Source organism: Flavobacterium branchiarum (assembly GCF_030409845.1).
In the GTDB taxonomy this organism is placed as follows: Bacteria; Bacteroidota; Bacteroidia; order Flavobacteriales; family Flavobacteriaceae; genus Flavobacterium; species Flavobacterium branchiarum.
Genome location: NZ_JAUFQQ010000004.1, coordinates 1 through 48,954, shown reverse-complemented (window position 1 = coordinate 48,954; position 48,954 = coordinate 1). Strand labels below are relative to the sequence as shown.

Annotated in this window: 36 protein-coding genes and 10 pseudogenes; 31 read left to right on the top strand and 15 right to left on the bottom strand. The window is 33.1% G+C overall.

Features of this window, described 5'->3' with window-relative positions:
• The first annotated feature begins 167 nt into the window (after positions 1-167).
• The 11 genes and pseudogenes from rpsF to QWY99_RS11980 all read left to right on the top strand — a co-directional run bounded on the left by rpsF (position 168) and on the right by QWY99_RS11980 (position 21,382).
• Positions 168-510: pseudogene (gene rpsF, locus QWY99_RS12030) on the top strand (30S ribosomal protein S6).
• Between the two features lie 5 nt (positions 511-515).
• Entirely contained in the window at positions 516-812 is a 297-nt protein-coding gene (gene rpsR / locus QWY99_RS12025; protein WP_002987043.1) for a 30S ribosomal protein S18, read from the top strand.
• Between the two features lie 66 nt (positions 813-878).
• Positions 879-1,319, top strand: a complete 441-nt coding sequence (rplI, locus tag QWY99_RS12020) for a 50S ribosomal protein L9 (protein WP_290265464.1) — start codon at positions 879-881, stop codon at positions 1,317-1,319.
• A gap of 97 nt (positions 1,320-1,416) precedes the next feature.
• Positions 1,417-1,890: a DUF6495 family protein gene (locus tag QWY99_RS12015; protein WP_290265462.1), complete on the top strand. Its 474-nt coding sequence runs from the start codon at positions 1,417-1,419 to the stop codon at positions 1,888-1,890.
• 1,671 nt (positions 1,891-3,561) lie between these two features.
• The gene (locus tag QWY99_RS12010; RefSeq protein ID WP_290265460.1) at positions 3,562-7,113 is read left to right on the top strand and encodes an immunoglobulin domain-containing protein; all 3,552 of its coding nucleotides are present in this window, start codon (positions 3,562-3,564) and stop codon (positions 7,111-7,113) included.
• On the top strand, positions 7,079-7,501 hold the full coding sequence (locus tag QWY99_RS12005; protein WP_290265458.1) for a hypothetical protein: 423 nt from the start codon (positions 7,079-7,081) through the stop codon (positions 7,499-7,501). The genes QWY99_RS12010 and QWY99_RS12005 overlap by 35 nt, the downstream gene beginning before the upstream one ends.
• 158 nt (positions 7,502-7,659) lie before the next feature.
• Positions 7,660-15,639 carry an Ig-like domain-containing protein gene (locus QWY99_RS12000; RefSeq protein ID WP_290265456.1) on the top strand — a complete coding sequence of 2,660 codons (7,980 nt, stop codon included), beginning with the start codon at positions 7,660-7,662 and terminating at the stop codon, positions 15,637-15,639.
• 54 nt (positions 15,640-15,693) lie between these two features.
• A complete protein-coding gene (locus QWY99_RS11995) occupies positions 15,694-16,626 on the top strand; it encodes a PorP/SprF family type IX secretion system membrane protein (RefSeq protein ID WP_290265273.1) in 933 nt (310 codons plus the stop codon).
• Positions 16,627-16,637: 11 nt separating this feature from the next.
• Entirely contained in the window at positions 16,638-18,572 is a 1,935-nt protein-coding gene (locus QWY99_RS11990; RefSeq protein WP_290265272.1) for an OmpA family protein, read from the top strand.
• Between the two features lie 127 nt (positions 18,573-18,699).
• Positions 18,700-20,703 (top strand): NAD-dependent DNA ligase LigA, encoded by a 2,004-nt coding sequence (gene ligA, locus QWY99_RS11985; RefSeq protein ID WP_290265271.1) that lies wholly within the window; start codon positions 18,700-18,702, stop codon positions 20,701-20,703.
• Positions 20,693-21,382 (top strand): lysoplasmalogenase family protein, encoded by a 690-nt coding sequence (locus QWY99_RS11980; RefSeq protein ID WP_290265270.1) that lies wholly within the window; start codon positions 20,693-20,695, stop codon positions 21,380-21,382. The genes ligA and QWY99_RS11980 overlap by 11 nt, the downstream gene beginning before the upstream one ends.
• Here the strand turns inward: QWY99_RS11980 and QWY99_RS11975 are convergent.
• Positions 21,379-22,290 (bottom strand): bifunctional metallophosphatase/5'-nucleotidase, encoded by a 912-nt coding sequence (locus tag QWY99_RS11975; RefSeq protein ID WP_290265269.1) that lies wholly within the window; start codon positions 22,288-22,290, stop codon positions 21,379-21,381. The two genes, QWY99_RS11980 and QWY99_RS11975, sit on opposite strands and share 4 nt — an antisense overlap.
• Before the next feature lie 64 nt (positions 22,291-22,354).
• On the bottom strand, positions 22,355-23,137 hold the full coding sequence (locus QWY99_RS11970) for a 5'-nucleotidase C-terminal domain-containing protein (protein WP_290265454.1): 783 nt from the start codon (positions 23,135-23,137) through the stop codon (positions 22,355-22,357).
• A 47-nt stretch (positions 23,138-23,184) separates the two neighbouring features.
• Here QWY99_RS11970 and QWY99_RS11965 point away from each other — a divergent pair, with 47 nt between their 5' ends.
• The 18 genes and pseudogenes from QWY99_RS11965 to QWY99_RS11880 all read left to right on the top strand — a co-directional run bounded on the left by QWY99_RS11965 (position 23,185) and on the right by QWY99_RS11880 (position 38,948).
• Positions 23,185-23,709 carry a DUF6913 domain-containing protein gene (locus QWY99_RS11965; RefSeq protein WP_290265267.1) on the top strand — a complete coding sequence of 175 codons (525 nt, stop codon included), beginning with the start codon at positions 23,185-23,187 and terminating at the stop codon, positions 23,707-23,709.
• 1 nt (position 23,710) lies between these two features.
• Positions 23,711-24,592, top strand: coding sequence for a 4-hydroxy-tetrahydrodipicolinate synthase (gene dapA, locus QWY99_RS11960; RefSeq protein WP_290265266.1), 882 nt, complete (start codon positions 23,711-23,713; stop codon positions 24,590-24,592).
• A gap of 122 nt (positions 24,593-24,714) precedes the next feature.
• A complete protein-coding gene (locus tag QWY99_RS11955; protein WP_290265599.1) occupies positions 24,715-25,524 on the top strand; it encodes an outer membrane protein assembly factor BamD in 810 nt (269 codons plus the stop codon).
• 9 nt (positions 25,525-25,533) lie between these two features.
• A complete protein-coding gene (locus tag QWY99_RS11950) occupies positions 25,534-25,851 on the top strand; it encodes a DNA-directed RNA polymerase subunit omega (RefSeq protein WP_129537989.1) in 318 nt (105 codons plus the stop codon).
• A gap of 9 nt (positions 25,852-25,860) precedes the next feature.
• A complete protein-coding gene (gene coaBC / locus QWY99_RS11945; RefSeq protein WP_290265264.1) occupies positions 25,861-27,072 on the top strand; it encodes a bifunctional phosphopantothenoylcysteine decarboxylase/phosphopantothenate--cysteine ligase CoaBC in 1,212 nt (403 codons plus the stop codon).
• A pseudogene (gene porD, locus QWY99_RS11940) lies at positions 27,065-27,947 on the top strand (type IX secretion system protein PorD). Before coaBC ends, porD begins: the two are co-directional and overlap by 8 nt.
• A 52-nt stretch (positions 27,948-27,999) precedes the next feature.
• Positions 28,000-29,652 (top strand): DNA repair protein RecN, encoded by a 1,653-nt coding sequence (recN, locus tag QWY99_RS11935; protein ID WP_290265262.1) that lies wholly within the window; start codon positions 28,000-28,002, stop codon positions 29,650-29,652.
• A 107-nt stretch (positions 29,653-29,759) separates the two neighbouring features.
• Positions 29,760-30,950 (top strand): annotated as a pseudogene (gene fabV / locus QWY99_RS11930) (enoyl-ACP reductase FabV).
• A 128-nt stretch (positions 30,951-31,078) separates the two neighbouring features.
• On the top strand, positions 31,079-32,077 hold the full coding sequence (locus QWY99_RS11925; RefSeq protein ID WP_290265259.1) for a glycosyltransferase family 2 protein: 999 nt from the start codon (positions 31,079-31,081) through the stop codon (positions 32,075-32,077).
• Between the two features lies 1 nt (position 32,078).
• A pseudogene (gene coaE / locus QWY99_RS11920) lies at positions 32,079-32,674 on the top strand (dephospho-CoA kinase).
• 59 nt (positions 32,675-32,733) lie between these two features.
• Positions 32,734-34,317, top strand: a complete 1,584-nt coding sequence (locus QWY99_RS11915; protein WP_290265256.1) for a sensor histidine kinase — start codon at positions 32,734-32,736, stop codon at positions 34,315-34,317.
• Between the two features lie 3 nt (positions 34,318-34,320).
• Positions 34,321-35,035, top strand: a pseudogene (locus QWY99_RS11910) (response regulator transcription factor).
• Between the two features lie 591 nt (positions 35,036-35,626).
• A pseudogene (locus QWY99_RS11905) lies at positions 35,627-36,006 on the top strand (helix-turn-helix domain-containing protein).
• Between the two features lie 1,451 nt (positions 36,007-37,457).
• Positions 37,458-38,081, top strand: coding sequence for a hypothetical protein (locus tag QWY99_RS11900; RefSeq protein WP_290265452.1), 624 nt, complete (start codon positions 37,458-37,460; stop codon positions 38,079-38,081).
• A 46-nt stretch (positions 38,082-38,127) separates the two neighbouring features.
• Positions 38,128-38,280, top strand: coding sequence for a hypothetical protein (locus tag QWY99_RS11895; RefSeq protein ID WP_290265450.1), 153 nt, complete (start codon positions 38,128-38,130; stop codon positions 38,278-38,280).
• Positions 38,246-38,473 carry a hypothetical protein gene (locus QWY99_RS11890; protein WP_290265448.1) on the top strand — a complete coding sequence of 76 codons (228 nt, stop codon included), beginning with the start codon at positions 38,246-38,248 and terminating at the stop codon, positions 38,471-38,473. Before QWY99_RS11895 ends, QWY99_RS11890 begins: the two co-directional genes overlap by 35 nt.
• 23 nt (positions 38,474-38,496) lie before the next feature.
• Entirely contained in the window at positions 38,497-38,682 is a 186-nt protein-coding gene (locus QWY99_RS11885; RefSeq protein WP_290265446.1) for a hypothetical protein, read from the top strand.
• Positions 38,683-38,741: 59 nt separating this feature from the next.
• Complete coding sequence (locus tag QWY99_RS11880) at positions 38,742-38,948, top strand: hypothetical protein (protein WP_290265444.1); 207 nt, start codon at positions 38,742-38,744, stop codon at positions 38,946-38,948.
• On the opposite strand, the gene QWY99_RS11875 is transcribed toward QWY99_RS11880, so the two are convergent.
• The gene (locus QWY99_RS11875; RefSeq protein ID WP_290265443.1) at positions 38,941-39,096 is read right to left on the bottom strand and encodes a hypothetical protein; all 156 of its coding nucleotides are present in this window, start codon (positions 39,094-39,096) and stop codon (positions 38,941-38,943) included. The genes QWY99_RS11880 and QWY99_RS11875 overlap by 8 nt on opposite strands.
• A gap of 563 nt (positions 39,097-39,659) precedes the next feature.
• Between QWY99_RS11875 and QWY99_RS11870 the strand changes: the two genes are divergently transcribed.
• Together QWY99_RS11870 and QWY99_RS11865 are read left to right on the top strand one after the other, a co-directional pair.
• On the top strand, positions 39,660-39,833 hold the full coding sequence (locus QWY99_RS11870; RefSeq protein WP_290265441.1) for a helix-turn-helix domain-containing protein: 174 nt from the start codon (positions 39,660-39,662) through the stop codon (positions 39,831-39,833).
• Between the two features lie 713 nt (positions 39,834-40,546).
• Complete coding sequence (locus tag QWY99_RS11865) at positions 40,547-41,038, top strand: type II toxin-antitoxin system HipA family toxin (RefSeq protein WP_290265438.1); 492 nt, start codon at positions 40,547-40,549, stop codon at positions 41,036-41,038.
• 514 nt (positions 41,039-41,552) lie between these two features.
• On the opposite strand, the gene QWY99_RS11860 is transcribed toward QWY99_RS11865, so the two are convergent.
• The 12 genes and pseudogenes from QWY99_RS11860 to QWY99_RS22270 form a co-directional block, all read right to left on the bottom strand.
• Entirely contained in the window at positions 41,553-41,822 is a 270-nt protein-coding gene (locus tag QWY99_RS11860) for a MarR family winged helix-turn-helix transcriptional regulator (protein WP_290265436.1), read from the bottom strand.
• Between the two features lie 205 nt (positions 41,823-42,027).
• The gene (locus QWY99_RS11855; RefSeq protein ID WP_290265434.1) at positions 42,028-42,546 is read right to left on the bottom strand and encodes a nitroreductase family protein; all 519 of its coding nucleotides are present in this window, start codon (positions 42,544-42,546) and stop codon (positions 42,028-42,030) included.
• Positions 42,547-42,553: 7 nt separating this feature from the next.
• A pseudogene (locus QWY99_RS11850) lies at positions 42,554-42,993 on the bottom strand (organic hydroperoxide resistance protein).
• Between the two features lie 591 nt (positions 42,994-43,584).
• Positions 43,585-43,686, bottom strand: a complete 102-nt coding sequence (locus QWY99_RS11845; protein WP_290265432.1) for a type II toxin-antitoxin system YoeB family toxin — start codon at positions 43,684-43,686, stop codon at positions 43,585-43,587.
• Positions 43,687-43,694: 8 nt separating this feature from the next.
• Positions 43,695-43,790, bottom strand: a complete 96-nt coding sequence (locus QWY99_RS11840) for a type II toxin-antitoxin system RelE/ParE family toxin (RefSeq protein WP_290265597.1) — start codon at positions 43,788-43,790, stop codon at positions 43,695-43,697.
• A 982-nt stretch (positions 43,791-44,772) separates the two neighbouring features.
• Positions 44,773-44,823 (bottom strand): annotated as a pseudogene (locus QWY99_RS11835) (hypothetical protein); the annotation flags it as partial.
• Positions 44,824-44,965: 142 nt separating this feature from the next.
• Positions 44,966-45,205, bottom strand: coding sequence for a 6-phosphogluconolactonase (locus QWY99_RS22275; RefSeq protein ID WP_353960582.1), 240 nt, complete (start codon positions 45,203-45,205; stop codon positions 44,966-44,968).
• A 69-nt stretch (positions 45,206-45,274) separates the two neighbouring features.
• Positions 45,275-45,933 (bottom strand): annotated as a pseudogene (locus QWY99_RS11830) (glucose-6-phosphate dehydrogenase (NADP(+))).
• Positions 45,934-45,947: 14 nt separating this feature from the next.
• A complete protein-coding gene (locus QWY99_RS11825) occupies positions 45,948-46,271 on the bottom strand; it encodes a glucose-6-phosphate dehydrogenase (NADP(+)) (RefSeq protein WP_290265430.1) in 324 nt (107 codons plus the stop codon).
• Positions 46,272-46,620: 349 nt separating this feature from the next.
• Positions 46,621-46,734 carry a hypothetical protein gene (locus QWY99_RS11820; protein ID WP_290265595.1) on the bottom strand — a complete coding sequence of 38 codons (114 nt, stop codon included), beginning with the start codon at positions 46,732-46,734 and terminating at the stop codon, positions 46,621-46,623.
• Positions 46,735-46,792: 58 nt separating this feature from the next.
• Positions 46,793-48,192 (bottom strand): annotated as a pseudogene (gnd, locus tag QWY99_RS11815) (NADP-dependent phosphogluconate dehydrogenase).
• Between the two features lie 602 nt (positions 48,193-48,794).
• A partial coding sequence (locus QWY99_RS22270) for a 5-fold beta-flower protein (protein ID WP_353960581.1) occupies positions 48,795-48,954 on the bottom strand: 160 nt, incomplete at its 5' end.

Sequence of the window (48,954 nt, the reverse complement as noted above, 5' to 3'; positions counted from 1 at the left end):
ATAACATTTAAATTTAGGGAATGTAATAGTAAATATAGATTTTTTTTCTTTTAAAACTAGATTTTAGACTTATTTTTTGTCATACGTCGAATAAACGTAAAAAAGTGTTGGATATATAAAATAATGGTTACTTTTGCACCAAATTTTAACAAATAAATTTTATATTTATGAATCATTATGAAACTGTTTTTCATTTTAAATCCCGTTTTATCTGAGGTTCAGGTGAAGGAAACAGTAACGAAATTTGAAGAATTTCTTACTAGTAGAGGAGCTGAAATGGTATCAAAAGAGGATTGGGGTCTTAAAAAAATGGCTTACGAAATCCAAAACAAAAAAGTGGTTTTTATCACTTATTTGAGTACAAAGTAGCTGGAGAAGTTCTAATTGCTTTTGAAACTGAATTTAGACGTGATGAGAGAATTATGCGTTTCTTAACTGTAAGTTTTAGATAAGCATGCTATTTCTTGGGCTGAAAGAAGAAGAACTAAATTAAAATCTACAAAAGCTTAATTATTATGTCTACAATAGAGCAATCAGCAAAAGGAAAAAAAGACGGAGATATCAGATATTTAACGCCTTTAAACATAGAAACTAACAAAACTAAAAAGTATTGTCGTTTCAAAAAATCTGGAATCAAATATATCGATTATAAAGATGCAGATTTCTTATTGAAATTCGTTAATGAGCAAGGAAAAATTCTTCCTCGTCGTTTAACAGGAACTTCTTTAAAATACCAAAGAAAAGTGTCTGTAGCTGTTAAGAGAGCTCGTCACTTAGCTTTAATGCCATACGTGGCCGATTTATTAAAATAATATTAAACTAAAGTTGTTGGTTTCCGGTAAGATGGAACCTAACTTCTCAAATATAAGGACAACAACATGGAACTTATTTTAAAACAAGACGTACAGAATCTAGGATTTAAAGATGATGTAGTATCTGTAAAAGCTGGTTACGGTCGTAACTTTTTAATTCCTCAAGGTTTTGCTCATTTAGCAACTCCTTCTGCAAAAAAAGTATTAGCTGAAAACCTAAAACAAAGAGCACACAAAGAGGCTAAGATTGTTGATGACGCTAAGAAAATAGCTGAAGCATTGAAAGCTCTTGAAATTAAAATTTTCGCAAAAGCTGGTGGAGAGAAACTTTTTGGTTCTATCACTAACATAGATATTGCTGAAGCTTTGGATAAAGCGGGTAACTCTATCGAAAGAAAATTTATTACTAGCGGTATCGTAAAACGTACTGGTAAATATGCTGCAAGCATTAGATTACACAGAGATGTTGTAGTTGAATTACCATACGAAATTGTTGCTGAGAAGTAATAGTTTTAATTTATAATATGAAATCCCGATGCAAATCGGGATTTTTTTTTGAATTTTAAATAGCTAAATGACGCTATAAAAGCTTAAATATTTTAAAATGAAATACGCAAGATTAACAAAAGAACAATTTGATGAATTAAACGCTGAATTTGCAAGCTTTTTAGGAACGCAAGCAATTGATAAAGCAGAGTGGGATTCGATCAAAATTAATAAGCCAGAGGTGGCTGAGCAAGAACTAGATGTGTTCTCTGATTTAATTTGGGAAGGTGTTCTTTCAAGAGCGGAATTTTTAGAACATTTTTCTAAAAATCATATTTTCCTATTTCAATGTTTTGATACACATGTTCAATCGATAGTTTTAAAATCATTGGTTCCTGAAACTGATTTCTTAACTAAGGAAGGCTTGCAATGGTTAAGTGATAATATGTTTACAGAAACTATTGAAATGAAGGTTGGTAAAAAAGTGTTTACTGACGACCGTAATACTTCAATCTTTGAATTAATTCAACAAGGAGCATTCTTAAGTGATGGTCAGTTGTTTAAACAGATAAATTCAATTATAGAATCATAGTTTTTTAATTATGATTCGATAAAATTTGATTCGTTTTGTAGCCTATTCAATATGCTTTTGCAGTCTACATTTCTTTAATATCCATAAAGTCAATTGTAGTACTATCGAAGAACGTATTGTTATTACTTGCAATGAAATTATTTTTTAAAGGGTTAGCTGTTAATTTATTAACAATTAGCCCTTTTTCTTTTTTTTATAATTACCACAACAATATTTTTCTCAATTAAATTAGTGGTTTCTTTTTAATTCTTGGAGTTTTAGCCTTATTTTTTTGTAGTTTTTTTTCGCAAATATGTTTTTTTTACTAGTTCCGGAAAAATTATAAATTAAGATTATTACACGAATGATTTAGAGCTCTTTTTTTATGTTAGCCTGATGTTTTGTTTGATATCTAGTAATTTAAACAGTTGAATATCTTAGTACTTATGGAATGTGATTTTAAATTAAAATCGCATTTCATCTTTTTTTTACTTGCATGTTATAAAAAAAAAAATTAAATTTATAAAATGTTTATCGTTGAACAATTGTTAATTGTTTTTAATAAAATAAGCTTTATTTGCTTATTCTTGGTGAATCATATAATGAATTAATCATTATTCAAAACGATGTAATATTTAAATCAGATTAAATAGAATTAGTTTTTTGCCAAAGTAAAAGGCATCTAAGAAATTTAATGTAAAACAAAATATAAAAAGATTATCTATTAACGTTCCAATTTGTTTTTGAAATAAAATAATATAATACCACATAATAGCAGAAAGATCTTGAATAAAGATTTTTAAGTAAATGAATTTTTTGTACGAATTTTTTTTGTCAATTATTTTTTAATCTAGATGCTTATGGAATTTATAATTACTTTTTTGGGAAGCAATAGATTTATCTCTTGTTCATTTCTTAGTTTATCGTTATTCAATGACGAATTGAATACCCTATCTGATCTAGCTTCTGCAAATAGAAAGAAGTATTTGTCTTTTGATAATCTCATAAATCAATTGAATATTTTAGATAACAGATTAAATCAGTATAGTAATAATTTTCGTTACTATTTGTTCCATAACAATACATAATTGTATTGTTAATTTGAGTCTTCAATCCCCCGAAGCACAAATCGACAAGTCAGGTATTAGTTTACAAATTTATTTCTTGTTTGAATTAATTTTTGACAATCAATAAATTTTAATTTCCACATTTCTGTAGAATTAATTTCTAGTACCGTATTTTGTACATGTTTCTCAATACTTAAAATTGTCAATTTTTTTTTTATTTTTTATTAAATGGGTGTATTTAAATGCATCACATATGTTTTTACCTCATATAGAACTGAAATAAAACGAACAGATCCCCAAATATATTAATCTCTTAAAAATATTTTATGAAATTAAAACCTACTTCAAATACTCCTTTTATGCAACTCTTTTTTTTTGATATTCATTTGATTTTTTCGTCAAATTAAGGGATCATTCGCTTCCTCGCGAATTGTGGTTGTTTCCCCCTTTGGAGTAATTTTTATAGATTTTAAGATCAAGATATTTTTCAGAACATTAAATGTAGTCTGAAAATCTGTTAGTATGGCTTTATTTAATAATCTCCTATTTGCGTATGAGATTATTGATGGTATTGCTTATTTATCATATTGGAATTTTTTTGTCACATCATTAATCTCTTAGGAATATGAAAAATTTTTACTTAAGAATAAAAAAAGAGACTTTTTTGCAAAGTTATTTGTGGTTGTTTTTGATATTGATTCCTTTTTCGAGTTCTTTTTCACAAACATTTTGCAGACCTATTTCACAAACTAATACTACAGGAGGGCTTCTGTGTGTGGGTATGAGTGTTACAAATCCTACTGCCGCATTTGATGGAAATCTGAATACATATGCTTTGTTGACAAATGTTCTTGGTTTAGCTTGTTTCGCAGAAGAAACGTTAACCTTAAACCAAACGGCAAAATCAGGAGATCAAATAGTTGTCTATTTTGGTACTGGTGCGGTAGCAGGTTTAGTCGACGTTAGTTTACTTTCAAACGCAACTATTCAAGCAAAATTTTCAGGAACAGATGTTGGTGGTCCTGTCCCTCTAAATAATGCATTATTAAATCTTCAATTATTGCCTGGTAATCAAATGGCAGTAATCAATTATACATTGCCTGGAGATGCTAATCAAATACAAATTAGGGTAGGTGGTCTTGTAAGGTTATTAGTAGATTTGAAAATTTTCGAAGTGCATTCGCAATTTGCTAGTCCAACAATTAGTGGAGGGAGTTCGCAATCAGTATGTTCAGGTCAGAGTATAGCTCTTTCTGCTACAGCAGCAGCAGGTACAACATTGGCTTGGTATGATTCTCCAACTTCAACAACAGCACTCTCAACTACAGGTAATTATTCAACTCCTGCTTTAACCGCTACAACAACTTATTATATTAGTGTTTCAAGAACAGCTGGTTGCGAAAGTGATAAACGAATACCTGTAACTGTAAATGTAATAAACCCCGTATTACCTATAATTAGTACAGTCGGTACAACAATATGTTCCTCAGGACCTACTCAAGCAACTAAACTGTCAGTTATAAACCCTATACCCGGAACTACATATTCATGGTTTAGCGTAGAATCAGGTGGTATTGTTTTGGCTACAGGTGATTCTTATACACCGACAGTTCCTACTGGTGTGACTAATTTTTATGTAGAAGCTACTATTGGTAGTTGTACAACTCCAACACGAACTCTAGTTGCTGTTACTTCAACTCCAGTTCCTGCTTTGGCAACGGTATTGACTCCTAGCGTATCAATACAATCAGGGCAAAATGCTACTTTAACTGCTTCGGCTTCTGGATCTGGTGAAACATTAGATTGGTATGATGCTCCAACAGGAGGTACTAAATTATTAGCCAACTCAACTACATTTACAACACCAATCTTATTTGCTACAAAAACATATTATGTAGAATCTAATAATATTGCTGGAGGATGTTTAAGTGCTAGTCGAGTAGCTGTAACCGTGACAGTTTTGCCTGCTTCACTAGGAACTTGTCTAGAAGCAAATAGCCAACAAACTACACAAAATGGACTTTGCTTACTTTGTTCTGTTGCTAATCCAAATAATTCAGTCGATGGAAATAATAATACTGCTTCAACATTAAGTATACCAATTGGGTTAGTTAATGGGTGGATTCAACAAACACTGCAATTTAATAACGGAGGGAATACTGGTGATGTTATTCAAGTTGATTTAGAAATTCCTACAGGAGTTCTAGATATAAGCTTATTAAGTTATATTTCATTGGCTAGTTACAATGGAGCAACATATAATAATGACCGAGTAGCAGTAAATGATCCTCTTTTAAATATTCAGTTATTATCGGGAAATCGTTTTAGAGCAAGTTTTAAAGCAGGGGCTTCCTTTGATCGTGTTGAGATTCGATTAGGTGGATTAGTGAACTTAGTGTCAAGCCTCAATATTTATGGTGCTTCCTATAAATTTAAAGCAAGAACAATAACAGGAAATACAACGATTTGTAGCGGACAAACGATTACTTTGGTGTCTGATACTGCTGTGGGAGAAACAATTAAATGGTATGATGCTTTAACTGGAGGAAATGTAGTGAGTAGTACTACTTCTTTTACTACACTAGCTTTAACTGCTAATACTACATATTATGTTGAAGTTACTCGAAATGGTTGTTTAAATAGTGAAAGAACTCCTGTTGTAATATCAATAAATAACCCTATTGCTCCAACAATAAATACTTCGGGGACAACTATTTGTGCAGGGATTACAACTACGCTAAATATTGTTACACCTGTTGTAGGAACTATATATAAATGGTATGATACAGCTACAGCTGGAACGTTAGTATTTACAGGAACATCATTTACAACTCCGATCTTAAATGCAAACACAAGTTATCATGTTGAAGCATCGATTGGTAGTTGTATTAGTGCTACACGTACTCCTGTAAATGTTACTGTTAACCCATTGCCTGCAGTACCAACAGTTGCTTCTTCAACTGTAACTATTCAACCCGGTCAAAATATTGTATTACAGGTGTCTAATCCTGTAGTTGGGGTTGAATATGATTGGTACACTGTTCCTATTAATGGAAGTCCTTTATTAACAAATTCAAGCACTTTTACTCCAACACCAGCATTAACTGTAAATACTACCTACTATATTGCAGCAAGAGATGCTGTTACAGGATGTGTGAGTAGTACAAGAACAGTTATAAATGTGATGATAGGTAGCCCAATAGATCTTTGTTTACAGCCAAATGATCAAACGAATAGGTTGTCTACTCTTACAGATGGTGTAATATGTGCAATATGTGCGGTTAATAATCCTAATAATGCGATAGATGGTAATTTTACTACAGCATCTAATCTTAATGTTTCTGTTGGTGTAGGAGCATTTGCAGAACAAGTTTTAAGTTTTTCTAATTTAGGGAAAGTAGGAGATAAGATAGATGTTGAATTAGGTATTCCTGCTGGACTTATCGATGTAAGTGCATTATCCTATATCACTTTAGCTACGTATAACGAGGGTGCGTATAATAATGATCGTACCGCTATAAATTCTAATTTAATAAATGTACAATTATTAACAGGAAATCGTTTCAAAGCTACTTTTGTTGCTGGATTTCCATTTAATGCGATTGAAATTAGATTAGGAGGAGTAGTGACTTTATTATCTCAGTTAGATGTTTATGGAGTTTCTATTAGATATAAAGATGCAGTAGTAACTACATCTCCAATTTGTAATGGCCAAAGTGCTATATTAGCAGCGACTCCTATTGTAGGTACTACTTTTAATTGGTATGATGTTTCTACCGGAGGTGTTGCTTTAGTTACTAATTCGGACACTTATAATACAGGTGTATTAACAGCAACTAAAACATATTATTTAGAATCTGTTCGTGGTGCTTGTGTAAATAGCACTCGTCAAGCAGTAACAGCAACTGTATTGACTATCCCAACTGCTACTGATATTACAATTATTAGTCCACTTACAGCATCTTGTACAGGGCAAGCTGTATTAGCACCAACATCAGCTTTGGCAGGTGCAAGATTTAAATATTATACAGATCAAAATAAAACACTTGAAATAACCACAGGAACTTCAGTTCCTGGTCAACTAGGAGTAACTTTTTTGAAAGATCCTGTAACAGATGTGCTTACTATTGATGGTCTTACTAGTGCATCTTATAAATTATTATATATCAGTTCTTAATGGTGGTATTTGTGAAAATATAAATGGGACATTAAAAGCTGTTGTTGTAAATTATCCAGCAGTATCAGCTTTAAATGTTACGCCAACTTTGGCAGGTTGCGTTAGTGTAAATTTAAAAAATGCAATTACAGATTTTGATACAACTGGAACTACAACTTATGCTTTCTTTCAGGGAGTAACTCCTATCACAGAACAAGATGCTGTAAATATTACTACAGGTGGTTCTTATTGGATCCAAGCTCAAACAGCAGGTGTGGCTTGCCCATCTGATAAAAAAGAAGTTGTTGTGTCAATTAATCCTTTACCAACTTTAACAGGAGTTACAAACTCAATTGTTGTCAATAAAGGCAATTCAGTAGCATTAATAGCAACATCCAATGGACAGTAGCTTGGTATGATCAAAATGGAAATCTTATACCATCAAATAATACAGGTATCCTTAATACTGTTGGGATTTTTAGCTACACAGTAATTGCGAGTAATGGGACTTGTACTGTAAGTCAAACAATAACAATTAGTGTAATTGATCCTGCAAGTTGTGACTCATTGCTAGAAAGAGAATATGCGACTAGCCAGACTTGGTCATCAATTATTACAGGAGGAGTAACAAAAGAAGCAAATGCTGCCGATGGTAATCCAAGTACTTTTTCTACAATAACTACTGGTTTTGGGCTTTTGGGGATAGGGACAACATGGCAAAATTTGCAATGGCCAACCAACATAACAAAAGGAACTCCAGTAACGCTGAAATTAGGCTTGGAAAATAGTTTGGTTGCAGTAGGGCAAAGTATTACAGTAGTGGGAACCAAACGTAATGGAGCTAATAATCCAATTGATATTGGAGTTTTAAAATCTATATCAGGATCATTATTAAATTTATTATCAGGACAGAATTCATTTGAATACACATTTGTCCCTTCTGATGTTTCTGGCCCTAAAGATTACGATGGTATTCGAGTTCAGTTAGGATCTATTTTAAGTGTTGGACAAAGTATAAATGTTTACGATGCTTACTATGAAAAACAAGTTACACAAATAGCTTGTGAGCAAGGAGATATTCAAGACGTTTTTACAGGAGTAAAAGATTTAGGAATTGGAGCATTAACAACTACTGTTGGCGTTTCGAATCCATGGAATATAGCTGATGGAGATATCTCAACTTATGCTACAATGTTTAGTGGAGCGGGAGTACTTGCTGCAGCTGAACTTAAAGCAGTTTTTAGAACACCTTCTATGGTTGGTGATAGTTTAAGAATCACGATTTCAAAACCAGGAACAGTTTTAAACCTCAATCTACTTACAGGATTTACAGTGCAGCTTTATTCAGGTAATATTGCTGTGGGTGGGCCAATTAAAAATACAAGTAGTTTGTTGTCTTTAAGATTACTTTCTGGGGGTACAATGGCAATGACAATTGTTGCGCCTCAAACGCAACCATATGATAGAGTTACAATCACTTTTGGAGGGGTTGCAAGTGTCTTAGATCAGCTTAGAGTTCATACAATCGATCGTGTTACAAATACTAAAGTCGTTGGAGGAGATATCAACAATAAAATCACAGTTTGTCCAGGATCAAATATTTCTTTAGAAGTTCCCGAAAAACCTTGTGCCGATTATGCTTGGTATGATTCACCAATAGGAGGAAATTTTCTAGTTAACGGTCAGACATATACACTTCCTACTACATTAGCACCTGGAATTTATAAATATTACATTCAACCAATTCGTTACGGCTGTGCAGCTTTAACAAGAGGAGAGATAACTGTAGAAGTTAGAGCGACTACACCTGCAAATGCAATAGCTAGTGTAACAATAAATGGAGAAACTAATACAACAATTTGTGCTGAAATTGGCACAGTAACATTAAATGCAGTTCTAGATACTAGTCCAGTGCTTGCAAATCCAATATATCGTTGGTATAGTTTTGATGGAACAACAAGTCAATTAATAGCAGGGCAGTCTGCATCAGAATTAGTTATTACAGGATTAGTTCCTGGAACATATACATATTTTGTTGGAGTTATTTCTGATGAATTTTGTGAAACGCTACCTGTAGATAGAAAACAAGTAACATTTACAATTTTACCGACAGCACTTCCAGCAGATATTACTGTTTCGAACGCTTCTATTTGTCATAATACAAATGCAATATTAATACCTACAAGTACATTAATAAATCCCGTATTTTTTTGGTATTTAGATGCTAATAAAACACAACCTATTACTGATGGGGCTATTATTGGTGGGGTAACCTATACAATTAGCTCAGCAGGAGTTTTAACGGTTTCAGGTTTAACTACAGTGATGAGTCCCATTTCTTACTATGTAGCAGCATCTAATCCTAACACTTGTCAGAATAAAAATGGAGAACTTAAAATTGTAACGGTAACAGTAACCGATCCAGCGACTCCAACGACAACCGATACAACACAAGACTTCTGTTTGGTAAATGCACCAAAAGTTTCTGATATTCAGGTAAATGAATCAGGCGTAGTTTGGTACACAACCTTAACAGGTGGCGTAGCTTTAGCGCCAACAACAGGTTTAAATAGCGGACCCTATTATGGTGCTATCCTTGATGGAGTAACTGGCTGTGAGAGTTCAGAGCGATTATTAGTAACGGTAGACGTAACAGATCCATTAACTCCAACGACAACTGATACAACACAAGACTTCTGTTTGGTAAATGCACCAAAAGTTTCTGATATTCAGGTAAATGAATCAGGCGTAGTTTGGTACACAACCTTAACAGGTGGCGTAGTTTTAGCGCCAACAACAGGTTTAAATAGCGGACCCTATTATGGTGCTATCCTTGATGGAGTAACTGGCTGTGAGAGTTCAGAGCGATTATTAGTAACGGTAGACGTAACAGATCCATTAACTCCAACGACAACTGATACAACACAAGACTTCTGTTTGGTAAATGCACCAAAAGTTTCTGATATTCAGGTAAATGAATCAGGCGTAGTTTGGTACACAACCTTAACAGGTGGCGTAGTTTTAGCGCCAACAACAGGTTTAAATAGCGGACCCTATTATGGTGCTATCCTTGATGGAGTAACTGGCTGTGAGAGTTCAGAGCGATTATTAGTAACGGTAGACGTAACAGATCTATTAATTCCAACGACAACTGATACAACACAAGACTTCTGTTTGGTAAATGCACCAAAAGTTTCTGATATTCAGGTAAATGAATCAGGCGTAGTTTGGTACACAACCTTAACAGGTGGCGTAGTTTTAGCGCCAACAACAGGTTTAAATAGCGGACCCTATTATGGTGCTATCCTTGATGGAGTAACTGGCTGTGAGAGTTCAGAGCGATTATTAGTAACGGTAGACGTAACAGATCCATTAACTCCAACGACAACTGATACAACACAAGACTTCTGTTTGGTAAATGCACCAAAAGTTTCTGATATTCAGGTAAATGAATCAGGCGTAGTTTGGTACACAACCTTAACAGGTGGCGTAGTTTTAGCGCCAACAACAGGTTTAAATAGCGGACCCTATTATGGTGCTATCCTTGATGGAGTAACTGGCTGTGAGAGTTCAGAGCGATTATTAGTAACGGTAGACGTAAGAGATCTATTAATTCCAACGACAACTGATACAACACAAGACTTCTGTTTGGTAAATGCACCAAAAGTTTCTGATATTCAGGTAAATGAGACAGGCGTAGTTTGGTACACAACCTTAACAGGTGGCGTAGCTTTAGCGCCAACAACAGGTTTAAATAGCGGACCCTATTATGGTGCTATCCTTGATGGAGTAACTGGCTGTGAGAGTTCAGAGCGATTATTAGTAACGGTAGACGTAACAGATCCATTAACTCCAACGACAACTGATACAACACAAGACTTCTGTTTGGTAAATGCACCAAAAGTTTCTGATATTCAGGTAAATGAATCAGGCGTAGTTTGGTACACAACCTTAACAGGTGGCGTAGCTTTAGCGCCAACAACAGGTTTAAATAGCGGACCATATTATGGTGCTATCCTTGATGGAGTAACTGGCTGTGAGAGTTCAGAGCGATTATTAGTAACGGTAGACGTAACAGATCCATTAATTCCAACGACAACTGATACAACACAAGACTTCTGTTTGGTAAATGCACCAAAAGTTTCTGATATTCAGGTAAATGAATCAGGCGTAGTTTGGTACACAACCTTAACAGGTGGCGTAGTTTTAGCGCCAACAACAGGTTTAAATAGCGGACCCTATTATGGTGCTATCCTTGATGGAGTAACTGGCTGTGAGAGTTCAGAGCGATTATTAGTAACGGTAGACGTAACAGATCCATTAACTCCAACGACAACCGATACAACACAAGACTTCTGTTTGGTAAATGCACCAAAAGTTTCTGATATTCAGGTAAATGAATCAGGCGTAGTTTGGTACACAACCTTAACAGGTGGCGTAGCTTTAGCGCCAACAACAGGTTTAAATAGCGGACCATATTATGGTGCTATCCTTGATGGAGTAACTGGCTGTGAGAGTTCAGAGCGATTATTAGTAACGGTAGACGTAACAGATCCATTAATTCCAACGACAACTGATACAACACAAGACTTCTGTTTGGTAAATGCACCAAAAGTTTCTGATATTCAGGTAAATGAATCAGGCGTAGTTTGGTACACAACCTTAACAGGTGGCGTAGCTTTAGCGCCAACAACAGGTTTAAATAGCGGACCCTATTATGGTGTTATCCTTGATGGAGTAACTGGCTGTGAGAGTTCAGAGCGATTATTAGTAACGGTAGACGTAACAGATCCATTAACTCCAACGACAACTGATACAACACAAGACTTCTGTTTGGTAAATGCACCAAAAGTTTCTGATATTCAGGTAAATGAATCAGGCGTAGTTTGGTACACAACCTTAACAGGTGGCGTAGCTTTAGCGCCAACAACAGGTTTAAATAGCGGACCCTATTATGGTGCTATCCTTGATGGAGTAACTGGCTGTGAGAGTTCAGAGCGATTATTAGTAACGGTAGACGTAACAGATCCATTAACTCCAACGACAACTGATACAACACAAGACTTCTGTTTGGTAAATGCACCAAAAGTTTCTGATATTCAGGTAAATGAATCAGGCGTAGTTTGGTACACAACCTTAACAGGTGGCGTAGTTTTAGCGCCAACAACAGGTTTAAATAGCGGACCCTATTATGGTGCTATCCTTGATGGAGTAACTGGCTGTGAGAGTTCAGAGCGATTATTAGTAACGGTAGACGTAACAGATCCATTAACTCCAACGACAACTGATACAACACAAGACTTCTGTTTGGTAAATGCACCAAAAGTTTCTGATATTCAGGTAAATGAATCAGGCGTAGTTTGGTACACAACCTTAACAGGTGGCGTAGTTTTAGCGCCAACAACAGGTTTAAATAGCGGACCCTATTATGGTGCTATCCTTGATGGAGTAACTGGCTGTGAGAGTTCAGAGCGATTATTAGTAACGGTAGACGTAACAGATCTATTAATTCCAACGACAACTGATACAACACAAGACTTCTGTTTGGTAAATGCACCAAAAGTTTCTGATATTCAGGTAAATGAATCAGGCGTAGTTTGGTACACAACCTTAACAGGTGGCGTAGTTTTAGCGCCAACAACAGGTTTAAATAGCGGACCATATTATGGTGCTATCCTTGATGGAGTAACTGGCTGTGAGAGTTCAGAGCGATTATTAGTAACGGTAGACGTAACAGATCCATTAACTCCAACGACAACTGATACAACACAAGACTTCTGTTTGGTAAATGCACCAAAAGTTTCTGATATTCAGGTAAATGAATCAGGCGTAGTTTGGTACACAACCTTAACAGGTGGCGTAGTTTTAGCGCCAACAACAGGTTTAAATAGCGGACCCTATTATGGTGCTATCCTTGATGGAGTAACTGGCTGTGAGAGTTCAGAGCGATTATTAGTAACGGTAGACGTAAGAGATCTATTAATTCCAACGACAACTGATACAACACAAGACTTCTGTTTGGTAAATGCACCAAAAGTTTCTGATATTCAGGTAAATGAGACAGGCGTAGTTTGGTACACAACCTTAACAGGTGGCGTAGCTTTAGCGCCAACAACAGGTTTAAATAGCGGACCCTATTATGGTGCTATCCTTGATGGAGTAACTGGCTGTGAGAGTTCAGAGCGATTATTAGTAACGGTAGACGTAACAGATCTATTAATTCCAACGACAACTGATACAACACAAGACTTCTGTTTGGTAAATGCACCAAAAGTTTCTGATATTCAGGTAAATGAATCAGGTGTAGTTTGGTACACAACCTTAACAGGTGGCGTAGTTTTAGCGCCAACAACAGGTTTAAATAGCGGACCATATTATGGTGCTATCCTTGATGGAGTAACTGGCTGTGAGAGTTCAGAGCGATTATTAGTAACGGTAGACGTAACAGATCCATTAACTCCAACGACAACTGATACAACACAAGACTTCTGTTTGGTAAATGCACCAAAAGTTTCTGATATTCAGGTAAATGAGACAGGCGTAGTTTGGTACACAACCTTAACAGGTGGCGTAGCTTTAGCGCCAACAACAGGTTTAAATAGCGGACCATATTATGGTGCTATCCTTGATGGAGTAACTGGCTGTGAGAGTTCAGAGCGATTATTAGTAACGGTAGACGTAACAGATCCATTAACTCCAACGACAACTGATACAACACAAGACTTCTGTTTGGCAAATGCGCCAACAGTTGCTAGTCTTCAGGTAAATGAATCAGATGTTGTTTGGTTTGCATCAGAGACAGGAGGAACCGCTTTAGCGCCAACAACAGCATTAACAGATGGAGGATTGTATTATGGAGCAATCTTAGATCCACTGACAGATTGTACAAGTTCCGTTAGATTATTAGTAACGGTAAGAGTAACTAATCCAGCGACTCCAACGACAACCGATACAACACAAGACTTTTGTTTGGCAAATGCGCCAACGGTTGCTAGTCTTCAGGTAAATGAATCAGATGTTGTTTGGTTTGCATCGGAGACAGGAGGAACCGCTTTAGCGCCAACAACCGCCTTGGCAAGTGGTTCGTATTATGGAGCTATCCGTGATGGAGTAACTGGCTGTGAGAGTTCAGAACGATTATTAGTAACAGTAACCGTTACCGATCCAGCAACACTAATTATAAACGATAAGGATCAAAAATTCTGTTTAGTTACTACACCAACTGTTGCAAGTATAAATGTAAGTCCTTCTAATGTTGCTAATATAATTTGGTATGATGCTTTAAGTGGTGGAAACTTAATTTCATCTGGAACAGCATTAACTAGTGGTAATTATTATGCAGCTATTAAAGATCCAATGACAGATTGTGAAAGAGGTGTTCGATTATTAGTAAAAGTAACTGTTAATGATGGGGTTTTACCAACTACGACAAGAGCTATACAAGATTTTTGTTTAACTGCTTTACCAAAAATATCAGATTTGTTAGTAAATGAAGCTGGTGTCGTTTGGTACACAACCCAAACAGGTGGTGTGGCATTAGCGCCAAGTACATTACTTGTTGCTGGAACATATTATGGATCTTTGAATAATCTAATAACAGGTTGCGAAAGTAAATCTAGATTGGCTATTCCTGTTAGTTTTAGAGGAAGTGAGCCAGCAACAATAACTGCAAGTAAGGCTAATGCATGTGTTTTTGATGTTGTTACATATACAACTTTAAATGGAATGTCTAATTATAATTGGACTATCACTGGTGACGGAACAGTTACAGCAGGTGGAGCCACTACTGATAATTTTGTAACAGTTTTATGGCCAGAAATAGGGCCAGCAAGTGTAAATGTTTCCTATTCGAATTTATGTAATGAAACGCAAAGTAAATTACTTGCTTTAGCCGTTCAGACTTGTTCGGATATAACAATGACAAATACTGTAGACAATCCTAATCCTAAAGTTAATGAAAATGTGATTTTTACTATAACAGTTAATAACATTGGAGCAGGGAATTTTATAGATGTATTAGTTCGTGAACTTTTACCAACAGGATATGATTTTGTTAGTGCACAGACTAGTAATGGAATATATAATAGCACTACTGGAGAATGGAATATTCTAATGCTAAACGCCAATACAAGCGAAACATTAACTATAGTAGCACAGGTATTACCAACAGGCAATTATTTAAATGTAGCATCAGTTATTATCTCAAATCCAATAGATTCAGATACTTCAAATAATTTTGCTGAAGCATCTGTGAGTCCTATGATTTTGGTAGTTTATAATGAATTTACTCCTAATAATGATGGTGCAAATGATTTTTTCAAAATCGAAGGTATCGAAAATTATCCAAATAATAATTTAAGCGTTTACAATAGATATGGAGCATTAGTTTATAAACAAAATCGTTATAACAATGATTGGGATGGAACAACAAATGTTTCGGGAGCTATAAATAAAGGAGATAGATTACCAGCGGGCACATATTATTATGTTCTAGATACTGGTGCAGATGGAGCAGCTAAAACAGGTTGGTTAGCTATTATTAGATAACCTTCAGGAACCATTAAAGCATCAAATTAAATTAACTGACTAAATAGTTATAATATGAAACTAAGTGTAAAATTTATAGAGACCTATCTTTTGATATTTTGCGGTTTTGCTTCCTTCCTAGCAAATGCACAGCAAGATCCGCAATATACGCAGTATATGTATAACACAATGGTAATCAATCCTGCTTATGCTGGTTCTACAGGTAATCTAGAAGCGGTATTGTTGCATCGATCGCAATGGGTAGGAATAGATGGTGCACCACAAACACAATCCCTATCTGTACAATCGCCCTTGAGAAATGAAAAAATAGGATTAGGCTTTAGTGTAGTAAATGATAAGCTAGGGCCATCAAACGAGTTATATTTAGATGGTAATTTTTCTTATTCATTGGCTTTAGGCTATGAAAAAAGGTTAGCATTTGGATTAAGAGCAGGAATGCGAATGCTGAATATAGATTGGACTAAAGGGCGATACTATGATGCTAATGATGCTTTATTAAATAGCAATATTAATAATGTTGTAAAACCATCTATAGGAGCAGGGGTATATTATTACACAGACAGATGGTATGTAGGAGCATCGGTTCCTAGTTTCATAAGAAGTGATTATTACAATGACATACAAGAAGCCGTTAATTATGACCAGATGCATTATTTTTTTATGGGAGGTTACGTATTTGACTTGAATAGAAGTTTGAAGTTCAAACCTGCTGTATTAGCTAAAGTAGTCAGTGGAATGCCAATTTCGGTAGATCTTTCAGCCAATTTTATGCTTCAAGAAAAAGTGGTATTAGGAGCTTCTTATCGTTTTGATGATTCAGTTAGTGCGTTAGCTGGATTCCAAATATCAACAAGCCTTTATATTGGGTATTCGTATGATTATACAGTAACCAAATTGAATAAATACAATGATGGTTCACATGAATTCATATTGCGTTATCAATTTCATAAAGACCCAAGAAAAATTAAATCTCCAAGATTCTTTTAAAAATCTCACTTATGAAAAAATATTATATACTTAGCTTGCTATTCAGCTTTGTATCTGTTTTAGCACAAACAAATTTAAAAAAGGCCGATGCCTTATTTAGAAATTATTCTTATGTAGATGCTGCAAAAGCATACGAAGAGTGTTTGGAAAATATCAAAAAACCATCAGTTCAAACTTTAAAAAATGCCGCTGATTCCTATTATTTTACTTCAGATAATCGGAATGCTTTAAAGTGGTATCAAAAAGTATATGAATTACAAGGAGATAATTTACCAGATATCTATTATCTAAGGTATATTCAGTCAATGAAAGGAGTTATGGATTATGATAACGCTGATAAAATAACCAAAGAATATTTAAACAAAAAAGGAGACCAAAAGGAAATTGATAAATATGTTTATCAAAAGAAATTATTAGACAGTTTGTCCAAAAACAAATCCCTTTATACTGTGCAAAATATTGCTATTAATACCAATAAGTCTGATTTTGGAACTGCTTTTTATAAAGATAAGGTGGTATTTACATCAGCTAGAGACACAACTAATTTTGATAAAAAGTTATATAATTGGAATAAACAACCCTTCTTGAGCTTATTTGTTGCAGAAAGGAGTGCTGTTGATGGTAATTTGTTTAACGAAACAATTTTCATTCCTAATGTAATGACTAAATATCATGAGGCTACAGTAACATTTAGTCCCGATTGGAAAACAATGTATTATACAACAAACATTCTCAAGAATAATAAATTAGTTGTTGATGAATCTAGAATAAACAATTTTCAAATTATAAAAGGAACTGTAGAAGATAATAAATTAGTTAAAAGTGAAAAGGTATTCTTTGATAGTGATAAATATTCAGTAGGGCACCCAAATCTAAGTGATGATGGTAGATTGTTGTTTTTTGCATCAGATATGCCAGGTGGATATGGAGAGACCGATTTGTATGTAGTACGAATTGCTGTTGATGGCACCATGAGTTCGCCACAAAATTTAGGACCAACAATTAATACAATTGGAAATGATGTTTTTCCTTTTTATAGAAATGGAATACTTTATTTTTCTTCAGATGGACACTATGGGTTAGGTGATTTAGATATATATGAAAGTAAACTCTTGGATGGATTGAATTTCTCCGTTCCTAGAAATTTAGGAGCCCCAATAAACAGTAATAAGGATGATTTTTCATTTATAATCGATTCAAAAGATAATTATGGTTACATATCATCAAATCGTGCACAAGGTAAAGGAGATGATGATATTTATTATTTTACCAAAGGAAAGCCAATTTGTAATCAACTTATTTCAGGAAAAGCAATAAATCTAAAAACTAAAACGGGGATAAGTGATACATTTATTTTAGTGTATGATGTTTATGATACAGTTATAACCGAAACTAAAACGGATGTTGATGGAAATTATACATTAGAAGTACCATGTAGCAAGAGGGTCAAAATAACAGCTAATAAGCCAAATTACAGTGGAGATGAAAAATATGTAGAAACAACAAAAGAAAATAATGCCACTATAAAAGAGGTTAATTTCTATCTAAATAATTATGACGATTTAGTAGTTAAAAAAGAGGGAATAGAAAAAGTAGATATTAATCCTATCTTCTTTGAATACAACAAGTTTGATATTAATCCGCAAGCAGCTACAGAACTAGATAAAGTTGTGTTTGTGATGCAAAAATTCCCTAAGATTAAAATTAAAATTGAGTCACATACGGATTCAAGAGGTAAAGATGCATACAACTTGAAACTCTCAGATGAACGAGCCAAGGCAACAGAAGATTATATCCTTTCAAAAGGAATCGATGTCTCAAGAATTGTTAGTGCAATTGGTTATGGAGAAACAAGATTGGTAAATAAATGTAGCAATGGAGTTAAATGTACTGAAGAAGAGCATTTTGCCAACAGGCGTTCCGATTTTATTATAACAGAGAAATAAAACTTAAAATATTTTGTGAAAACCACTTTTAAAAGAGTGGTTTTTTTGTTTTTAATTATACTTTTGATTGCTTATTTTAGACAAAATTTTCTAGGTTAATAAAAGACAATCGAATTACAAAAAAAACATGAATATTAAGGATTCCATACAAGCTTTAAGGGACGAATTAAATGCACATAATTACAATTATTATGTGCTTGATAATGCTACAATATCAGATTATGATTTTGATATAAAATTAAAGCAACTTCAGGAATTAGAGAAACAACATCCAGAGTTTTTTGATGAAAATTCACCAACACAACGTGTAGGAGGTATGATCACAAAAAACTTTCAGACAGTTGCTCATGAATATCGTATGTATTCCCTAGATAATTCCTATTCAAAAGAAGACTTAATAGACTGGGAAACTAGAATTCAAAAAGTATTAGGTAATGTAGATTTACAATATACTTGCGAATTAAAATATGATGGAGCTTCGATAAGTATTACCTATGAAAACGGAAAATTAAAACGAGCAGTTACTCGTGGAGATGGATTTCAAGGTGATGATGTAACAAACAATATCAAAACAATAAAATCGATTCCGTTGCAATTAAAAGGAGATTATCCACCCGTTTTTGCAATTCGAGGAGAAATAATATTACCATTCGCAGGATTCGAAAAAATGAATCAGGATTTAATAGAAATAGGAGAAACCCCTTATTCAAATCCAAGAAATACAGCTTCAGGAAGTTTAAAGCTACAAGATAGTGCCGAGGTAGCAAAAAGACCTTTAGAGTGTTTACTCTATTTTGTAACAGGAAATAATTTGCCATTCAAAACCCAGTTTGAAGGATTAGAATTGGCAAGAAAATGGGGTTTCAAAGTGCCCCTTGAAGCAAAATTGGCAAACAATCTACAAGAAGTATTCGATTTCATAGATTATTGGGACATTCATCGTCATGAGTTACCTTATGAAACAGATGGAGTAGTTGTAAAAGTAAATAGTATACAGCATCAAGAAGAGCTAGGTTATACAGCAAAATCACCTCGTTGGGCAATTGCATATAAATTTAAATCAGAGCGCGTTTCAACTAAATTAAACTCAATCTCTTATCAAGTAGGAAGAACAGGAGCAATTACTCCAGTAGCCAACTTAGAGCCAGTACAATTAGCTGGAACAATTGTAAAACGAGCCTCTTTGCATAATGCAGATCAAATAGAAAAATTAGACATTAGAGTAAACGATACCGTATTTGTAGAAAAAGGAGGAGAAATAATTCCTAAAATAATTGCAGTCGATTTAACACAAAGAGAAGCAGACGCAATACCCACAAAATACATCACGCATTGTCCAGAATGTGATACCGAATTGGTAAGGTCAGAAGGAGAAGCAAATCATTACTGCCCTAATTTTTATGGATGTCCACCACAGATTATTGGTAGAATCCAGCACTATATTTCAAGAAAAGCAATGGATATTGAAGGACTTGGAGGAGAAACAGTCGCTTTACTTTTTAATAATGGTTTAGTACATAATTATGCAGACTTATATGAGCTAACAGTAGAGCAAATTCTACCACTAGAAAGAATGGCGCAAAAGTCAGCAGAAAACCTAGTAAAAGGAGTAGAGAATTCTAAAAAAATCCCATTTGAGAACGTCTTGTTTGCACTTGGAATTCGATTTGTAGGAGAAACTGTTGCTAAAAAATTAGCGAAACATTATAAAAATATAGATGCTTTGAGCCAAGCTACATTAATGGATTTGGTTCTAGTAGATGAAATAGGCGAACGTATTGCGAAAAGCGTTATAGAGTTTTTTGAGAATGACGAGAATAAAGAAATTATTAAACGCTTAAAAGGCTACGGAGTTCAATTTGAGATAGTAGAAAAAATAAACCCTAATGCGACTACTAAATTTGAAGGAAAGACATTTGTTGTCTCAGGAGTGTTTTCTAAATTCTCAAGAGACGACATCAAAAAAACTATTGAAGATAATGGAGGTAAGGTAGGAAGTTCTATTTCTGCTAAAACCGATTTTGTTGTTGCCGGTGAAAACATGGGACCAGCTAAATTAGAAAAAGCAAATAAATTAAATATACCTATAATTTCAGAAGATGATTTTATAACAAAATTAAATGAAAGCTAATACCCCCTCATTAATCCTTTACTTTTTATCGTTAACATTTGCAATTATCTTTGATTTCTTGGAAGAAGATTTTATAGGTATGTATGCAAAGGCAATTGTTGTGCCTTCAATATTTATATATTATCTTATAACGACCAATTATAAGATAAATTTAATTCAGGGACTTATTTTTGCCTTATGTTTTACAGGAGAGGTATTTAGTTTAATGGAGGTTGATGCCACAGAGTTTGGCTCTCTTTTTTGTTTTTTATCAGTCTATTTATTGTTTTTGAAACTAATTTTTGATGATAATCGAAAAATAAAACTAAGAAAAAACGACATATTGCCAGTAGCAATAGTCGTTCTTTTCATTTTATATTTATTGATTTCTGTCTTGGGTTTACAATATGAGAAAATCAAAGAATATCATTTTATTTATACTGTGTATGGGATTGTGTTAAGTATGTTAGGATGTATTTCATTTATTAGTTATATATCCAAAGGTACCTATTTAACACTTTTGCTGACGATAATGACAGCTTGTTTTATCTTTTCGGATGTCTTTTTTATATTTAATCAATCTTTTGATCATTCAATAGTATTAGTGCTAATTCGAGATGTAACTCAAATGTTAGCTTACTATTTTATGGTAAGATATTTTATCCAAAAAAGAATAGAAAACATTCGAGTAAGAAATTAAACAGTAATTGATTTTCCTTGTGATGATTTTGTCTTATTGTTGTCTAGATAAAAGTCAATTCTACCTACGTTAATTCCATAACAACCAACTTGATTAACTAAAACATCCTCACCAGCTTTGTTTTTTACAATAGTTGGTTTGTCAAGAAAAGTATGAGTGTGTCCGCCAATGATTAAATCAATATCTTGAGTTTGTTCAGCCAATTTTAAATCACACATTCTAGTAGCATCATCACGATATTTGTATCCCAAATGCGATAGACAAATAACTAAATCACATTTCTGTTCCTTTTTAAGAATTCTAACCATGTCGTGTGCAGTTTCAACAGGATCATTGTAAACAGTTTCTTTGTACATAAGCTTATCTACTAAACCTTCTAGTTCAATACCAAGACCAAAAACACCTATTTTGATACCATCTTTGTTGAAAATTTTATACGGTTTTACAAGACCGTCCATCACGGTATTTTTAAAATCGTAGTTAGAAGAGATAAATTCAAATTTTGCATGAGGCATTTGAGCATATAAGCCATCTACACCGTTATCAAAATCATGATTACCAATTGTAGAAGCATCATATTTCATCATGCTCATTAATTTAAATTCCAATTCTCCTCCATAATAGTTAAAGTAAGGAGTTCCTTGAAAAATATCACCAGCATCTAATAAAAGAACATTTGGATTTTCTTTACGGATTGAATCAATTAAAGCAGCACGTCTTGATACTCCACCCATATTTGCATTGCGAGGATCATCGGCAGGAAAAGGGTCAATATGGCTATGTACATCATTGGTGTGTAATATAGTTATGTGTTTAACATCAGGAGATGTAAAGCTACTCATAGATAAACCCAAACTCAATAATGCTGTACTAGCAGCAGTTTTTTCAATAAAATCTCTTCTTTTCATTTTAATTTATTTTGCGGTAAAACGCTTGAACTCAAAGTTCTTAAATATTTTTTAATTGTTTATTTTATTCTTGTCTAACTCGGATATCTTTTGGTACCGGAATTGGATTAACAGATTTAAAATAATCAATAAGAATGTCTCGTAATTTGTAATTTAAATCATATTTCTGAACAGCTTTCTTAAAGAAGTTCATGCTATCTCCACCATTTGCTAAATAATCATTCGTAGCAACATAATAGATTTTATCTTTTTCGATAGGTTTTCCTTGGATCAAGATGTTTGTTGGAGTATTGTTTTTAGTAATTGTAAAAGTCATTCCAGAAATTGGATGAGGCTTTTTCTCAGCAATAAAATAATTAGCTAATTCTAAAATTTGTTCTCCTTTTAATGCCATAACAACAAGACTATTTTCAAAAGGCATAATTTCAAAAGCAGTTCTAGCAGTAACATTTCCTTTAGGAAGAATTGCACGTATACCACCATGATTAAGGAAGCAAATGTCAATATCTTTGTTCTCCCTAGTTTTAAAGATTAAGTTACCTCTTTGTAAACAGGCATCTGCCATGAAATTACCAATTGATGTCTGTAATTTACCAGTACTTTTGTCTAATGTTTCAGGACAAAAAGAAAGAACACTATCTAGATCTTTGTTAATGTGTTCTCTGTAAGGTTTAATGAAATTCTCTATTTCAGGAGTTTGAGGAAGTAGTAGAGTTGTAATAGGGATTAGTTTACCCTCTATTTTAGAAACTTGATACGTTTGCTTGCTACAAGAAACTCCTAGAAAAAATGTTAAGAATATAACAAAAAGTTTTAAAAATCCGTTATACTTTTTTAGTTTTACCATCTTAAATGCGACTTAAATAATTAATTTTGTAATCAAGTAAAAGTACTATGTTTTTAAATTATATAAAGGTTTTTTTTGTAAAAAAATCATTAAATAAAAATCTTGATAATGTAAAAAACTGTGCATTTACCACCGATATACAAACTGTTGGTTTGCTTATAGATGAGAGTAGTTTTTCAGAAAAAAAAGCGTTGCTAGCTGATTTGGTGTCTAAAGGAATTGTTGAAGAGAATATTAAGATTGTTGTTTATAAAGACAAAATCGATAAAAAAGAAGCGTATACTTGTCCAACTTTTGGGATAAAAAATCTTAATTTGAAGGGAGAAATTACCGAAAATTTGTTAAAAGACTTTATAAAAGAAGAATTCGATTTATTAATAAGTTATTATGATATCGAAAAAGCAATGTTGATGCTCGTGACACAAAATTCTAAAGCCAAGTTTAAAGTTGGTTTTACATCAATCGATAAAAGATTAAATCGAGTGATGATTGATACCAATGTTCGGGAACATAAAGTTTTCGTGAATGAATTATTTAAATATTTAAAAAACATTAAACCAAATATAATCTGATATGCAATCATTAATAGGGACGGGCGTTGCACTAGTAACTCCTTTTAAAGAAGATTTTTCAATTGATATAGAAGCGTTACAAAGGATAGTTAATTTTTCTGTAGATGGAGGAGTTGAATATCTTGTAGTTATGGGGACCACTGCTGAGAATGCAACATTAACAGAGGATGAAAAGGAACTTGTTATTTCGACAGTTATTAATACAAATAAAGGAAGGTTGCCTTTGGTATTGGGAGTTGGAGGAAATAATACAATGCAAGTCGTACAAGAGTTAAAGACTAGAGATTTGTCGGCCTTTGAGGCTATATTATCAGTGTCACCTTATTATAATAGACCAACGCAAGAAGGAATCTATCAGCATTTTAAAGCTGTTGCCGAAGCGTCTCCTGTACCAGTTATTTTGTATAATGTACCAGGGAGAACAGCAAGCAATATGTTGCCAGCAACAGTAATACGTTTGGCAAATGATTTTAAAAATGTAGTTGCAATAAAAGAAGCTGCAGGTGATTTGGTACAAGCAATGCAGTTGCTTAAAAATAAACCAAGTGATTTTCTCGTTATATCAGGAGATGATATGATTGCTTTGCCTATGATTTTAGCAGGAGGCTCAGGTGTGATTTCGGTTATTGGACAAGGTTTTCCTAAAGAATTTTCTGAAATGATCCGTTTAGGATTGAATAGAAAAGTAAATGAAGCATTTAAAACGCAGTACTTTTTATCAGATTGTATTGATATGATTTTTGAGCAAGGCAACCCAGCAGGAATAAAACAAGTGTTCAAATCACTTGGTATTGCTGATAATTTTGTTAGATTGCCACTTGTTTCAGTCGACGAGTCGCTTGCAAATCGCATTGATGATTTTGTTAAAAAAAGCATTAAATAAAAATAAAAAAATAGGTATTTTATTATACTAAAAAATATTTTGTAGAAGCTAAATTAATAACTAAATTTGCCACCGAAACTTCGGTGTGGTTTTACTTGGACATAAGCATCCTGGTAATCATAATAAAAGTAAAAAATGAAAAAAAAATAATATCTGTATTGTTTGTCGTTGTTCTTCTTTGTTCATGTAGTGATTATCAAAAAGCACTAAAAAATGAAGATGTAGCGGCAAAATTCGAAGTGGCAACAAAAATGTATGAAGCAGGGAAGTATGCTAAAGCAATTCGTTTGTTTGAGCAACTAGCATCATCGTATAGAGGGAAGCCTCAGGCAGAGAAATTGTTTTATATGTTTTCGCAGTCGTATTATAAAACGAAACAATATTATTTAGCGGGGTATCAATTTGAAAGTTTTGCTTCAGGATATCCAAGAAGTGAAAAAGTAGAAGAGGCAGCTTTTTTGGGAGCTAAAAGTTATTCGATGTTGTCACCTGTTTATAGTTTAGATCAAACAGATACGAATAAGGCTATTGATAAATTACAAGCTTTTATAGATAATTATCCAAATTCAGAATATTTAGCAGAGGCAAATTCTAGTCTTAAATTGCTAACTAACAAATTGGAGAAAAAAGCATTTGAAAATGCAAAAGGATATAACACTATTTCGGATTTTAAATCGGCAATAGTAGCATTTGATATTTTTATTGGAGATTATCCAGGAACAGAATTCAAAGAAGATGCATTGTATTATAAATTTGATTCAGCATATCAGTTAGCAGTAAACAGTATTTCTTCAAAAATGGAAGACCGTTTAAAAGTAGCTAAAACTGCTTATGGGAATTTAATTAAATACAAAAGTGATACTCATTACAAGGTGAAAGCTGACGAGATGAATGAGAGAGTTGAAAAAGAGTTACAAAATTTTACTAAATAAAATAAAGTCATGGATTTAAAAAAGACGAATGCTCCAGTAAATACAATTACCTACAATAAAACTACTATTGAAGAGCCTACAGGTAATGTGTATGAAGCGATAACTATTATGGCAAAAAGAGCTAATCAAATTAATTCTGAAATTAAAAAGGAATTGACTGAAAAGTTAGAAGAATTTGCTACGTATAATGATAGTCTTGAAGAGGTTTTTGAAAACAAAGAACAAATTGAGGTTTCTAAGTTTTACGAAAAATTGCCTAAGCCACATGCTTTAGCGGTTCAAGAATGGTTAGATGGTAAAACATACCACAGAAATTCAAACAAATAATATAGTACCATGTCAGTTTTAAACGGTAAGAAAATTTTACTAGGAGTTTCTGGTGGAATTGCAGCCTATAAAACAGCATCATTAGTACGACTTTTTATAAAAGCAGGTGCCGAGATTCAAGTAATCATGACACCTGCTTCTAAGGATTTTGTAACGCCACTTACGTTATCTACCTTATCAAAAAATCCTGTGCATTCTACTTTTTTTAATCAAGAAGAGGAGAATGAAAAATGGAACAATCACGTCGAATTAGGGCTTTGGGCCGATTTGATGCTAATTGCTCCTGCTACCGCAAATACAATGTCAAAAATGGCAAATGGTACTTGTGATAATCTATTAATAGCAACTTATTTATCGGCAAAATGTCCAGTTTACTTTGCACCAGCAATGGATTTGGATATGTATATACATCCTTCTACTTTATCAAGTTTTTCGTTGTTAAAGCAGTTTGGTAATACTATGATTCCTGCTGAGAGTGGGGAGTTAGCTAGCGGATTAACAGGAGAAGGTCGTATGGCTGAGCCAGAAAATATCATAGCTTTTTTAGAGGCTGATTTAGAAAGTAAATTACCGCTTAAGGGAAAAAAGTTTTTAATTACAGCTGGACCAACTTACGAAGCAATAGATCCAGTTCGATTTATAGGAAATCATTCTTCGGGTAAAATGGGATTTGATATTGCCTCAGAAGCAGCAAACTTAGGTGCTTCGGTAATTCTTGTTGCTGGGCCTACAAATTGTAAAGTAACAAACGCAACTGTAAAAGTAGTTTCGGTGACATCTGCGCAAGAAATGTACGATGCGTGCCATCAGTATTACTCAGATGTGGATGTAGCAATTGCAGCAGCAGCGGTTGCAGATTATAGACCAAAAACGGTTGCATCTCAAAAAATAAAAAAAGCTTCAGAAGATTTTACAATTGAGTTAGAGAAGACAAAAGATATCTTGTTTTCATTAGGAGAAATTAAAAAAAATCAGTTTTTAATTGGGTTTGCTTTAGAAACTGAAAATGAAATTGAAAATGCAAAGCTGAAAATTCAGAAAAAAAACTTAGATTTGATAGTTATAAATTCTTTACAGGATGTAGGAGCTGGTTTTGGTGGAAAGACTAATAAAGTAACCTTTATTGATAGGTTTTTTACTATTGAACCAATGGAGTTAAAATCTAAAGAAGCAGTTGCTACTGATATTTTAAATAAAGTGATAAAGCATTTTTATGAATAAAATACTTTCTTTTTGTTGTTTTTATCTTTTGGTCTTACACAGGCACAACAGTTAAATTGTACTGTAACAGTAAATTCACAAATGCTTCCAAATGCAAATCAACAAGTTTTTAAAACGCTACAAACTGCGTTGAGTGAATTTGTTAATAATACAGATTGGACAGGGAGTGCGCTAAAGCAAAATGAGAAAATAAACTGTTCTATGTATTTAACTATTACATCTAATAGTTCAGATCAGTTTTCAGGTACCATACAAATACAATCTTCACGATTAATTTATAATTCGACATACTCATCTCCAGTTTTTAATTTTAACGATAAAGATTTGAGTTTTAGATATACCGAATTTGAAAATTATTGTACAATCCAAACGTTTTCGAGTCGAACCTTGTATCTATAATGACATTTTATAGTTATATGATCTTAGGAATGGATGCTGATACTTTTATGCCAGCTCTAGGGACTCCATTTTTTGAAACTGCTCAAAATATAGCAAATGTTGCTCAACAAGGAGGTTTTAAAGGATGGAGTCAGTCAGATGGAGTTCAAAATCGTTATTTCTTAATTAATGATATGCTTGCGCCAACATACAATGATTTAAGACAATGTGTTTATGGATATCATGCGGGGTTGGATGTGATGAATCAGGATTTAAAAACTGCAAAAGAAAAAATCAAAGCTTCGTTAATGCTTCTAGGGAAATTAAATGCTACAAAACCAAATGCTTTTTTAACAAGAGTATTTTTTGATGCAAAATCAGATGAAATTGTATCTATATTTTCAGGAGGTCCGAGTGTTTCTATAACAGATTTAGTAGAGAATTTAAACAGGGTTTCGCCTATGAACTCTACTAAATGGGGACAGATTAAATATTAAGCATTCAAATTAGGTTTGCTTATTTCCAAAACTTAATATTACAAAAAGAGATATGATTACTTCATTGTCAATAAAAAATTATGCACTGATTGAAAAATTAACTATTGATTTTTCAAAAGGATTTTCTATAATTACTGGTGAAACAGGAGCAGGAAAATCTATAATATTAGGCGCATTAGGCTTGGTTTTAGGTAAAAGAGCCGATTTGACTTCATTGAAAAATAAAGAGGAAAAATGTATTATTGAAGCGCATTTTAAGATTTCAAAATACAATCTTCAAGCCTTTTTTGAGGCTAATGATTTAGATTATGAAGATGATACTATAATAAGACGCGAAATTTTGCCGTCAGGTAAATCACGTGCTTTTATAAATGACAGTCCAGTAAATCTTCAGGAGTTGCAGGAGTTGAGTTTGTATTTAATAGATATTCACTCGCAACAACAAACTCAGGAATTATCCGAAGAAAGCGTACAGTTTCAGATTATTGATGCAATTGCAGATAATCTAGGTGTTATTGTTGAATATCAGAATATTTTAAAGAAGTATAAATCGGATAAAACAAAACTGAATTCACTGCTTAAAAAACAAAGCGAATCAGCAAAAGAACAAGAGTATAATACTTTTCTTTTGAATGAATTGGTTGCTGCTCAATTAAAATCAGGTCAACAAGAAGAATTAGAAGAAGAATTTGAAAAACTTAACAATGTTGAGATTATCAAAGAATCGATAGATAGGTCATTGGCTATAGCTAATGAAGAACAATTTGGAGTAATTCAAAATCTAAATGAAATTAAAGCATCTTTACATAAAATTGCTACTTTTTCAACAGAATATCAAACTTTATCCGAAAGAGTAACAAGTTTAGCAATTGAATTCGATGATGTATCTATTGAATTGCAAAAGGCATCTGAAAAATTATTAAATGATCCAGCAAGGCTTGATTTTATTAGTCAAAAATTACAGGTTATTTATAATTTACAAAAAAAGCATCAAGTTGCATCGGTTGATGATTTAATTGAAATCCAGACTAAATTAGAAAATTCAGTTCTTGAATTAGGAAATATTGAAGAAGAAATTGCAAAATTGACTACTTCAATTGATCAAAAAGCAGCTGAATTAGATGTTTTCGCTAACAAAATTCATGAAAATAGAATTACTGCAATTCCATTATTGTCCGAAAAGTTAATTACAATTTTAGAAACATTAGGGATGCCAAATGTTCGTTTTAAAATTGATATTAATTACGGAGAGACTTATTTCCAAAATGGAAAGGATGAGCTTCAGTTTTTATTCTCAGCAAATAAAGGAACAGACTTCGGTATACTTAAAAAAGTAGCTTCGGGAGGAGAAATGTCTCGTATTATGTTAGCTGTAAAAGCAATTTTAGCGCAGTATTCAAAACTACCAACCTTAATTTTCGATGAAATCGATACAGGGGTTTCAGGAGAAATAGCTATTAGAATGGGAGAGATTATGAAAGAGATGAGTAAGCAAATGCAAATCTTTGCAATAACCCATTTACCTCAAATTGCGGCCAAAGGAGATTCTCATTTTAAGGTGTTTAAGTCAACAATTGATGATGATACGCAGTCAGAATTGAAGCTTTTATCTCAAGAAGAACGCATTGTAGAAATTGCTCAAATGTTATCAGGGTCAGTTGTTTCTGATTCGGCTTTAAATCATGCTAAAGCCTTGCTCAACTAAAAAAATGAGTTATATTTGTCAATTAAATTATTCAGTCTTACGAAGTAAAAAAAGGTAGTTAAATGCTATCGTTTATATAAAATAGAAATAAAAACAGTTCCAAAATTATGATTATAGAACCAAGAATGAGAGGATTCATTTGTTTGACATCTCACCCAAAAGGATGCGAGCAAAATGTAAAAAATCAAATAGAATACATAAAATCTAAAGGGCAATTGAAGGAGCTAAAAAAGTATTAGTAATTGGAGCTTCAACAGGTTTTGGATTGGCATCTAGAATTACAAGCGCATTTGGATCTAATGCAGCTACAATTGGAGTGTTTTTTGAAAAACCACAGTTGAAGGAAAAACAGCTTCTCCAGGGTGGTATAACTCAGCAGCTTTTGAAAGTGAAGCGCACAAAGCAGGTTTATATGCAAAAAGTATCAACGGTGATGCTTTTTCTAATGAAATTAAACAACAAACAATAGACTTGATTAAAGCTGATTTAGGTCAGATTGATTTAATTATTTATAGTTTAGCTTCTCCAGTACGTTTGCACCCTGTAACAGGAGTATTGCATCGTTCAGTTTTAAAACCAATTGGAAGTACATTTACTAATAAAACAGTTGATTTTCATACAGGAAATGTAACAGAAGTTTCTATTGAGCCATGTACAGAAGAAGAGATTGCTAATACTATAGCAGTTATGGGTGGTGAAGATTGGTCAATGTGGATGGACGCATTGAAAAAAGAAAATTTATTAGCTCCAGGAGCTACAACAGTTGCTTATTCGTATATAGGGCCATCTTTAACAGAGGCAGTTTATCGTAAAGGAACAATTGGTCGTGCTAAAGATGATTTAGAAGCTACAGCATTTGCTATTACAGATAGTTTAAAAGATCTAGGTGGTAAAGCTTATGTTTCGGTTAATAAAGCGTTAGTTACACAAGCGAGTTCAGCAATTCCAGTTATTCCGTTATATATTTCATTATTGTATAAAATCATGAAAGCCGAAGGTATTCATGAAGGATGTATTGAGCAAATTCAACGTTTATTCCAAGATAGATTATATACAGGACAACACCAATTCCTACAGATGAAAAAGGAAGAATCCGTATAGATGATTGGGAAATGCGTGAGGATGTTCAAGAAAAAGTAGCTAAATTATGGTTGGAAGCAACTACAGAAACTTTGCCAGCAATTGGTGATTTGGCTGGATATAGAAACGATTTCTTAAACTTATTCGGATTCGAATTTGAAGGAGTAGATTACAAAGCAGACACAAATGAAGTAGTTGGAATAGAAAGTATAGCTTAAACCAACAAATTTTATATAATTATTTAAAACCATCAACCCAAAGTTGATGGTTTTTTTATGGATATAACTTATCTTTGTTAAAATTTTACAGTTAAAACAAATACTACCTTAATACCGCATACCTAATTATGGTGTTTTCTTTAATTATACCTGTGTATAATCGTCCTGACGAAGTTGATGAGCTTTTAGAGAGCTTAGTGTTATCTGAATATAAAGAGCCTTTTGAAGTCGTACTTGTAGAAGACGGTTCAACATTACCATGTGATGATATTGTTCGAAAATATCAAGAAAAATTAAATATATCTTACTACTTTAAAGAGAATTCTGGTCCTGGTGATTCTAGGAATTTTGGAATGCGAAAAGCATTAGGTGATTATTTTATCATTTTTGACTCAGATTGTATCATCCCACCAAATTACTTAGTTGAAGTAGATAAAGCATTGAAAGAAGATTATGTAGATTGTTTTGGAGGTCCTGATAAAGCCTTAGACAGTTTTTCGGATATTCAAAAAGCAATTAATTTTGCTATGACATCATTTCTTACTACAGGAGGAATAAGAGGAGGTTCTGAGAAAATAGGAAAGTTTCAGCCAAGAAGTTTTAATATGGGATTATCTCGTAAAGGATTTGAAGCGTCAAAAGGATTTGGAAATATTCATCCTGGTGAAGATCCAGATTTATCTATACGTTTATGGAATTTAGGTTTCGAAACAAGACTTTTTTCAAAAGCTTACGTATATCATAAGCGAAGAATCGATTGGGAAAAGTTTTCAATTCAGGTTAATAAATTTGGAAAAGCAAGACCAATACTTAACAGTTGGTACCCACAATATAATAAACTTACATTTTTCTTCCCAACATTTTTCATTTTAGGGCTTATTTTTGCAATTATATTGTTGATTTTTAATGTTGACATCTTTTTGCAATTGTATTTTCTTTACTTTTTTATGATTTTTATTGTAGCATCTATTCAAAATAAGAATTTGAAAATTGGCTTTTTATCAGTTATTGCAGTGTGGAAACAGTTTTATGGATACGGAACAGGCTTTTTAGAATCGTTTATTAAGATAATTATTTTGAAGAAAAAACCGCAAGAAGCTTTTCCTGGATTATTTTTTAAAATTTAATATGACAAAAATTATAGGCTTAACAGGAGGTATTGGAAGTGGTAAAACTACCATAGCGGGCTTTTTTGCAGCAATGGGAATTCCTGTCTATATCGCCGATGATGAGGCTAAAAAAGTAATGCAGTCTAATGAGATAATTGAAGCTGTAAAAGCTACGTTTGGGACTGAGGTTTTTGAGGATAATACATTAAATAGAGCCAAATTAGCAGATATTGTTTTTAATGATGCAGATAAATTAGCATTGCTTAATGCAATTGTTCACCCTGCAGTTAAAAAAGATTTTGAAAATTGGTTGCTAAAACATAAAAATGAACCTTATATAATATACGAAGCAGCAATTTTATTTGAGAGCGGTCGTTATAAAGATGTGATATTATAATTACGGTTACTGCCCCTCAGGAAACCAGAATTGAGAGAGTAATGAATCGCGATAAAACTACTCGCGAACATGTTTTAAAACGAATGAATATGCAATGGAGCGACGAGCAACGTTTTGCCAATAGTAATTACGTTATTCATAATTTGAGTCTTAAAAGTGCAAAGCAGGAAGTTGTTAAAATTCTTAAAATTTTAGATATTAAACAAAATCACTCTTAAATGTTAATATTTGGTTAATGTATTATTTAGTATATTGTTAAAATATTAATTTTGTTTCGATGAATAAAATGTTTTTTAGAATTCTTGTTTTGTTAATGAGTTTGTCCCTAATTGGGATAATTCTTGTTCAAGTGTATTGGTTTACTTCTTCATTTAAAAATAATGATGAACAGTTTAAATTTCATGTTAAGCAAGTTATTGGGAATGTAGCCGATAAATTACAACAACAGGAAGCGTATAGTTTTTATGATAAATACAATCATTATAAAGATAGTACGGGTAAAGTTCCCCAGAAAAATGATTTATTAGAATTTTATTACGTTCAGAAAAATCCTAGAACTAATAAAACAATTGTATATTCTAATAGTATTATATCAGAAGATTATAATATCAATGGATCGTTCTTTGATAAGAAATTTAATAACGAAAGATTTAAAAATTTTAATTCTAAGCGTACAACAGAAATCTATAATAACAATAATATAGATAATTCGTCTTTACAACAAAGTTTAATTCCAGATGTAAAGATTGAAAAATCTGGTAATCTAGATGTTTTAGATAATGCGCAATTTGAAATATTCTTTAAGGACATAGCTTCGGCAATGCCTATTAATGAAAGAATTTCTAAAGAGAAGTTGCAAAAACTCTTAAAAAAGGAATTAGAAGAATATGGAGTAAAGACTAAATTCGAGTTTGGAATTTACAGCAGCGGTATTGCAACAAAAATTAAATCGGATGGATTTAAATATGATAAGGAATCAACTTATTCAATACCAATTTTTGCTGATAATGAAGGGAATAACAAATATGAATTATCAGTAACATTTCCTCATAAAAAGAAGTTCTTACTGTCAGAATTGGTTAGTATAACAATACTGTCAATAATATTTACGCTTATTATTATAATTGCATATACAAGCGCATTAAATCAGTTGATTCGTCAGAAACATATTTCTGAAATCAAAACAGATTTTATAAACAATATGACGCATGAGTTTAAGACTCCAATTGCAACAATAAATCTGGCTTTGGATGCCATAAAAAATCCTAAGATAATCGAAGATAAAGAGAAGGTGTTTAGGTACCTCCAGATGATACGAGACGAGAATAAAAGAATGCATGCTCAAGTCGAGAATGTATTGCGAATCTCTAAATTAGAGAAAAGAGAATTAGACATTAATAAAGAACCAACCGAAATCCATGGGATTATCGATGATGCAATAGAGCACGTAAGTTTGATTCTTGAAGATAGAGGCGGAACAGTTACGAATCATTTTAATGCTACTAGAACAACGGCATTAATTAATGAAGTACATTTTACTAATGTCTTGGTTAATATATTGGAGAATGCAATTAAGTATTCACCAGGTATTCCTAAAATTGAAATTTTTACAGAGAACATAAAAGATATGATTCTTATAAAAGTAAAAGATAACGGTTTAGGAATGAGTAAAGTGGCTCAAAAAAGAGTTTTTGAGAAATTTTACCGAGAACATACAGGGGATTTACATAATGTTAAAGGACATGGATTAGGCTTATCTTATGTAAAGAGAATCGTAGAAGATCATAATGGTCAAGTCTACGTTGAAAGTGAAAAAGGGAAAGGTAGTACCTTCATAATTAAAATACCACTAATAAATTAAAATATGGAAAATATCAATAAAAGAATTCTTTTAGTAGAAGATGACCTTAATTTTGGTGCAGTTCTTAAAGACTATTTAATGCTAAATGACTTTGAAGTAACATTAGCAAAAAACGGAATGGAAGGCTTCGAGAAATTCAAGAAAGACGTATACGATTTATATTCTTGATGTCATGATGCCATATAAGGACGGATATACATTAGCAAAAGAAATCAGAGAGAAAAATAGCGAAGTGCCTATTATCTTTTTAACTGCAAAATCAATGAAAGAGGATGTGTTAAAAGGGTATAAAGCAGGTGCAGATGATTATTTGAACAAACCGTTTGATTCAGAAGTATTACTTATGAAAATCAAAGCGATTATTCAAAGAAAATCATCTGATACAAAATCAGAACAAGTTCAATTTGAGTTTAACATTGGTAAATTTCATTTAAATTCAAAACTTAGATTTTTAACTTTTGAAAATGAAGAGCCAATAAAGTTATCTCCAAAAGAAAACGAATTATTGAAAATGTTAATCCTTCATGAAAATGACTTAATGCCAAGAGAATTGGCTTTAACAAAAATCTGGAGAGATGATAATTACTTTACTTCAAGAAGTATGGATGTATATATCGCCAAACTTAGAAAGTATCTTAAACCAGACGAAAATGTTGAGATTCTTAACATTCACGGTGAAGGTTTTAGACTAGTTGTTAAAAACAAAGAAAACGCATAAATAGAAAGCTTCGAGAAATCGGAGCTTTTTTTTTTGTAACTAATCCTGCTTTACGTTACAAGAGTTTTCATAAAAAAAGCATTTTTAATGATCAAAAACGAGCTTCCGTTGGTCGCTGTTTTTAGTCAAGAAATACTTTTTTTTATTTCAAACTGCTTTCCACTACAATCAGGGTTACGATTATGTAGAATCAATAAGAAAACCTGTGGAGTAGTAAGCATTACTTTTGTTCGAAATTTTTTTAACCACAATCTTGTACTTCTGACGATGGAAGAATCTCCGCAAGAAACTAACGCAAAGTATTTCAAGATTGTCGAGCTACTAAATGGGATTCTTCCTTCGTCAGAAGAATGACAAGTTTGGGTAATGCAAGCTTCTGAGAAAAAAACTGTTTTATGTTAGCTTTTTCTAGAATCTTCATAATTTTAGTTTTTAAATGTTAGTTGTGCGAAAAATTGTATTTTTGTTTAGCACATCGCAATTAAACAATAGATTATATTGTACCGAAACATTCAAAATTGTATCTCACAAATACAAGCTTGTGTTTTACAACACACGTAATTTCTCAAAAATTTTAAAAATCTTTGAACTATGAGCACAGCAACAAAACCAAAACATATTGGAAGAAATATAAGCCGAATCAGAGAGCTTAGAGGGATGAAACAAGAAGCACTTGCAATAGCAATTGGTACAACACAGCAATCTGTTTCTAATATTGAAGGAAGCGAGTTTGTAGATGATGAAAAACTACAAGCAATTGCTGAAGTATTAGGTGTATCAACAGAAGCAATTAAAAATTATAGCGACGAAGTGGTTTTAAATAATATTCAAATAACTATGAAGGTTCTCTTATACATAGCGGACCAACAGTAAATCATAATTGCACATTCAATCCCCTCGATAAAGTAGTCGAACTTTACGAACGTTTGGTAACGGAACGAGTGTCACTTATACTGATGGTCTTATGGTAAAAGGCAGTAATTTCAGATTAAAGTACGATCTCTACAAAGCAATTTACAATCTGCGACAGGAAATTCAATTCCTGTTGATGTTGTTAATTTAACATTAGATACAGTCAACATCAAACGCCAATCAGCGTAATTTTTTCCAATTGTTCTTAGTGCCGCCAATCAAAGTTTGGTACAAACCAATAATAGTACTAATATATGTCTTACCGCTACGACATTAAGTATTTTACGTTGCCTCAGGACATGCGTTTGATTATGCCAAATCATACGATTATTCGACTACTTTACAATATGAGATTACCCCACAAAAACTTTTAAAAAGATGCGTTTCTTGTAACTTTAAACTTTTATCAATCTTTTTTTTTTGTTTATACTCGTAAACAATTTGAATGCACAACAGGTTCAAAATAAGGTCACTATGGAGATAGACCGAAATGCTTCTTTTCAAAAAGAAATCCTTATTAAGTTTGGTCATATTGTTTAAAATACAACACTAGAAAGATAAATGGAAAGATCTATTTACCTTACCTAAAGGTTTTAGAAACGTTGGATATCAAGGTCTGGAAATTGAAAATGCCCCTGATGAAACACGCCACATTCCGTTAAAGTTTATTGTTGAGGATGATGCTGTTGCCGGATCTTCCTAATTGTCTGTAAATTAATCGACTCTTCGGGAAAATTGCTTGCAGAGCAAAGTACCAAAAAAGTAATCGAAGTAACAATACACTTATCATTACTTTCCTTAGAAACCTCGATTTACCGATCATCAAACAATGAACCGTAAAAGTAAAATTGAAGGTTAGTAATAAAGGGAATATCAAGCAAAATATTACTCTAGTTTGTAAATTCCAGATCCAACAAATGGTAATTTATTCCTAGAAACAGAATGCTGATATCGCTGTAAAAAAAGATTCTATCTTTACCTTCATCTATCTTCCTTCTAGAGAACTGGCTAAACAATCTTAGCTATTCGATACGCATATCAGGATTTAGAAATCAATAAAGAAATTTTTGGCAACACGAGTTAGACGTTCAAAATATCGCAAGTGTGCAACAATAACAAGCGACTTATTTATTATTTTTTAGAGAAACACAAAACCAAATTACCTCTAGTTACAGGAGGTTTGGTGGCGGACTCGAATTTTTATCAATAAAAGGATCTGGTGGAGTCAATATTCCATCGGGTATCTGTTTATGCAAGGGAATAGCTTTATCAAATACGCTTGAAATTCCTTAGTGACAAATACCAGTTTAACCTATCGTCAAGAAGGAAATCAATATATGATTGGTAATATTAATAAACTCCTAGAAATGACTCTTGTTGGTAGAGGTGCCGAATACATGCCATACTTTCGAAAAAAATCAAAAAGTTGAAGTGGGTTTTGTTGATCAAAATTATAATTTGATAGAAGAAAATAGTTGGCTAAGAATGGTTACGGCTTTTATGCAAAGGAATGCTTAACTCTAATAACAGTTCAAGAAATGCATCGCGACGAGTTACTTGTACCGTTATGATCCATTCGAAAGCAAAACATAATATTCTAGGAACTGATGTTAATTATGATTTCAATCCAAATTGGAAACTGAATGCAAAAGTAAACGGCGCAATGAGTGTTTATGAAATACAAATTTCGTTAAAACCTCTTTTGCTGAGAAACAAACTATGCTGGAAAAATATAACTTCAATATCAACGGGAATTATTATTACAGCTCTGATTATTATCCCGGAAACCGACGAGGAAATATGCTATTGCAGCCAGAATATTTCGACCAATATTAAAAAACATAATCTATATGCAAATGTTATTCTTTCTGATTTTGCACCTAAATACTATTCATTTGAAACACAACAAAAATCGGCAAACAATCGAATCGATATAGGAAACCGTTTTCCTAAATTTAGAGATTTCAGTCTTAATCTAGGTATCAATATCAAGAGGAAAGTTCTAATAGTTACAATCAGCTTTTTTGAAATTCAGACAAAAATGCAAACCAAAAAATGTACGCCAACCGTATTGTCGAGCAATTTTCATGGATTAGTAAATTCATCGCGACAATCAGCCGTTTTTAGCACTTGAAACTGGTGTTGTGAAGTACCCAATGCAAACTGAAAATCAGTTTCAGATGAAAATAATACGAATTATAGTTATAGAAATTTTAATATTAATTCCTACTTTTCAATCAGGTAGCTATTATTTATCTGAATATGCTTTTTCTAGTATTGCTGGAAACGGTGTGAATTATGAAACTTACAATGTCTTTATTTTACAACAATAACTTTGCAAACGACAAAGTAAACCTGAGCACGGGAGTTTCTTACATAAAGGATATTGTTTATGGTAAATCACCTTCTGCCTTTATCAATGCCAAGTATAACGCAAAAGCATTTGGTGTTTTTTTGAACTCCTCTTGGTACAATTATTCTGTAGGATCTCTAAGCAATAATACCCTGACTTTTAAGTTGGTGTAACAGTAAATCTACAGAAAACTACATTGAATCCAGATCAAAAAAGTACCATTAAAGCACTAGTGTATTATGATACTAACAATAATAATAAATACGATGCTGGTGAAAAATACCCTGCAAATTATATGATTAATATCAATAAAATTGCCCTACAAACTAATACTAACGGAATGGCAAGTTATAAGAGAGTACCGTACGAACCTATTATTTAAAGCAATTCACTCAAGATGGCTGGTATTATGACGATGCTACTTTTGAAATTGATCGACATGTGCACAACCTTTCGATTCCGCTTCACCAAAGTGGAAAAATGCAAGGAAGAGTTTCCTTTACCTACAATACTACAACTGTGGTTGATTTTCAGCACCGCGCTTCTGGTATCTCTTTTAGCATTATGAAAGACAATCAGTTAGTAAAAAAAATATACACTGATGATGATGTTAAGTACATATCATTTCTTCAATTGGTAATTATGTAATCACTATTGATGAAAAATCGCTACCTGCTAATGCATATTGCGAAGAAGCAAGCCATAACATTACTCTAAAAGCGGGTGAAATTGTAATCGTACCCGAGTTTGTTATAAAAGTAAAAGAAAAGAAAATCAATACTAAAAAATTCTCCAATTAGTAGCTTTTTTTTAACAGGTAAATATCTGTTCCAAAATGAGGTACTGTTTTAGGAGATTTGAAAAACTGTGGAGTTTTCATTTGGAACACGGATGTCATCAGTTGGTATTAAGAACAAAAGTCTTTTCTGCGATGACGTAAATTGAAGGTATCAATCTTTGAATTTAATATCGAAAAAGTTGATAGAGGGAGGGAGGAGATCCGTGAATCCTGATTTTATTTCTATGATGACTCTCTTAGTTGTTACAGATACATCTGAGCACATAATTTAATCTTTCGGTACATTTTTACCTTGTTCTAAAAACAATAAGCCACTCCGTTATGGAATGGCTTATTTTGTAATAGTTACTATGAATCTCTTTGTGGGCAGGGAAAGAATTTCCGCGGTACCGTTGTCTAAATATTTTAGCAGTCGGGTAAATAACTGTTTCAAAATGTGATACTGGTATCTCTTTTTGAAATCTATATGATGTATAATAATATATGAGGTGTAAAAAGTATATTAAAGTATATATTTTGTGTAAATTTTGCTATATTTTTATATTATAATATACAGATATATGTTAGACAATATAACTATTAAAGATGTAAAACTTAAGATTGGCGAATGGTGTAAGCAATATCGTCAAAAATATGATATGACTCAGGAAGATCTAGCACAAGTATTAGAAATGTCAAGACTTACTATTAGAAAAGTTGAAGAAGTAAAAATGTTACTCTTGATACTTTGTTAAAGGTAGTAAATCATTTTGATATGCTAGAGAGTCTTTATAATTGTTGTTGATACTGATATTTCAAACCATAATATTAATTCCTTATACTAAATTATGGCAGCAAATGAACTTATAGATGTTTTTGCCTTTGGAATTGAAATTGGTAAATTAGGATACAGTGGAGATGAAAAAAAGTTATTTCCAGTATAAATTCGGAATTTTTAGATTCTGGACGATATAGTAGAATGTTTCCTTTTATTTTTAAAAGACATAAACACGCACAGGTATTTACACAGTTCAATGGAGAAACATTTCGTGGACTTCCGCCAATGATTGCAGACTCGCTTCCGGACATGTTTGGAAATATTATTTTCAAAGAGTGGTTTGAAGCACAGGATTTATCTTTTGATAAAATTAGTCCACTGGATCAGCTGAGTTATGTTGCCAATAGAGGTATGGAGCATTAGAGTACAGACCAGTAGCCGAAATCCCAAAAAACCGAAAACGTAAATTTCGATGAGATAGTTGCCATACTGCAGCAGGTATTAGAAATAAAAAAGGATACTTCTGGAGAAAACCTCAGTGATATTGCACTTTTAAATATATTAAAGCTAGAACTTCAGCTGGGGGAGCCAGGCCTAAAATATTAGTATCAGAGCATAAGCAGACGCTGCAAATTATCCGGGTGATGTTGAGTATTCTGAAATTACAATCATTATTTGGTAAAGCTCTTTATGGATGAAGCCGGGGACTACAATAGAGAAAAAGTAGAATATGTCTATTATTTACTGACCCAGCAAGCAGGTATTGAAATGATGCCATGTAAACTTATTGAAGATAAACATTTTGCTACATTGCGCTATGACAGGCAAAATGGGCGGAAACAACATGTATTGACTGCTTCGGGGTTAACAGGTTGGGATTACGGAAAGCCTGAGCATTCATCTTACGAAAGACTTTTTCAGCTTGCTGTCGGACTCAAGGTGCCACATAAAGATATCAGGGAATTGTATAGAAGGATGATTTTTAATGTTGTATTCGCTAATACAGATGACCATCTTAAAAACCACAGTTTTATCTATATGAAGAGAAAGATGCCTGGAATTTGGGGCCAGCCTATGATGTTACATATCCAATTGATGCACTTCGTAAATTCTAAACACCCCTCGTGCTTTATCGATAAATGGAAACGTCTTAAAATCTTCTTGATGATGTACTTCCTTTAGCCGAGGAAATGGCAATTAAGAATCCAATCAAAATAATCAAGGAAGTACAAAATGTAATTGCACAATGGGAGGATATTCAGGGGAATTTCTAATTCCGGAAAAAGTTCGGTCATCTATAATCAAAGATTTTTCACCTTTGATTATTTAAAACATCAAAGACCCTAGTGATTTCTTAGTGAATGCAGGCTAACTTGAATTCTATTTTAACAGTTTGGTACACTTAAAAGTGCTATAAAAACAATAAGCCACTCCGTTATGGAATGGCTTATTTTGTAATAGTTATATGAATCTCTTTGTGGACACGGAAAGAATTTCCACGCTACAGTTATCTAAGATATTTGAGCGGTCGGAATTTTTTTTTGTGCACGTTCGACTATTTTATCAGACATTGCTTTTAGCTGGTGTAAATCATCCAAATCTAGATGTAATGCTTGTAAAAATCTGCATCGGTACAGAAGAAGCTTTCTCTCTTAAATTTTTTCCTTCCTCAGTGAGTGCAATCAATACAACACGTTCATCTGCTTTGCTTCGCGTTACGTGTTAATAATTTTTTCCCTTCCAAGCGTTTTAGTAATGGTGTTACTGTCCCGTTATCTAGATTAAGCTTTGCGCCGAGTTGGTTAACGGTCTGCTGTCCGTTTTCCCATAATGCCATCATGGTTATATATTGTGGATAGGTTAAATCAATAGCCTCTAATATCGGCCGATAATGCTGCATAATTTCACGATGCAATACATAAATTGAAAAGCATACTTGTTTATCTAACTTTAAAAAGTCTTCCATTTTTAAGAGTCTTAAAATTACAGAAATGAGTTTAAACTACTGTAATTACGTTATTTTTGACAATAATAAAAATATTTGTCTTTGGGTTTTATTTGTATTCAATTACAAATTCTTCTGTCGGAATTCTTACTTTTTTCATTGAAACCAATCCAATCTCTTGAAGGATCCGCAATACCTACATACATAAGAGAAACGCTTTTTAATCCTAGGTTATCAAGCTGAAGAACCTTGTAATAACCGCGTTATCAAATCCTTCTACAGGCGTGGTATCTACTTTCAATTCTGCAGCTTGAGCAAGTGCCAGCCCAAGTGCAATATAAGTTTGACGCGATGTGTGTGCAAAGTTTTTTTCAGCCTCTTCGGCTAAATAAATAGATTTTAATTTGTCTGTATAGCTCTCAAAAACGACCGCGTGGCAAATCTCTTTCATCTGTAGTGAAATCGTAAACTTTGTCAATGCGTTCTTCAGTATATCGGTTCCAGGCCGCAAAATCAAAATGTGTGAAGCTTCTCTCATGCACTCTGGATTTAATGATCCTTCAGATAATTGATTTTTAATATCCTGGTTTTCTACTACAATAAGTTTAAAAGGTTGTAGTCCAGATGAAGTTGGTGCTAAACGTGCTGCCTCAACAATTTTATCAATATCTTCTTGTTTTACTTTTCTAGTAGGATCATATGCTTTTACAGCATGTCGCCAGTTTAAATCTTCTATTAATGCCATTTTTTTTTTATATTAGTTTGTTTGAAACAGTTAATGTAACATCCATATTACCACGGTAGCGTTAGAATATGGACAAATTTGATGCGCTTTTTCTATAAGAGACTGTGCCTGGTCTAAAGTTTACACCTTGAATATTAGCATGTAAGTCTGCAGTTAGGCCGAATGCTCCATTTTCCAATTGTCCAATGCTTACATTAGCAGTTACAGCAGTTTCTCCAGCGTCAATTTTATTTTGTTTAATTATTAAATTTAAAGCACTATCAAAACAAGCGGCATAACCAGCAGCAAACAGCATTTCTGGATTGGCATAAATTGTCATTAGCACCTCCAAGACCTTTAGGCATTCTTACTTCTAAGTCTAGTACACCATTGTCACTTTTTTACGTGCCCGTTTCTTCCTCCTTTGGCCGTAGCGCCAATTTTATATAATGTTTTATCATTGTTTATTGTTTTAATTCTACAAATGTATTGCTTAAAACTATATTGTGCACAATATAATTTTGATTTAACATTTTTTTAATTCTCAGTAATTAGGTCTAAATCTTCTATTTATTTTGATTCTTTTATAATGAAACCATTTGGATCAATTCCTTACATGGAATTGTTTATTATAAAAATGTCGAGGAAGAAGCAGAGGTAGACGTCGAGTTAAATACATTCTGAAAACAAAAAAAACAGTAACAAAATAATTTTGTTACTGTTTAATATAACAATTTTATCTAATAATGTGTGTCGTTTTTTTTTGGGGACAGGTATCACTCATGTTTTAATCTAACGGGTCCATAGCCGTCATGTTAAGTCCCAGCTGATCCTGCAACTCCTTACCATTGTACTTATACTTATAAGGATTTACAAAATTTCTCTAATCGTAATCAGTGAGCTTTACCAATCGTTATGTTCATAAGAACTTCCATTATTTATTACGAAATAGGTATAGTTTTGTTTAGTATCCTAATTAAAGTTGCATTAAAATCTGGTTATTGAGTATAAAAAAAGCTCTCGAATGAGAGCTTAACTTATTAATCATCGTAGTGGAATCTACATTGAAGTATGATGCACTTCTGTCAACTCCTTTATTTCCTGATACTTTATAAATAATCGATGTTCACTACTGATTCTACGTGACCAAAAGCCTTTCAAATCATGTCTTAGCGGTTCAGGTTTTCCGATTCAGTAAATGGATTTTGTTTAACGGATTTTATTAATTCTTTTATCTTTATTGCTGTATCGGTATCGTTTTCAATCCAGTATTCAAACTCTTCCCAACCGTTCTTAGTAACAAATATCCATATTTAAGCAGTCTCTAATTCTTCTAAGTCAAAAGTCTTTAGCTACCTTTTTCCATTTGTTCAATGGATTCAGTAAGTCTCTTTCTATTTGCTTTAGTTGAAAGTAGATGTTGGTTTCCATAATTGAATTATATTCTTTGATTGATATAATCACAACGGCACCCTCTTCTTCATTTCGGGGGAACGATTATTGTTTCTGATGATTCCGAAACTTCGTCAAAATAACCTTTGATGTTTTTTCTTAATGTTGATATAGTTACTGCTTTCATGACGTGTATTTTTTAGATGTACATATTGTACGTTCAAATGTACAAAAAAGTTACATTAAAACGTACTTTAAGTATGAAATATTTATACCAAATCATAACGGTTACAAGGACTGCTACCTATAATAAATACAAAAAAAGTATGTGAAGAGAAAGGTATTTGTATCGAATTATAGTAAAATATGGTTTAAATTATTCAATCATACAGGATTTTACAAAAAAAAACCAGATAGACGCCGAGTTAAATACATTCTGAAAATAAAAAATGAGTACTTATAAAACAAAAAAAAAACAGTAACAAAAATATTTTTGTTACTGTTTAATATTCAATTTTATCTAATAATGTGTATCGCTTTTTTTGGACAGTACACTATGAATATAAAATAATCTAATTCAGAATTTTTTATTTATGAAAGCCCTAAAATAGCTTCAGTAGCACTTGACCATTTAGTCCTGCCGCACTATTGTCTACTAAAAATAATAATTCACCAGAAACAGGTTTAATTAACTGCATTGGGTAAGTAGTAGGATTATAATCTCCGTATAAAAACTTCTTTTAAAGCAGGAGCCTTTTTTCACCAAAAGCAACAACTAGTATCTTTTCTGCTCTATTTATTAAGGAGCAGTTAACGTAATGCGATGCATATTTTGAGATTCAAGACGGTAAGCTGCTACCCATTTTGTTTGTTCCTCAAGTACTGCTTCACCTGGAATAGGGAAGCGGTATGACCATCATCTCCAAGACCAAGTAAGAAAGATCAAATTTGCCATCTTCTCCTAAAATAGATCTAATAGACTGCTCATGACGTAACCGCATAATCTTCTGGTGAAACACCATCTTTGTACATCGGAAACACATTACTTTCAGGAATAGGCACATGACTTAAAAGTGGTATTATAAGACATTTTTGCATTGCTAAGATCATCCTCAAGAGGTACCCAACGTTCGTCACCCCAAAAGATAAAAACGACGTTATTCCAGTCTATTTTGTTTTTTGTATTCGTCAGAAGCCAAGAGTCTATAGATTCCTGCAGGCGAAGATCCCCTGTAAGTACAGCTGTAAAGCGCCCTTTTTCAAAGTATTGCTTTTTGTGCAGATGCAACAAAAATGTCGGCTGCCTTACTGTTTATGATTTCTATAGTATTATATATTGTGTATCATTTTATTTTTTTTATTTCTCTATATTCTGTGTGTTCGAAACCCAAGCATGTCCTTGGCGCGCAAGTAATTCATTTGCAGCTTCAGGTCCCCAACTTCCCGCTTTATAATTAGGAAAATCAGTAGGGACGTTATTTTTCCATACTTCCTGAATGGTATCAATTGCATCCCAAGCTTGTTCAACCTGATCCCAACGCATGAATAGGTAGGGTCTCCTGCTAAAGCATCTGATAACAAAGTTTCGTATGCTTCTGGTGACATTGTTGAACATTGAAATAATCAAAGATCATTTCAGCAGGTTGTAAAGAAAGAGACAAACCTGTTTTTTGGTCATAAATTGTAACTTTATGTCCATTGCTGGTTGTATATTTATGATAAGTCTATTAGGAGTCATTCCTTGGTTATCATAAGAAAAAGAAGAATGAGGAACAGGTTTAAACTGAATGATAATCGAAGATTGTTTTTCTTGCATTCTTTTTCTGTACGCAAATAAAAAGGAACCCCTTGCCATCTCCAGTTATCAAGATAAATCTTCATAGCGACATAGGTTTCTGTATTCGAATCGGGAGCTATACCTTTATCATTTCGGTATGCAGGAACTGGATTGCCTTTTATTAAACCTTCATCATATTGACCTCTAACAGTGTAGTGATTAACTTCTTCAGGTTTTATACGTCTAATAGATTTCAGTACATATCAGCTTTGCGGTTTCGTATGTCGTCAGCGCCTAATGAAGCAGGAGCTTCCATGGCAGTCATACACAAAATCTGAAGCAAATGGTTTTGTATCATATCTTTTAAGGCACCAACTCCTTCATAAAAACCACCACGTTCTTCAACACCTACTTCTTCTGCTACAGTAATCTGAACAAAATCTATGAAGTTACGACTCCATAAGGGCTCAAACATAGAGTTTCCAAAACGGAACGCAAGGATATTCTGAACGGTTTCTTTACCTAGGTAGTGATCAATACGATAAATCTGTTCTTCCTTAAAAGTTTGCGATAGCATTTCATTAAGTTCAATTGCAGAGGTTTTATCGTAACCAAAAGGTTTTCAATAATGATTCGATCCTTTTTTGCTTTGTTTGCAAGCGTAACTTTTTCATGTTACCCGAAATTGTTGCTATAAACGAAGGTGCGATAGAAAGATAAAAAATCTATTGGCACGTAGAACCATAAGCAGTATCAATACTAGATAATTTTGCATCTAATTCGTGATAAGATTCTTCCTTGTCAATATCATGTCTTAAGTAGGTAATATGAGAATGAATTTCTCTGTTTCCTCGTTAGAAAGCGCCCCTTTTCTTGAAAAACTCTTTAAGTTTTATTACGTAATTGCGAAATTCTTCATCACTTTTTCAGCTCTTCCTAAGCAATAATCTGAAATTTTTCTGGCATACGGCCATCGAGGATAGATTTTGAAATGCTGGAAAAAGCTTTCTTTTTGCTAAGTCACCGGATGATCCAAAAATAACAATTATATTGGATCAGTATTTTTGACATTATTCATTGTTTTTGACTTAAAGTTTCTTAATCATTCCATTGGGTATGAAAAGTACCCGGTAAATCAGTGCGTTCGTAGGTATGTGCTCCAAAATAATCACGTTGTGCCTGAATCATATTCGTTGGAAGATTTTCAGATCTGTAAGCATCAAAATAAGCTAATGAATTCATAAGCCCAGCTACAGGTAATCCTTTTTGAACAGCAAATTGAATAACTTCTCTAATACCAGCTTGAGTTGCATTGAACTTAGCTGCAATGTCAGTATCTAAAAGAATGTTTGGCAATTAGGGTTTTTGCAAATGCTTTTCTGAAATCTTCAAGAACATCTGCACGAATGATACAACCTCCACGCCATATTTTTGTAACGGTCTCTAAATTTAATTCATAATTATATTCTTTAGAAGCAGTTCTAAGCTGTGCCAATCCCTGTGCATAAGTAATTAGGATAGAAAAGAATAATGCATCTTTAAGGCACTAATCGCTTCGGGAGCGTTTACAGTTGCTTGTTTGTCATTCCCAAACTAATTTGGTAGCAGCTTCAATTCTTTCAGGCTTGCTTTTGACATATCACGCATAAAAACTGCCGCATCATGGTAGGAACTGGTACTTGCAAATCCATAGCATTTTGAGAAGTCCATTTTCCTGTTCCTTTAGATTAGCCCAATCAGAGATTATATTAATTAATCGTTCTCCATTTGGTTCTTTTACTTTAAGGATAGCTCCTGTAATTTCGATTAAGAATGATTTAAGATCTGTTTGGTTCCACTCATTGAAAGTGTTTTCTATATGTCTTCATCAAGATTATAACCACGTTTCATTAGGTCATAAATTCAGAAATATAGTTGCATGATTCCGTACTCAATTCCGTTGTGAACCATTTTTAATAGTTACCCGCAGAACCATTTCCTAAATATTCAACACATGGTTCTCCGTCTACTTTGGCAGCAATAGCTTCAAAAATAGGGCGAAGTCTTTCGTAGGCTTTTTTATATCACCACCAGGCATCATACTAGGACCAAATCGAGCTCCTTGCTCACCTCCAGAAATTCCCATTCCGAAGAAATGAATTCCTTTAGCAGATAATTCAAGGAATCTTCTGTCAGTATCAGTAAAATAAGTGTTTCCACCATCTATTATAATATCACCTTCATCCAGATGAGTAAAAGGCTTTGAATTGCACTATCGACAGGCTTACCTGCAGGTACCAATAACATAATTGCTCTTGACGCTTGATAAGCTCTACAAAATGTTTAACATCTGTTGTTGCTTCTAATGTATGCTCTGAGTCAGCTTCCTGTTGTAAAGAATTGACTTTTTCTGTATCTAAATCTAAACCTGCGGCAGCAAATTTTTGGCTGGCAATGTTTAAAAGAAGGTTACGACCCATTACGCCGAGTCCGACAATGCCAAAATCAAATGTGTTCATAGTTTTTTTTAAATGAACTAAGTTGTTAGTAAGTTTTAATTTGCAATGCATTGAAATAATGAGTAGTTATGCTGTTTTTTTAATGCGTTACACACACCGAATTCTATTTTGATAATTGGTTATTTATCAGCTAAAAACGTTGCGCTAAGTTAAATAAAAAAAGGTTGAAATACTATAGAATAAACGTGTTTGTTCTCTAGTATTTACGTTTGCTGCATTCAAGAATAGCATTTATGATTATTGAAAAGAGGAATCTAGCTTGGTATTATTAACCCGTTGTTGGTAACGAATCAGAATGCAGATAAAACAGATTTACTCCTGAAAATCGCAGGTTTTATAAGTACTTAGGGATAGAATCTGAAAGAAGCAGTATAAAGTCGCATCTTAGTGATTATGAATCCGTCTAAAATTGTGAAAAACTATTTAACACACATAGAGACATAGTTCCGATAGCCATCAGAATAAATTTGCTCATAAAAATGATTTAAGAAAATATTTTTTCACATAGCTATGCGCTTTATTTTAAGTGAAACGTCTTTCTTAACATAGTACCGGATAGCTATCGGGATTATGATTTAAAATAAATGTAGTCAGTAAGTTATTTACTCAAACTTGAAAAAGAAATAAACTACAGCAGCCCATTCTTTATTTTTTACCTCGAGCGTAACAATTGTACTGTGATTGCGATCTTCGACTTTACCATCACTTTTTATGTAGCCAATAGTTGAATGATTTCTATCCTGTACAGTTCCATCGCTTTTT

Bases quoted from the DNA above. Each gene is read 5' to 3' on its own strand.
- rpsR (WP_002987043.1), top strand. From the start codon at position 516: ATGTCTACAATAGAGCAATCAGCAAAAGGAAAAAAAGACGGAGATATC.
- rplI (WP_290265464.1), top strand. From the start codon at position 879: ATGGAACTTATTTTAAAACAAGACGTACAGAATCTAGGATTTAAAGAT.
- QWY99_RS12015 (WP_290265462.1), top strand. From the start codon at position 1,417: ATGAAATACGCAAGATTAACAAAAGAACAATTTGATGAATTAAACGCT.
- QWY99_RS12010 (WP_290265460.1), top strand. From the start codon at position 3,562: ATGAAAAATTTTTACTTAAGAATAAAAAAAGAGACTTTTTTGCAAAGT.
- QWY99_RS11995 (WP_290265273.1), top strand. From the start codon at position 15,694: ATGAAACTAAGTGTAAAATTTATAGAGACCTATCTTTTGATATTTTGC.
- QWY99_RS11990 (WP_290265272.1), top strand. From the start codon at position 16,638: ATGAAAAAATATTATATACTTAGCTTGCTATTCAGCTTTGTATCTGTT.
- ligA (WP_290265271.1), top strand. From the start codon at position 18,700: ATGAATATTAAGGATTCCATACAAGCTTTAAGGGACGAATTAAATGCA.
- QWY99_RS11980 (WP_290265270.1), top strand. From the start codon at position 20,693: ATGAAAGCTAATACCCCCTCATTAATCCTTTACTTTTTATCGTTAACA.
- QWY99_RS11975 (WP_290265269.1), bottom strand. From the start codon at position 22,290: ATGAAAAGAAGAGATTTTATTGAAAAAACTGCTGCTAGTACAGCATTA.
- QWY99_RS11970 (WP_290265454.1), bottom strand. From the start codon at position 23,137: ATGGTAAAACTAAAAAAGTATAACGGATTTTTAAAACTTTTTGTTATA.
- QWY99_RS11965 (WP_290265267.1), top strand. From the start codon at position 23,185: ATGTTTTTAAATTATATAAAGGTTTTTTTTGTAAAAAAATCATTAAAT.
- dapA (WP_290265266.1), top strand. From the start codon at position 23,711: ATGCAATCATTAATAGGGACGGGCGTTGCACTAGTAACTCCTTTTAAA.
- QWY99_RS11950 (WP_129537989.1), top strand. From the start codon at position 25,534: ATGGATTTAAAAAAGACGAATGCTCCAGTAAATACAATTACCTACAAT.
- coaBC (WP_290265264.1), top strand. From the start codon at position 25,861: ATGTCAGTTTTAAACGGTAAGAAAATTTTACTAGGAGTTTCTGGTGGA.
- recN (WP_290265262.1), top strand. From the start codon at position 28,000: ATGATTACTTCATTGTCAATAAAAAATTATGCACTGATTGAAAAATTA.
- QWY99_RS11925 (WP_290265259.1), top strand. From the start codon at position 31,079: ATGGTGTTTTCTTTAATTATACCTGTGTATAATCGTCCTGACGAAGTT.
- QWY99_RS11915 (WP_290265256.1), top strand. From the start codon at position 32,734: ATGAATAAAATGTTTTTTAGAATTCTTGTTTTGTTAATGAGTTTGTCC.
- QWY99_RS11900 (WP_290265452.1), top strand. From the start codon at position 37,458: ATGCTTAACTCTAATAACAGTTCAAGAAATGCATCGCGACGAGTTACT.
- QWY99_RS11895 (WP_290265450.1), top strand. From the start codon at position 38,128: ATGAAAATAATACGAATTATAGTTATAGAAATTTTAATATTAATTCCT.
- QWY99_RS11890 (WP_290265448.1), top strand. From the start codon at position 38,246: ATGAAACTTACAATGTCTTTATTTTACAACAATAACTTTGCAAACGAC.
- QWY99_RS11870 (WP_290265441.1), top strand. From the start codon at position 39,660: ATGTTAGACAATATAACTATTAAAGATGTAAAACTTAAGATTGGCGAA.
- QWY99_RS11865 (WP_290265438.1), top strand. From the start codon at position 40,547: ATGGATGAAGCCGGGGACTACAATAGAGAAAAAGTAGAATATGTCTAT.
- QWY99_RS11860 (WP_290265436.1), bottom strand. From the start codon at position 41,822: ATGGAAGACTTTTTAAAGTTAGATAAACAAGTATGCTTTTCAATTTAT.
- QWY99_RS11855 (WP_290265434.1), bottom strand. From the start codon at position 42,546: ATGGCATTAATAGAAGATTTAAACTGGCGACATGCTGTAAAAGCATAT.
- QWY99_RS11825 (WP_290265430.1), bottom strand. From the start codon at position 46,271: ATGCTATCGCAAACTTTTAAGGAAGAACAGATTTATCGTATTGATCAC.